Genomic DNA, 56,543 nt, shown 5'->3' with positions numbered 1-56,543 from the left:
CTCGACCTCGTCGAATGGCAATTGCGCGTGGCCTCGGGCGAGCCGCTGCCCGCCAAGCAGGCCGAGCTGCAGATCCACGGCCATGCGATCGAGGCGCGCATCTGCGCCGAGAACCCCGACAACAACTTCCTGCCCGCGACCGGCACCCTGCGCGTCTACCGCAAGCCGCAGGCGACGGCCTTCCAGCGCAGCCGCGTGCGCATCGACGACGGCGTGCGCGAGGGCGGCGAGATCTCGCCCTACTACGACTCGATGATCGCCAAGCTGATCGTGCACGGCGCCACGCGCGAGGAGGCGCTCGCGCGGCTCGACGCGGCGCTCGCGCAGACGCACATCGTGGGCGTGGCGACCAACGTGCAGTTCCTGCGCGGCGTGCTCGCGACCGCGTCGTTCTCCAAGGCCGACCTCGACACCGCGCTGATCGAGCGCGAACGTGCGGTGCTGTTCGACCGCGAGCCCCTGGGCCTGCCGCTCGCGGCCGCCGCCGCGATCACGCGCACGCTGGTGGTCGAAGGCGCGGCGAGCGGCGCGGCCGATCCCTTCGCGCGCCGCGACGGCTGGCGCGCGATGGGCGAATACACGCGCCGCTTCGACTTCGAGTTCCGCGGCGAGCCGCAGACCGCGCGGCTCACCTTCCGGCATGACGGCAGCCTCTGGCTCGAGGCCGGCGGCGTCGGCGGCCCGCTCACCGTCGCCCGTTTTCCTTCGGGCGCGTTCGAGCTGGCGTTCGCCGGCGACCGGCAGACCGTCGACGTCTACCTCGACGACGCCACGGCCCATGTGTTCGCATCCAAGGGCGCGACCAGGATCACCGCCGTCGACCGCCTGGCCCACGCCGGCGACACCCAGGCCGAAGGCGGCCGGCTCACCGCGCCGATGCCGGGCAAGGTCGTGTCCTTCGCGGTGAAGGCCGGCGACAAGGTCAGCCGCGGCCAGCCGCTCGCGGTGATGGAGGCGATGAAGATGGAGCACACCATCGCCGCGCCGGCCGACGGCACGGTCGAGGAACTGCTGTTCGCGCCGGGCGAGCAGGTGGGCGAGGGCGACGAGTTGCTGCGGATGGCGACGGCCTGAAAATAATCGACCCCATCTCGGGCGCCGGGCCGTATCAACCACGGTCTTCATCACGCCAAGGAACAGCCATGACGCCCCGCTCCGCCGCACGCCCGCGTGCACGCCTCTTCCTGCTGCTGCTCGCGCTGACCGCCGCGCTGTCGCTCGCCGGCTGCGGCCGCGAGCGCACCGACCGCAGCGCGGTGCCCGCCGAGCCGGCGCCCGCGGCCGCGCCTGCGCCCGCGTCCGTGCAGCGGTCGGCACCGGGGCTCGCAGGCGGCATGGCGATGAAGGAATCCGTCGCCTCGCAGGACGCGATGCGCCAGGATGCGCCGCTGCAGCAGCGCTTTCTCGCCGTGCGGCAGGAGCTGGCCGTCGAGGTGCCGCCCGAGCAGCTCGCCGATGCCTGGGGCCGCATGCGCGAACTCTGCGCCACGCTGAAGTGCGAGCTGCTCTCGGCCTCGCTGCTGCGCGAGACGCCGCAGCAGCCCGGCAGCGCGATGCTCGAAGTCCGCGTGGAGCCGGCCGACGTCGACAAGCTGCTCGGCGGCCTCGCGGGCATCGCCAGCGTGGTCTCGCACACCACGACCAGCGAGGACAAGACCGCCGAAGTGATCGACGTCGAGGCCCGCATCAGGAACCGCACCGAGTTCCGCGACAGCCTGCGCGCGACGCTGGGCGACACCGTCACCAAGCGCACCATGGCCGACCTGCTAGCGATCCAGCGCACGCTGTCGGACACGCAGGCCGAGCTCGATGCGATCGCCACGCAGCGCAAGCAGCTCGCGCAGCAGACGAGCAAGCAGCACATCCAGATCCATTTCACGCCGAAGCGCGCGCTGGTCTCGGGCCGCGGCGACGGCTACAGCCCGATGCGCCATGCGCTGCGCAATGCGGGCGCGGTGCTGGCCGAGAGCGTCGGCGCGCTGATCACCTTCGTGGCGGCGGTGCTGCCGTGGCTGGTGCTCGTGCTGCTGCCGCTGGCGTGGCTCGCGCGGCGGCTGTGGCGCCGCCGGCGCGCTGCTTGAGCAAGGCCCTCAGCCCACCACCACTTCGCTGATCTGCATCACCGGCGCGATGTCGGTGTAGTTCCGGACGTCGCCGAGGATCTCCTTCGCGTGCGGGCCGAAGGCGGCCTGGAAGGCCTCGGCCGAGTCGCAGAACACGTGGCACATGCCGACGTAGGTGGGCGGCTGGCCCGGCGCGCCGCCGGCGAGGCCGCGGTCGATGGTGTACGACCTGCACGCATCGCCCATGCGCGCCTTGAGCAGGGGCATGTGCTTGTCGCGGTAGTAGTCGTGGTCGAACCGCGCGCCTTCGGTGTAGGGGTACATCACGCTGACCTTGATCATGGCTTCGTCTCCGGGGGTTGTGGTGTCGCGCGAGCATAGGAGAAGGCCGGTGGCGCAACAAGCCGGCCCCTAAGATGGCGGCCATGAAAATCATCGTCTCCCTCACCGACAACCGTCCCGAACCCTGGATCGAAGGCCTGCGCGCCGAACTGCCCGGTGCGCAGATCGAAAGCTGGCAGCCCGGTGCGCTGCAGGCCGACCATGCGGTGGTCTGGGCGCCGCCGCAGCAGCTGCTCGACGAGCAGCCGCAATTGCGCGGGCTGTTCAACATCGGCGCCGGCGTCGATGCGCTGCTCAAGCTCAAGGTGCCCGCGCACACGCGCATCGTGCGGCTCGACGATGCGGGCATGTCGGTGCAGATGGCCGAGTACGTGTGCCACACGCTGATCCGCCACTTCCGCGAGTTCGATGCGTACGAGGCCGATGCGCGCGAAGGCCGCTGGAGCTACCGCAAGCCCAAGCTGCGGCGCGACTTTCCCGTCGGCATCATGGGCCTGGGCGTGCTCGGCGAGCGTGTGGCGCGGGCGGTCGCGCAGTTCGAGTTTCCGGTGCTAGGCTGGAGCCGCTCGCCGAAGCAGATCGATGGCGTGAAGGTGTTCAGCGGCGAATCCCAGTTCGACGCGTTCCTCGCGGAGACGCGCGTGCTGGTCAACCTGCTGCCGCTGACCGACGCGACGCGCGGCATCCTCAACCGCCGCAACCTCGGCAAGCTGCGGCCCGAGGGCTACCTGATCAGCATCGCGCGCGGCGCCCACCTGGTGGAAGAGGACCTGATCCCGATGCTCGATGCCGGCCAGCTCGCCGGCGCGACGCTCGACGTGTTCCAGGTCGAGCCGCTGCCTGCCGACCATCCCTTCTGGCGCCATCCGAAGATCACCGTGACGCCGCACGGCTCGGCGCGCACGCTGCGCGAGGAGTCGATCGCGCAGATCGCCGGAAAGATCCGTGCGATGGAAGAGGGCCGGCCGATCAGCGGCGTGGTCGACCCCGTGCGCGGGTACTGAGCCCCGCCGCCAAGGGCGGCAGCGATCCCGCCCCGGGGAGGGCAAACCCCAGGGCGTAAAACTCTTCATAGCCATGAAAATATTTTCATGACTGTGAAAATGGCATTCCGCGTGATCGAGATCGTGGAACTCTTCGCCCGCGAGAAGCAGCCGCTGGCGCTGTCCGAAATGGCGCGCCTGCTCGAGATGCCGGTCTCGAGCTGCCTGGGCCTGATCCGCACGCTCGAGGCCCAGGGCTACATGTACGAAACCGGGCGACGCCAGGGCTACTACCCGACCGGCCGGCTGCTGGCGATGGCGCAGGTGATCGCGGCCCACGACCCGGTGCTCGACCGCGTGCGCGCCACGCTCGAGGAACTGCGCGACGCCGCGCGCGAGACCGTGGTCTTCGGCAAGTTCCGCGAGCCCGGCACGGTGGTCTACCTCGACGTGCTGAGCGCGCCGCAGCGCATCCGCTACACGGCCGAGTCGGGCGAGACGCGGCCGGCCTATGCCAACTCCATCGGCCGGGCGCTGCTGTCCACGCTCGCGCCCGAGGCGCGCCGCAAGCTGCTCGACGGCATGGCGCTCGTGCCGCTGACCGACGCCACCCTGACCAGCGCCGAGGCGATCGAGGCGGAGCTCCAGCGCGGTGCCGCGCGCGGCTGGCACGGCAACCTCGGCGAAAGCATCCCCGACCTGATCGGCCTCGCATGGCCGCTCGCCATCGGCGGCGAGGCCTATGCGATCTCGGTCGCGGGCCCGCGCTACCGCGTGGAGCCGCGCATCGAGGAGATCGCCGCGATGCTGCGCTCGGCCTGCCTGGCGATCGAACCGAAAACGGAAACCCCCCGATGACCACTCCCACCACCGCCCCGCGCTATTTCATCCGCGAAGCCGAGATCGCCGGCTACCACCCCGCCAACCACACCGGCACGCTCAACAAGCGCCTGATCGGCCCCGAGACCGTGGGCGCGAAGCAGCTCGAAGTGCTGGTCGGCCACATTCAGAAGGGCAAGGGCGCGCTGCCGCATGCGCACCCGGGCATCGAGCAGGTCTGCTACCTGCTCGAAGGCCGCGCGGTGGCCGAGGTCGGCGGCCAGCGGCAGGAACTGCACCCGGGCGACTGCTGCTTCTTCCCGGCCAATGCGATGCACACCTTCACGGTGGTGAGCGACGAGCCGGTGCGCGTGCTGGTGATCTACAGCCCGCCCTACGAGGAATTGCCGGAACGCGTGATCCGGCCCTGAACACAACCAACCGGAGACAAGACATGCAGACGAACAACGCGACAACCACGGTCGCGGTGGCGAACCGCCGCCGCTTCATCGCCCTGGGCACCGCCGCCGGGCTCGCGGGCGCAGCGCCCTGGGCCTTCGCGCAGGACGGCTATCCGAAGCAGCCGATCAAGCTGATCGTGCCCTTCGCCGCCGGCAGCGGCACCGACGCGGTGGCGCGCATCACCGCGCAGATGCTCGGCGAGGCGCTCAAGGGCTCGGTCATCGTCGACAACAGGGCCGGCGCCAACGGCGTGATCGCGGCCGAGTTCGTCGCCAAGGCGCCGCCCGACGGCTACACGCTGTTCATGACCACCAACACCACGCACTCGGCCAACCCGAGCCTGATGAAGTCGCTGCCCTACGACCCGGTGAAGGACTTCGCGCCCGTGAGCCGCATCGGCAATCTGCCGTTCATGCTGGTGGTCAACAACGACCTGCCCGTGAAGAGCGTGGCCGAGCTGCTGGCCTGGGGCCGCGCCAACCCGGGCAAGCTCACCTACGCGAGTGGCAACAGCACCGGCATCGTGAGCGGTGCCACGCTCGCGCGCATGAGCGGCGTGCCGATGCTGCACGTGCCCTACAAGAGCACGCCGCCCGCGATCGCGGACCTGATCGGCGGGCAGGTGTCGATGATGGTGGTGGACCTCGCCGCGGGCCTCGCCACCGTCAAGGCCGGCAAGATGCGCGCGATCGCCGTCACCACGCAGGAGCGCACCAAGCTCTTCCCCGAGCTGCCGCCGCTGGCCGACACGCCCGAGCTCAAGGGCTTCGACATCACGTCGTGGAACGGCGTTTTCGCGCCGGCCGGCACGCCGAGGGACATCGTCCTGAAGCTCAACAAGGCGCTGTCGGAGATGGCGAACGGCGCCGTGTTCCGGGAGCGGGTCAGCAAGCTCGGCTTCGATGCCTTCGGCAGCACGCCCGAGGAGCTCGGCGCGTTCACCGTGGCGGAACTGGGCAAGTGGAAGAAGCTGATCGAGGCCGCGGGGATCAAGCCCGAATGAGCTCGCCCTCGTGTTTCTCCCTCCCCCGCCGGGGGAGGGCAGGGGTGGGGGCACGCAGCGCCTCCATCGGGCGCTCTGCCTGCCCCCATCCCAGCCTTCCCCCAGCGGGGGAAGGAGCGAAGACATGAGCACCGGCAACGGACCGCTCCAGGGCATCCGCATCCTCGACCTCACGGCCGTGGTGATGGGCCCCTATGCCACGCAGACCCTCGGCGACCTCGGCGCCGACGTGATCAAGGTCGAGCCGCCTTCGGGCGACAACCTGCGCGCCGTCGGGCCGATGCGCCATGCGGGCATGGGCGCGCTCGCGCTGCACCTCAACCGCAACAAGCGCTCGATCGTGCTCGACCTCAAGCAGCCCGAGGGGCGCGAGGCCTGCCTGCGGCTGGCGGCCGGCTGCGATGCGCTGATCTACAACACGCGGCCGCAGGCGATGGCGCGGCTCGGCCTGGGCTACGACGCGGTGGCCGCGGCCAATCCGAAGATCGTCTACCTCGGCGCCTTCGGCTACGGCGAGGACGGGCCCTATGCCGGCAAGCCCGCCTACGACGACCTGATCCAGGGCGCGGCGGGCGTGGCCTCGCTGTTCGCGCAGCAGAGCGGCGGCGATCCGCGCTATGCGCCCGTCACGCTGGCCGACCGCGCCGTGGGGCTGCAGGCGGCGATCGCGCTGCTCGCGGCCGTGCTGCATGCGCAGCGCACCGGCCGCGGCCAGGCGGTGGAGGTGCCGATGTTCGAGGCGCTCTCGCAGTTCGTCATGGGCGACCATCTCGGCGGCCACAGCTTCGAGCCGCCGCTCGGTCCCACCGGCTACGCACGCCTGCTCGCGTCGCACCGCAAGCCCTACGCCACGGCCGACGGCCACCTGAGCGTGCTGATCTACAACGACAAGCACTGGCAGGCCTTCTTCGACCTGATCGGCCGGCCCGAGCTGCGCGATTCGCCGATGTTTGGCACCCACACCGCGCGCGCGGCCCACATCGCCGAGGTCTATGCCTTCGTCGCCGAGGTGATGGCCACGCGCGGCAGCGACGAATGGTTCGCGCTGCTCGACGGCGCCGACATCCCGGTCGCGCGGCTGCACAGCACCGACAGCCTGCTCGACGACCCGCACCTGCGCGCGGTCGGCTTCTTCCCCGAATTCGAGCATCCGAGCGAGGGCCGCATCCGCACCGTCGCGCCCGTGGGCCGCTACGGCGCCACGCCGGCCGCGATCCGCCGCCATGCGCCGCGCATCGGCGAGCACAGCGTCGAGCTGCTGCGCGAGGCCGGCTACGACGATGCGGCGATCGCGGCGCTGCGCGCGCGCGGCGTCACGCTGCAACCCGATCCATCCAACGACGACGACAGCCCATGAACTTCTCCCTCGACGAAGACCAGCGCACGCTGGTCGCGGCCATCGAACGGCTGTGCGCGGACTTCCCCGCCGAGTACTGGCGCGACCTCGACGACCGCGCCGAGTTTCCGCATGCCTTCCACCGCGCCGTGGCCGAGAGCGGCTGGCTCGGCATCGCGATGCCCGAGGCGCAGGGCGGCGCGGGGCTCGGCATCACCGAGGCCGCGCTGATGATGCGCGCCATCAGCGCCTCGGGCGCGGGCATGTCGGGCGCGTCGTCGGTGCACATGAACATCTTCGGCCTCAATCCGGTGGTGGTGTTCGGCAGCGAGGCGCAGCGCCAGCGCTTCCTGCCGCCGCTGATCGCGGGGACCGAGAAGGCCTGCTTCGCCGTCACCGAACCCGACGCGGGGCTCGACACCACGCACCTCAAGACCCAGGCGGTGCGCCGGCCCGGTGGCGGCTACGTGCTGCACGGCCGGAAGATCTGGATCTCGACCGCGCAGGTGGCCGACCGCATGCTGATCCTCACGCGCACCACGCCGCTCGACCAGGTGAAGAAGCCCACGCAGGGGCTCACGCTGTTCTACACGCCGCTCGACCGCAGCAAGGTCGAGGTGCGCGAGATCCACAAGCTCGGCCGCGCGGCGGTGGACTCCAACATGCTCTTCATCGACGGTCTCGAAGTGCCCGAGGAAGACCGCATCGGCGAGGAGGGCCGCGGCTTCGAGTACATCCTGCACGGGCTCAACCCCGAGCGCATCCTGATCGCGGCCGAAGCCATCGGCATCGGACGCGCCGCGTTGCGCATCGCCGCGCAGTACGCGCAGGAGCGCGTGGTGTTCGGCCGGCCCATCGGCCAGAACCAGGGCGTGGCGCATCCGCTCGCGCGCGCCTGGGCCAACCTGGAGGCGGCCGACCTGATGATGCTCAAGGCCGCCACGCTCTACGACGCCGGCGAGCCCTGCGGCACCGAGGCCAACGCCGCCAAGTACCTCGCGGCCGAGGCCGCGCACGACGCCTGCCAGAACGCGGTGCTCACGCTCGGCGGCATGGGCTATGCGAAGGAGTACCACGTCGAGCGGTTGCTGCGCGAGAGCTACATCCCGCGCATCGCACCGGTGAGCCCGCAGATGATCCTGAACTTCATCGCCGAGAAGGCGCTCGGGCTGCCCAAGTCGTACTGAGGCGGCGGCCTGCGCCGGCTGGCGCGATTTGCAACGCCGCTGGCGTGCATTGCTACCTTCCGCGCACTCTGTACCAGGCACGTCGGGCGCAGGTGGCGGACAATGGGTGCCGGCTTTTTCCCCTTCTTCCTTCGCGACCCCAGAGACATTCCCATGAAACTCCCCACCCGCGTCAGGATCGTCGACGTCGGCCCGCGCGACGGCCTGCAGAACGAGAAGCAACCGGTCTCCGCCGAAGTCAAGATCGGCCTCGTGCACCGGCTGCAGGACGCCGGCCTCGCCGAGATCGAGGTCACGAGCTTCGTGAGCCCCAAGTGGGTGCCGCAGATGGCCGACGCCGCCGAGGTGATGCACGGCATCCGCCGCAAGCCCGGCGTGCGCTACTCGGTGCTCACGCCGAACATGAAGGGCTTCGAGGCGGCCGTGGCCGCACCGCGCGCCGAATGGCCCGACGAGATCGTGGTCTTCGGCGCCGCGAGCGAGGCCTTCAGCCAGAAGAACATCAACTGCTCGATCGCAGAGAGCATCGAGCGCTTCGCCCCCGTGGTGGCCGCGGCGCGCGAGAAGGGCATCGCGGTGCGCGGCGCGATGTCGTGCACCGTCGGCTGCCCCTACGAGGGCGAGATCGCGCCCGAACGCGTGGGCATGCTGGCCGGGCTGATGAAGGGCATCGGCGTGGAGCGCGTGGACGTGGCCGACACCATCGGCGTGGGCACGCCGCGCAAGGTGCAGGCCGCGATCGAGGCCACGCTGGCGCACTTCGGCGTCGACCATGTCTCGGGCCATTTCCACGACACCTACGGCCAGGCGCTGGTCAACACGCTCGCCTCGCTGGAGCTCGGCGTGTGGAACTTCCAGTCCTCCTCGGCAGGCCTCGGCGGCTGCCCCTATGCCAAGGGCGCGACCGGCAACGTCGCGACCGAGGACGTGGTCTACATGCTGCACGGCATGGGCATCGAGACCGGCATCGACCTCGACCGCCTGATCGACGCGGGCGTCTACATCAGCGAGGCGCTGGGGCGCGAGCCGAACTCGCGCGCGTCGAAGGCGATCCGGACCAAGCGAGCGGGCTGAGCAGGCCCGCGCCGGCGCTCAGCCGCCGGTGGGCACGGTGACGAGGCGCGCGAACTCGCGCCGCAGCGCACCGCGCGCCGAGCGCGCGAAGGTCTGCACCAGTCGGTGCTGCTCGACCTGCGTGGGATAGAGCAGCGCCACCGACATCGAAGTCTCGGGCAGGAAGGGGCGGACCTGCAGCTTCGCCTGGCGCAGTTCGTCCTGCGCGGCCAGCGGGTTGATCAGCCCGATGCCGACGCCCGCGGCCACCAGCGCGCAGACGGTGGCGCCGAGGTTCGCTTCGGCCGTGATGGTGCAGGTCGCGCCGGCCTCGGCCAGCAGCCGGTCGCAGCGCTGGCGCAGGCTGCTGCCCTGCACCGCGGCGACCAGCGCATGGCCATCGAGGTCGCGTGCATGCACCACGCGCAGGCGCGCCAGCGGATGGTCGGGCGGCAGCACCACCACGAAGTTCGCGCGGTGCAGCACCTCGACCTGCAGGTCCTTTGCATCGGCCTGCTCGTCGTAGAGCATCGCGAGCCCGGCATCGCAGAAGCCCGACTGGACCCAGCGGTGCACCGTCTGCGCATCGCCCGAGTGGACCGCCACCAGCACGCGCGGATGGGCGAGCTTGAAGCTCGCGACCACGCGCGCCATCGGCCCGCCTGCCAGCCGCGGCATCGCGGCCACGCTGAGGCGCTGCGTGCCGAAGGCGCGGATGTTGGCGGCCGCCGCTTCGAGGCTCGCGAGGCCCTCGAAGGTCTTGCGCACCTCGTTGTGGAAGCGCAGGCCCTCCAGCGTGGGCTTGAGGCGGCTGCCATTGCGCTCGAACAGCTTGAACTGGACGATGGCCTCGAGCTGGCCGATCAGCCTGCTGACCTGCGGCTGCGAGGTGTGCAGCGCCACCGCCGCGCCCGTCATGGTGCCGAGGCGGATCACGCTGTTGAAGGCCTCGATATGGCGCAGGGCCATGCGGTTCGTCATATCAGATCGGTATGCAAGAGTGGTGAAGCGGCATTGGCCGCCGCGGCGCAGGCATAGCATACTTTCGTTGCAAGCCCGAGCGACGAACGCTTCGCACAGGGCTTCTGCGGCCTCGCGCACGTCGGCGGCAGCCGGCGGCTCGTCATACCAATCTGAACGGGAGAATCGAATGAAGCTCGGTGTATGGATCATCTTCGGCGCCACCCTCCTGGGCGCCGCGCAGGCCCAGGCCGGGCGCCTCGACAAGATTCGCGAGACCGGCGCCCTCACGCTGGGCCATCCCGAGACCTCCGTGCCCTTCGCCTACCTCGACGGCAACCAGAAGCCGATCGGCTACACGGTGGAGATCTGCGAGCACGTGGCGCGTGCGGTGCAGAAGGCGCTCAAGCTCGACGCGCTGCAGGTGCGCTACAACCCGACCACCTCGGCCACCCGGCTGCCGCTGCTCGCCAACGGCACCATCGACCTGGAGTGCGGCAACACCACCAACAAGCCCGAGCGCCACAAGCTGGTCTCGTTCGCGCCGACCACCTTCGTCGCGCAGGTGGTGCTGGTCGCGCGCAAGGACGCGGGCGTGGACGTGAACAACCCGGCCTCGTTCCGCGGCAAGACCATCGCCGCCCAGGCCGGCGGCCAGACCTTCAAGCTGATCTCGCAGATCAACGCGCGCGACAACCTCGGCATCACGATCGCGCCCGCGAAGAACACCGCCGAGGCCTTCCTGATGGTGGAGTCCGGCCGCGCCGCCGGCTCCATCAACGACGACGGCCTGGCCTACGGTGCGGTCGCCTCGGCGCGCAACCCGGACGACTTCGTGGTCGGCACCAAGGGCCTCGAACTGGCGCCCTACGGCATCGTCGAGCCCAAGGACGATCCAGCGTTCAAGAAGGTGGTCGACGACGCGGTGCTGGCGCTGATCAAGGACGGCACCGTCGGCAAGCTCTACGACAAGTATTTCAACGCGCCGATTCCGCCCAAGCAGATCAACCTGCGCTTTCCGATGAGCGACGCGCTCAAGCGCGCGCTCGCCAAGCCCACCGATTCGGGCGACCCGCAGCACTACGAGTAAGCCCCGGACCAGGCAGGACGCGGCACGCGCATGAACTACGACTGGAGCTGGGCGGTGTTCCGCGAGCTGTCGCTCGACGGCCTGAACACCTACTGGGAGATGCTGATGATCGGCGTCGGCTGGACGCTGGCGCTGGCCCTGGTGGCATGGGTGCTGGCGCTGCTCTGCGGCAGCGTGCTGGGCGTGATGCGCACGGTCCGCGGGCGCGGCTGGCGCATCGCGGTGGCAATTTACGTCGAGGCCTTCCGCAGCGTGCCGCTGCTGGTGCAGATGTTCCTCTGGTACTTCGTGCTGCCCGAGCTGCTGCCGCGCGACTGGGGCACCGCGATGAAGCAGCTGCCGCAGCCCTGGGGCCAGTTCCTGCCGGCGCTCGCCTGCCTGAGCTTCTATGGCTCGGCGCGCGTGGCCGAACAGGTGCGCTCGGGCATCCAGTCGCTGCCGCGCGGGCAGTTCAGCGCCGCCACGGCCATGGGCCTGACCGAGTTCCAGCGCTACCGGCACATCATCGTGCCGCAGGCGATGCGCATCGTGATCCCGCCGCTGACCTCGGAGTTCACCGGCATCATCAAGTACTCGTCGGTCGCGCTGACCATCGGCCTGCTCGAGCTGACGGGGCAGGCGCGCTCGATGCAGGAATACACCTTCCACATCTTCGAGGCCTTCAGCGCGGCCACGGCGGGCTACCTGGCGATCAACGGCATCGTGGTGCTCGGCATGCGCCACATGGAGCGCCGGCTGGCCGTGCCGGGCCTGATCGGCGCCGGCGGACGGAGGGGCTGAAGCACCATGGGCTATTCCTTCGACTGGTCGGTCATCGGGCAGGCTGCACCCTACCTCTTTGCGGAGGGCATGCGCTTCTCGCTCACGCTGACCGCGCTTTCCGCCGTGATGGGGCTGGCGCTGGGCACGCTGCTGGCGGTCGCGCGGCTGTCGCCGCGGCGCCTCATCGCATGGCCGGCGGGCATCTACGTCAACACCCTGCGTTCGGTGCCGCTGCTGCTGGTGATCTTCTGGTTCTACTTCCTCGTGCCCTACGTGGGGGCCTGGCTCACCGGCGCCTCGCGGCCGGTGGCGGTGGGCGCCTTCAAGTCGGCGGTGATCACCTTCACGCTGTTCGAGGCCGCGTACTTCTGCGAGATCATGCGCGCCGGCATCCAGTCGATCGCGCGCGGCCAGTCGGCCGCGGCGCAGGCGCTCGGACTCACGCACTGGCAGAGCCTGCGCCACATCGTGCTGCCGCAGGCCGTGCGCAACATGATGCCGGCGCTGGTCACGCGGCTGATCATCCTGTTCCAGGACACCTCGCTGGTCTACGTGCTCTCGCTCACCGACTTCCTGGGCGCAGCCGCCAAGGTCGGGCAGCGCGACGGACGGCTGGTCGAGATGTACCTGTTCGTCGCGTTCGTCTACATGGTGATCTGCAGCGCCGCCTCGCAGGGCGTTCGCCTGCTCGAACAACGCAAGGCCGTCATCCGATGAACCCACACGAACCTTCCCTCCAGGCGCTCGACGCGGTCGACCTGCGCAGCGACACCGTCACCCGTCCCACCGACGCCATGTTCGAACGCGCGCGCAGCACCCCGCTGGGCGACGACGGGCTGGACGGCGATCCCACCGCACGCGAGCTCGAGGCCTTTGCCGCCGCCGAACTGGGCAAGGAGGCGGGCCTGTTCGTGCCCACCTGCACCATGGGCAACCTGCTCGCGGTGCTGGCGCAGGTGCCGCGCAACGGCCAGGTGGTGACCGAGGCCAATGCCCACATGATCACGGCCGAGCGTGGCAGCGCCACGTTCTCGGGCGCGTTCTACGTCGGCATTCCGGGCGCCGACGGCGCGATGGACCCGAACCTGCTGGAAGACACCCTGGCGGCCGGCGGCCACCGGCTGCGCACGGCGCTGGTCGCGATGGAGACCTCGCACAACAACGCGGGCGGCGCGGTGCTGCCGCTCGCGCACATGGCGCAGGTCTACGAGATGGCCAGGCGCCACGGCGCGGCGGTGCACCTCGACGGCGCGCGGCTGTACAACGCCGCGGTGGCGCTGGGCGCGGCGCCGGCGCGCGTGGCGCAGCATGTCGACAGCGTCTCGCTGTGCCTGTCGAAAGGACTGAGCGCGCCGGCCGGCGCGGTGCTGGTGGGCGACCGCGCGATGGTGCAGCGCGCACGCACGCTGCGCCGCATGCTCGGCGGCACGCAGCGGCAGATCGGCGTGCTCGCGGCCTTCGGCCTCGAAGCGCTGCAGACCATGGGCGCGCGGCTGGCCGAAGACCATGCGCGCGCGGCGCGGCTCGGCGAAGGACTCCGCGCCCTGGGCGCCACGCTGCAGGTGGTGCGGCCGATGACCAACATCGTGCTCGTGGACGTCTCGGCGACCGGCCGCAGCAGCGCCGACTGGGTGGCCGCGCTCGAGGCGGCCGGCCTGCGCGTGCGGCCCTGGGGGCCGCGCGCGCTGCGCTGCGTGACCCACCGCCACATCGACGACGCCGCGATCACGCGCGCGGTGCAGGCCTTCGTGCGCGTGCTGGCGGGCTGAGCGCGCGCCCTGCGCACCGGCGTTGGCAGGCCGGGCGGGTTCCGCCGACAATCGACGCCCCCTCCTTCATCCCTGCTGATCCCATGTGCGGTGCCGAACTCCACACCCTTCCCGAATCCGTCCAGCGCGTTGCGCGCGTGCTGCAGGACGCCGGCCATGCGCATGCGCCGCGCATGCTCGACGACGCCTGCCGCACCGCCCAGCAGGCCGCCGATGCGCTCGGCATCTCGGTCGGCCAGATCGCCAAGAGCATCATCTTCCGGCGCAAGAGCGACGACGCGGCGGTGCTGGTCGTCACTTCGGGCGACAAGCGCGTGGACGAGAAGAAGGTCGATGCGCTGGTCGGCAAGACCGGCCGGGCCGATGCCGAGTTCGTGAAGGCGCGCACCGGCTTCACCATCGGCGGCGTGTCGCCGGTGGCGCATGCCACGCCGCCCGTGGTGCTGATCGACCGCGAGCTGTTCCGCTTCGAGGAGATCTGGGCCGCGGCGGGCCATCCGCATGCGGTGTTCCAGCTGCGGCCGCACGACCTCGAGAAGCTCACCGGCGGCGCGCCCGTGGCGGACGTGGTGTGAACGCCGATGCGCTGCAGGCGCTGGCCGCGCGTGCCGCGGCCGTGCAGCACGCGGCCGGCGACGTGCCTTCGCCCTGCACCTCGGTCTGCCGCATGGACCGGCCGGGCGGCTTGTGCGAAGGGTGCCTGCGCACCATCGACGAGATCGCGGGCTGGAGCCGCATGGCGGACGCGGCGCGGCGCGGCGTGTGGCGCGCGATAGAGTGGCGGGCGCAGGCCGCGCTCGGGCATGCGCCCGAACATCCCGCAGCACAAGGAGACAGCAGCGCATGAAGCACATCGACTTCTACCTCGACTTCATCTCGCCGTACGCGCACCTCGCCTTCGAGCATCTGCCGAACGCGCTCGAAGGGCTGAGCTTCAGCATCGCCTACAAGCCGGTGCTGCTCGGCGCGATCCTCAAGCACCACGGCCAGCTCGGGCCGGCCGAGATCCCGGCCAAGCGCAGCTGGACCTACCGCCACGTGCTGTGGCTCGGCCATGCGCACGGCATCCCGATCGAGATGCCGGCCTCGCACCCGTACAACCCGCTCGCCCACCTGCGGCTCGCGCTCTCGACCTCGGAGGACGGCAGCATCAGCCGCTTCGTCGCCGAGACGCTGTTCCGCCAGGTGTGGCGCGGCGGCGAGGAAGCGGCCGACCCCGCGCGCCTGGCCGCACTGGCGGCGCACTTGGACAAGCCGCTGCGCGATGCGAACGGCGACGAGAACAAGGCGCTGCTGAAGCGCAACACCGAAGAGGCCATCCAGGCCGGCGTGTTCGGCACGCCGTCTTGCGTGGTCGACGGCCGCCTGTTCTGGGGCTTCGACGGGCTCGCGATGCTGCGCGCGTACCTCGAAGGCGACGCATGGTTCGACGGTCCGCAATGGGCCGCCGCCGACCAGCGGCCGTCCCTGCTGCGCAGCAGCAAAGCCTGAGCAGACCGCCATTTCTTACAAGCTGAAACGAGCGGCGCGGGTTTCACCTTAATTCGTAAGCGTCGATTCAGTTTCGCGAAAGCCTCGGGTCAGTCGCGCCTCCAAGAATGCCCCACGGTCCCGAATGCCGGGACCGACGCATTACACAGGAGACGACGCAAATGGCAGCAACGCTGGATTCGAGGGGGGTGCCGCATCCGGCCCCCAGGCCCATGTCCGCGGAGGAGAAGAAGGTCATCTTCGCCTCCTCCCTGGGCACGGTGTTCGAGTGGTACGACTTCTATCTCTACGGTTCGCTCGCGGCGATCATCGCGAAGCAGTTCTTCAGCGGCCTCGATGCCGGCGCGGCCTTCATCTTCGCGCTGCTGGCCTTCGCCGCGGGCTTCCTGGTGCGGCCGTTCGGCGCCATCGTGTTCGGCCGCCTCGGCGACATGATCGGGCGCAAGTACACCTTCCTGGTCACGATCCTGATCATGGGCCTGTCGACCTTCATCGTCGGCCTGCTGCCGAGCTACGCCACCATCGGCGTGGCCGCGCCGGTGATCCTGATCGCGCTGCGCATGCTGCAGGGCCTCGCGCTCGGCGGCGAGTACGGCGGTGCCGCCACCTACGTGGCCGAGCATTCGCCGCACGGCAAGCGCGGCGCCTACACCTCGTGGATCCAGACCACCGCCACGCTCGGCCTGTTCCTGAGCCTGCTGGTGATCCTGGGCGTGCGGACCTGGCTCGGCGAACAGGTGTTCGGCGAATGGGGCTGGCGCATTCCGTTCCTGGTGTCGATCGTGCTGCTCGGCATCTCGGTGTGGATCCGCCTCTCGCTGTCGGAGTCGCCGGCCTTCCAGAAGATGAAGGCCGAGGGCAAGACCTCGAAGGCGCCGCTGTCCGAGTCGTTCGGCCAGTGGAAGAACCTCAAGATCGTGATCCTGGCGCTGATCGGCCTCACCGCCGGCCAGGCCGTGGTCTGGTACACGGGCCAGTTCTACGCGCTGTTCTTCCTCACGCAGCAGCTCAAGGTCGACGGCACCACCGCCAACCTGATGATCGCGGCCTCGCTGCTGCTGGGCACGCCCTTCTTCGTGGTGTTCGGCATTCTCTCGGACAAGGTCGGCCGCAAGCCGATCATCATGGCGGGCTGCCTGCTGGCCGTGCTGACCTACTTCCCGGTCTTCAAGATGCTGACCGAAGCCGCCAACCCCGACCTGGCGCGCGCCCAGGCGACGGCGGGCGTCACGGTGACGGCCGATCCCGCGACCTGCTCCTTCCAGGGCAACCCGGTGGCGCGCGAGATCGACTTCCGCAGCTCCTGCGACATCGCCAAGCGCTATCTGGTGCAGAACTCGGTGAGCTACGAGAACGTGGCCGGCGCGCCGGGCTCGAAGGCCATCGTGAAGATCGGCGACAAGACCGTCGAAGCGCCCGTGGGCAACGTCGTGAACCTGAAGTTCGACGAGAGCTCCGCCAAGGAGATCGCGGCCTTCAAGAAGGGCGTGGCCGAGGACCTGAAGGTCGCGGGCTATCCCGCCAAGGCCGATCCCGCCAAGATCAACAAGCCGCTGACCATCGGGCTGCTGTTCTGGCTGGTGCTGCTGGTGACCATGGTCTACGGCCCGATCGCCGCCATGCTGGTCGAACTGTTCCCCACGCGCATCCGCTACACCTCGATGAGCCTGCCGTACCACATCGGCAACGGCTGGTTCGGCGGCCTGCTGCCGACCACGGCGTTCGCGATCGTGGCCTCGACCGGCAACATGTACAACGGCCTCTGGTACCCGATCATCATCGCGGGCATCACCCTGGTCGTCGGCACGCTGTTCATCCGCGAGACCAAGGACGTCGACATCTACGCGAATGACTGACTGACCCGCACCGACAGGAGGGCCGCGGCCCTCCGTTCAACAAAGGGGCTTCGTGCCGTCCGGCACGAGGCCTTTTTCTTGAACCCTCAACATCATCCGGAGACAGCACCCATGTGGAAACTCGCGATCGGCTTCGTCATCTTCGCCGCCATTGCCCTGTACGTGATCTCGCAGGCCGGCGACAAGGTCGACATGTCCGGCGAAAAGCACGGCACCGAGGCCACGCACGTGCCCGAGCCGGCGCCGGCGCCGAAGTGAACCCGGGGGCGGGCTCTACCTCTTGAATCGCCCGTCGCTGACGATCGAGAGGTCGACGAAGTCGATCCCCGTGTGGTCCTGCGGCGAGTAGCTCACGTCGAGCCCGCTGCCCAGGTCGTACTGCAGGCTGTTCAAGGTGGCGAGCAGCTTGGCGCGCGTGGGCTTCGGCCCGGTGCGGCGCAGGGCCTCCACGAGCACCTTCGTGGCGACGAAGCCCTCGAGCAGCGCCGGCGAGAGCTCGTTCTGCCCCTTGGCCTTGGCGAGGCCCAGCGCTTCCTTGATCAGCGGATGCGCGACCGAGCGCTCGTAGGGCAGCACCTGGGTGATGATCACGCCCGCGCTCGCGGAGCCGAGCTCCTTGATGAAGCCCGAGGCGGCGTTGTTCGACAGCGTGATGATCTGCGCCGCCGAACCCGCGGCGCGCAGCGCCTTCACGCCTTCGGTCACCGCCGTGCCCGAGCCGATCCAGAGCACCGCCTGGGCATTGGCCTTGGTCAGCTGCGGCACGATGGCCGAATAGTCGGGCTTGGAACGGTCGGCCAGAGCGAGCACGGCCGGCGTGAGGCCCGCCTTCTCGAAGCCCTTGCTCGCGCCCTCCATCGCGTCCTTGCCGAAGGAGTCGTCGGCCTGCACCACCGCGATGCGCTGGATGCCCGTGGTGTGCAGGTGCTGCACCGCCTTCTCGGCCTCGCGCTGGTAGGTCGAGCGCACGTTGAAGACGTGCTTCTGGACCGGCCGGTGCAGCGACATCGCGCCGGTCGACGGCCCGATCAGCGGCACGCCGTGCTTGTCGAGCAGCGGGATCACGGCCAGCGTGTTGGGCGTGCCGCGGTTGAGCAGCATCGCGAGCACCTTGCGGTCTTCGATCAGGATGCGCGTGTTCTCGAGCGAGCGCTTCGGATCGAGGCCGTCGTCGAGGCGGATCACCTCGATCTGCTCGCCATGGATGCCGCCCTGGGCGTTGACCTGGTCGATCAGCAGCTGCGAGCCGAGGATCGTCTCCTTCACGCTCGCGGCCACCGGGCCCGAAAGATCGGCCGACTGGCCGATCAGGATCTGCGCGGATACGGCGGAAGCGCTCCACATGGCAAGGACGAGCGCGGCAACACGGAAGCTGGACATCTTCATCGGACGAGCCTTTGCGAGAAGCGGATGCTTCTGTCAGAAGATGTGTAATGTGTTGCCACGAGTGACATTCCATCGCTCGTGGAAACCCTGTCAAACGATGGTTTCCAGCGCCCTCCGCGCCGGCGCCGGTCAGCGCTTGAAGCGGCCGTCGCTGATGATCGACAGGTCGGCGAAATCGATGCCCGAATGGTCCTGCGGCGAGTAGCTCACTTCGAGCCCGCCGAGGTCGAAGGCGCGTAGCCCGTCGAGCGCCGCCAGCAGCCTGGCGCGCGTCGGCTTGGGCCCGGCGCGGCGCAGCGCCTCGACCAGCACCTTGGCCGCCGCGAAGCCTTCGAGCGCGGCGGGCGACAGCTCCGCCTGCCCCTTGGCCTTTGCCAGCGCGAGCGCCTCCTTCACCATCGGGTAGCTGATCGAGCGCTCGTTCGGGAACACCTGGGTCACGATCACGCCCTTGCTCGCATCGCCCAGCTGCTTGATGAAGCCCGAGGACGCGTTGTTCGAGAGCGTCACCACCTGCGCCGCCGATCCGGCCGCGCGCAGCGCCTTGACGCCTTCGACCACCGCCGTGCCGGAGCCGATCCACAGCACCGCCTGGGCGTTGGCTTCCTTGATGGCGGGGATCAGGGCCTTGTAGTCGGGCTTGTCGCGGTCGGCGGGCAGCGTGACGGCGGGCTTGGCCTGGCCCTTGGCGAAGCCGGCCGTCGCGCCTTCCAGCGCATCGAGGCCGAAGGAATCGGTGACATGGACCACCGCGATGCGCGAGATGCCGGTGGTGAGCAGGTGCTGCACGGCCTTCTCGGCCTCGCGCTGGTAGGTGGACCGGACGTTGAACACATGCCGGAGCACCGGCTTGTGCAGCACCATCGCACCGGTGGAGGGGCCGATCAGCGCCACGTCGTTCTTGTCGAGCCAGGGCACGATCGCCTGCGAATGCGGCGTGCCGCGGCTCATGAAGAGCGCCAGCACCTTCTTTTCCTCGATCAGCACGCGGGCGTTCTCGCCGGCGCGCTTCACGTCGAAGGCGTCGTCCATGCGGACCACCTCGATCTTCTCGCCGTGGATGCCGCCCTGGGCATTGGCCGCGTCGATCACCAGCTGGGCGCCGCCGATCGTCTCGTTCACGCTCGCGGCCACCGAGCCGGTCATGCCGGCGGTCTGGCCGATCAGGATCTGGGCCGGCGCCGCACTCGCGGCCAGGGTCAGCAGCGCGGCGCAGAGGAGATGCAGCTTCTTCATGGAGACACTTTCGGGTAGCTTCGCTACGAACGTAAACAAAGGTGCTATTTGTTTCATAAAGTGTCGCCTGCTCAATCCGTACAAACCCCTGCGCGCCCGTGGAGCTTGTGACGCATTGCGCAAAAACGTCATCCCGCACTCCCTAGAATGTTTGCCCCACCCCCCAAGGCACTCATGACACAGGGCTCCATCCGGATTCGCGGCGCGCGCCAGCACAACCTCCAGAACCTCGACCTCGACATCCGCACCGGCGAGATGACCGTGGTCACCGGGCCCAGCGGCTCGGGCAAGTCGAGCCTCGTTTTCGACACCCTCTATGCCGAAGGCCAGCGGCGCTACGTGGAGACCTTCTCGGCCTACGCGCGCCAGTTCCTGGACCGCATGGACAAGCCGGCCGTCGACAAGGTGGAGGGCGTGCCGCCCGCCATCGCGATCGACCAGACCAACCCGGTGCGCTCCTCGCGCTCCACGGTCGGCACGATGACCGAACTCAACGACCACCTGAAGCTGCTCTACGCGCGCGCGGCCGACCTGTTCGACCGCGAGACCGCGTTGCCGGTGCGGCACGACACGCCCGACAGCATCTACGCGCAGATCGCCGAGCGCGCGGCGGCGGCGGGCGATCCGCGGCTCGTCGTCACCTTCCCGGTGGAGCTGCCGGCCAGCACCACGGCCGAAGAGGTCACGCAGTGGCTTTCGGCCAGCGGCTTCACGCGCGTGCAGAGCGAGCGCGAGGTGGCCACACTCACCGGCCCGCGCAAGGTGCTCGACGTGGTGGCCGACCGCTTCCGCGCCTCCAGCGCCGAGCGTGCGCGCGTGGTCGAGGCGATCGAGGTCGCGCTCAAGCGCGGCAGCGGGCGGGTCACGGTGCATGCCACCGGCTCCGAAGAGAACGCCCCGACGGATGTCTGGAAGTTCTCGACCGGGCTGCACTGCCCCGAGAGCGACATCCGCTACACCGACCCGATCCCGTCGATGTTCTCGTTCAACTCGGCCGTGGGCGCCTGCGACACCTGCCGCGGCTTCGGCCGCGTGATCGGCGTGGACCTGGGCCTCGTGATCCCCAACGACAAGCTCACCTTGCGCGCCGGCGCGATCAAGACCATCCAGACCCCCGCGTGGAAAGAGGCGCAGGACGACCTCATGCGCCACGCCGAGGCGGCCGGCATTCCGCGCGACACGCCCTGGAACAAGCTCACCGAGGAGCAGAAGCACTGGGTGATCGAGGGCACGCCCAACTACAAGGAGGGCAACTGGAACAAGCAGTGGTATGGCGTGCGCCGCTTCTTCGGCTACCTGGAGAGCAAGGCGTACAAGATGCACATCCGCGTGCTGCTGTCGAAGTACCGCAGCTACACGCCGTGCCCCACCTGCATGGGCGCGCGCCTCAAGCTCGAGAGCCTGCTCTGGCGCATCGGCAGCAAGGAAGACGCCGACGCGGTGCTGCCGCCCGAGAAGCGCTTCATGCCGAACGGCGTGAAGTGGACGCGCGCGCAGCTCGAGACGCTGCCGGGCCTGTGCCTGCACGATCTGATGCTGCTGCCGATCGAGCGGCTGCGGCAGTTCTTCGACCGCGTCGAGCACCGCGGCAACGGCACGCCCGCGAGCGAAGGCGAGGCGCAGGCGCTGAAGCTGCTGTTCGAGGAGATCACCACCCGCCTGCGCTATCTGCACGACGTGGGCATCGGCTACCTCACGCTCGACCGCCAGAGCCGCACGCTCTCGGGCGGCGAGGTGCAGCGCATCAACCTCACGACCGCGCTCGGCACCTCGCTGGTCAACACGCTGTTCGTGCTCGACGAGCCCAGCATCGGCCTGCATCCGCGCGACATGAACCGCATCACCGAGGCCATGCTGCGCCTGCGCGATGCCGGCAACACGCTGGTGGTGGTCGAGCACGACCCGGCCGTGATGCTCGCGGCCGACCGCGTGATCGACATGGGCCCCGGGCCCGGCGTGCGCGGCGGGCAGATCGTGTTCGACGGCAGCACCGACGCACTTCGCGATGCCGACACGCTCACGGGCCAGTACCTCGGCGGGCGCAAGAAGATCGGCATGGGCTTCAAGCGGCTGGTGAGCGAGAACACGCACCGGCTCATCCTCGAGGGCGTGCGCGAGCACAACCTGAAGAACATCACGGTCGACTTCCCGCTCGCGCGCCTCGTGTGCGTGACCGGCGTCAGCGGTTCGGGCAAGTCGACACTGGTGCAGGACGTGCTCGCCCCCGCGCTGATGCGCCACTTCGGCAAGGCCACCGAGGCGCCGGGCGCGCACGACCGCCTGCTCGGCGCCGATCACCTCGGCGACGTGGTCTTCGTCGACCAGTCGCCGATCGGCAAGACCGCGCGCTCCAATCCGGCGAGCTATGTCGGCGCCTGGGACGCGATCCGCGAGATCTTCGCCACCGCGGCGCTCTCGCGCCAGCGCGGCTACACCGCGAGCAAGTTCAGCTTCAACTCGGGCGACGGGCGCTGCCCGACCTGCGGCGGCTCGGGCTTCGAGCACGTGGAGATGCAGTTCCTCTCCGACGTCTACCTGCGCTGCCCCGACTGCGACGGCCAGCGCTACCGGCCCGAGATCCTCGAGGTGAAGGTCGAGCGCAAGGGCCGCAGCTACAACGTGGCCGACGTGCTCGAGCTCACGGTGGCCGAGGCCGCCACGGTGTTCGAGGCCGACCGCGAGGTGCTGCGCGTGCTGCAGCCGATCTCCGACGTGGGGCTCGACTACGTCAAGCTCGGCCAGCCGGTGCCCACGCTCTCGGGCGGCGAGGCGCAGCGCCTCAAGCTCGCGGGCTTCCTGGCCGAGGCGGCGAAGAACGCGACCGCGAGCCGGCAGTCGGTGGCGCGCAAGGGCACGCTGTTCCTGTTCGACGAGCCGACCACCGGCCTGCACTTCGACGACATCGCGCGCCTGATGCGCGCGCTGCGCAAGCTGCTCGACGCGGGCCATTCGCTGATCGTGATCGAGCACAACCTCGACGTGATCCGCGCCAGCGACTGGTGCATCGACCTCGGCCCCGAAGGCGGCGAGGGGGGCGGCCTGGTGGTGGCCGAGGGCACGCCCGAGCAATTGCGCGAGAACCGCGCCTCGCTGACCGGCGCGGCGCTCGCCGACTACGAACTCGCCATCGGCCCCGGCGCCTACAAGGTGGCCGAGCGCGCGGCGCGGCGCTACGTCGCCAACGCCAAGGCGGCGCCCGGCGGCAAGGCGATCGAGATCGTCAATGCGCGCGAGCACAACCTCAAGAACCTCAGCGTCGAGATCCCGCGCGGCAAGTTCAGCGTGGTGACCGGCGTCAGCGGCTCGGGCAAGTCGACGCTGGCCTTCGACATCCTGTTCAACGAAGGGCAGCGCCGCTACCTCGAATCGCTCAACGCCTATGCGCGCAGCATCGTGCAGCCCGCGGGCCGGCCCGAGGTCGATGCGGTCTACGGCATTCCGCCGACCGTGGCGATCGAGCAGCGGCTCTCGCGCGGCGGCCGCAAGAGCACGGTGGGCACCACCACCGAGGTGTGGCACTTCCTGCGCCTGCTGTACGTGAAGCTCGGCATCCAGCACTGCACGCGCGACGGCGCGGCGGTGCAACCGCAGACGCCCGACAGCATCGCCGCGCAGCTGATGCGCAACTTCAAGGGCCAGCACATCGGCCTGCTCGCGCCGCTGGTGAGCAACCGCAAGGGCGTCTACACCGAACTGGCCGACTGGGCGCGCCCGCGCGGCTTCACCCACCTGCGCGTGGACGGCGACTTCCTGCCGACCACGGGCTTTCCGCGCATCGACCGCTTCAAGGAGCACAGCATCGAGCTGCCGGTGGCCAGCCTCGACGTGCTGCCCTCGAAGGAGAACGAACTGCGCGAGGCGCTCGCCAAGGCGCTGGAGCACGGCAAGGGCGTGGTGCACGTGCTGAGCGAGCTCGACGGGCTCGAGGATGCGATCCGCAACGGTGCCTCGGCCTCGGGCATCGGCCGCGTGCATGTGTTTTCCACGCTGCGCGCCTGCCCGGTCTGCAGCACCAGCTATGCGGAACTCGATCCGCGCCTCTTCAGCTACAACAGCAAGCACGGCTGGTGCCCCGACTGCGTGGGCACCGGCGTCAAGCTCAGCAAGGACCAGCGCAAGGTCTTCGACGACTCCGTGCTCGCCGACGACAGCAAGGGCCGCGAGCAGACCTTCGCCGAGCCCGAGGTCGAGGACCTCGCCGACGTGGCCTGCCCGACCTGCGAGGGCACGCGGCTCAACGCCACGGCGCGCGCCGTGAGCTTCGGCGTGACGCGCGCCGACGGCGTGAGCGGCATCGGCATCACCGAGCTTGCGCGCATGAGCGTGACCGAGGTGCGGCAGTGGTTCGACGGCCTCTCGCTGTCGGGCCGCGAGGCCGAGATCGCGCGCGACCTCGTGCCCGAGATCCGCAGCCGGCTCGAGTTCCTGGAAGAAGTGGGCCTGGGCTACCTCACGCTCGACCGCGGCGCGCCCACGCTCTCGGGCGGCGAGGCGCAGCGCATCCGGCTCGCGGCGCAGCTCGGCAGCAACCTGCAGGGCGTGTGCTACGTGCTCGACGAGCCGACCATCGGCCTGCATGCGCGCGACAACCAGATCCTGCTCGACGCGCTGCACAAGCTCGGCGACAAGGGCAACACGCTGGTGGTGGTGGAGCACGACGAGGACACCATCCGCCGCGCCGACCACATCATCGACATCGGCCCGAGCGCCGGCAAGCGCGGCGGCCGCCTCGTGGCGCAGGGCTCGGTGTCCGAGGTGGAGGCCGCGGCCGATTCGCAGACCGGCCGCTACCTGCGCGATGCGATCCGCCATCCGCTGCATGCGCGGCGCCTGATTCCCTCGCCCGACCCGAAGGCCGAGGACAGCGGCGAATGGCTCACGGTGCATGGCGCCGACCTGCACAACCTGCAGGACGTGACCGCCACGCTGCCGCTCGGCCGCCTCGTGGTGGTCACCGGCGTGAGCGGCTCGGGCAAGTCGACGCTCGCGCGCGACGTGCTGCTCGCCAACGTGCAGGCCATCGTCGCGCAGCGCACCACCAAGGCGGGCCGCGAGGCCGATGCCGCGGGCAAGCGGCCGGCGTGGTCGGGCTGCAAGCGCGTCGAGGGCTACGAGACCATCGACCGCGTGCTCGAGGTCGACCAGACGCCGATCGGCAAGACGCCGCGCAGCTGCCCGGCCACCTACATCGGCTTCTGGGACACCATCCGCAAGCTCTTCGCCGACACGCTCGAAGCCAAGGCGCGCGGCTACGGACCGGCGCGCTTCAGCTTCAACACCGGCGAGGGCCGTTGCCCCGGCTGCGACGGCGCGGGCGTGCGCACCATCGAGATGAGCTTCCTGCCCGACGTGAAGGTGCCCTGCGAGGTCTGCCACGGCGCGCGCTTCAACCCCGAGACGCTGGCCGTGAGCTGGCGTGGCAAGAGCATCGGCGAGGTGCTGCAGATGGAGGTGGACGAGGCGGTGGAGTTCTTCGCCGCGATGCCCAACATCGCGCATCCGCTGCAACTGCTGAAGGACGTGGGCCTGGGCTACCTGACGCTGGGACAGCCCTCGCCCACGCTCTCGGGCGGCGAGGCGCAGCGCATCAAGCTGGTGACCGAGCTCAGCAAGGTGCGCGACGACGTGACCCGCCGCGGCCAGAAGGCGCCGCACACGCTCTACGTGCTCGACGAGCCGACCGTGGGCCTGCACATGGCGGACGTCGAACGGCTGATCCACGTGCTGCACCGGCTGGTGAACGGCGGCCACAGCGTGGTGGTCATCGAGCACGACCTCGACCTGATCGCCGAGGCCGACTGGATCCTCGACCTCGGCCCCGAGGGCGGCAACGCGGGCGGCCGGGTGGTCGCGGCGGCGCCGCCCGAGGACGTGGTGCGGCTGGGTACCCACACCGGCGTAGCGCTGAAGCCCGTGCTGGCGCGTTGATGAAAGCAGGCGCAGAATGGGCTCAGACCCTGGCGCAGGCGCATCCTGGATCAGCCATGGTGGAATGAACGTGTGACGGGATGAAGCGCCGCGGCGGGGCTACGCAAGGAGCCATGCCATGACCCGCTTCATCGATGTGCACAGCCTGGTTCGCCTGGTGGATGAAACCGGCGTTCCGGAATTCCTCGCCGCCCTGGCCGACGCGCTGCGCGACGATTTCCTGCGCTGGCGCGAGTTCGACAAGAAAGCGCGCGTGGCGAGCCATTCGCACCTCGGCGTGATCGAGCTGATGCCCGTGGCGGACGACGGCGCCTATGCCTTCAAGTACGTCAACGGCCATCCGCACAACACGCAGGTCGGGCTGCCGACGGTGATGGCCTTCGGCGTGCTCGCCGAGGTGGACACCGGCTATCCGGTGCTGCTGTCGGAACTCACGCTCACGACCGCGCTGCGCACGGCCGCGACCTCGGCCATGGCCGCCAAGGCGCTCGCGCGGCCCGACTCGCGCAGCATGGCGCTGATCGGCAACGGCTCGCAGAGCGAGTTCCAGGCGCTGGCCTTCCATGCGCTGCTCGGCATCGAGGAGGTGCGCGTGTTCGACGTCGATCCGCGCGCCACCGAGAAGCTGATGCGGCACCTCGCGGCCTGCACGCCGATGGCCGTCTTGCCCGTGCATTCCGTCGCCGAGGCGGTGCGCGGCGCCGACATCGTGACCACCATCACCGCGTTCCAGGGGCAGGCGACCGTCCTCACGCCCGAGATGATCGAGCCCGGCATGCACATCAACGCGGTCGGCGGCGATTCGCCCGGCAAGACCGAGCTGCATCCCGACGTGCTGCGGCGCGCGCGGGTGTTCGTCGAATACGAGCCGCAGACCCGCATCGAGGGCGAGATCCAGCAGCTGCCGCCCGACTTCCCGGTGCAGGAGCTGTGGCGCGTGCTGCTCGGCGAGGTGCCCGGCCGCGAGAGCGCCGAGCAGGTCACGATGTTCGATTCGGTCGGCTTCGCGCTCGAGGACTACACCGCGCTGCGCTACATCCGCCAGCTGGCGCTGGAGCGCGGCGTGGGGCGGCAGATCGCGCTGGTGCCGCAGCTCGACGACCCGAAGGACCTGTTCGGTCTCACCGCCTCGGGCCGGCGCCGGGCCGTGCTGCGGCGTGCGGCATGATGGCCGCATGCTCACCATCTACAACGACCGGCACGCGCTGCACCAGGGCCAAGTCGAGATGTTCCGGGGCGAGCTGGTGCCCTGCTTCGAGGTGCCGGCGCGCGTCGACCATGTCAAGGCCGAGATCGAACGCCGCGGCCTCGGCCCACTGGCCGCGCCCGATGCCTTCGACGAGGCGCTGCTCGCGAAGGTGCATGCGCCGCGCTATCTCGATTTCATCGCGAATGCCTGGGACGAATGGGTCGCGCTCGATCCGGCGAATGCCGCGCGCGATGCGCTGCCCTCCTACTGGCCGACGCGCGGCATGCGCACCGACGTGCTGCCGAAGAGCTTCCCGGCGCGCCTGGGCCTGTTCGCCTTCGACGCGGGCACGCCGCTGACGGCCGGCAGCTGGGCCGCGTCGCGCCACGGCGCCGCCTGCGCATGGACCGCCGCGCAGCGCGTCGCGGGCGGCGCACGCGCGGCCTTCGCGCTCACGCGGCCGCCCGGGCACCATGCGGGCGCCGACTTCTTCGGCGGCTACTGCTTTCTCAACAACGCCGCGGTCGCGGCGCAGGCGCTGCGCGATGCGGGCGTGGCGCGCGTGGCCGTGCTCGACGTGGACTACCACCATGGCAACGGGACGCAGGCCATCTTCTACGAACGCGCCGACGTGCATTTCGCGAGCCTGCATGCCGACCCGCTGACCGACTACCCGTACTACCTCGGCCATGCCGACGAGCGCGGCAGCGGCGCGGGCGAGGGCTACAACCACAACCTGCCGCTGCCGCGCGGCACCGATTTCGCAACCTGGCGCGCGGCACTGAAGAGCGCGCTCGACCGCATCGCCGCCGTGAGGGCCGGCGCACTCGTGGTGTCGCTCGGCGTCGACACCTTCGAGGGCGATCCGATCTCGGGCTTCAGGCTCCGCAGCGACGACTACCTGCGCATGGGCGAAGACCTCGCGCGCGCCGGGCTGCCGACCGTCTTCGTGTTCGAGGGCGGCTATGCGGTGGCGGAGGTGGGCGTCAACGCGGTGAACGTGCTGCAGGGGTTCGAGCAAGCCGCGAACTGAACGGCCTGGCGCATCCGCGACAGCAGTCGGGTGAGCACCGATTGCCGCCGCCGGGGGGGCGAGGCCCAATGCGCGCTTTCGTCTTCGTTTTCAGGAAAAACCGCCATGTTCCGCCGATCCCTCCTCTGTGCCGCCGCGCTTGCCGCATGCGGCGTGTTCGCCCCGCTGTCGGCCTCCGCGCAGGCCTTTCCGTCCAAGCCGATCAAGCTGGTCATCGCGTTCCCGGCCGGCGGCCCGACCGACATCACCATGCGCCAGCTCGCCGACAACGCGAGCAAGATCCTCGGCCAGCCGGTCATCATCGACAACAAGCCCGGCGCCGGCGGCACGCTGCCCGCGCAGGCGCTGCAGACCGCGCAGCCCGACGGCTACACCGTGGCGCAGATTCCGCTCGGCGTGTTCCGCCTCGGCTACACCACCAAGCTGACCTGGGATCCGCTCAAGGACATCAGCTACGTGCTCAACGTCACCGGCTATGCCTTCGGCATCGTGGTGCCGACCGACAGCCCGTTCAAGACCTGGGCCGACTTCGTCGCCTACGCCAAGGCCAATCCGGGCAAGCTCACCTACGGCTCCACCGGCAATCTCACGAGCCCGCACCTCACGACCGAGATCATTGCGCAGCAGGCCGGCATCCAGCTGCAGCACGTGCCCTACAAGGGCAGCGCCGACCTGATGCTCGCCGTGCTCAGCGGCCAGCTCATGGCCGCCGCCGACAGCACCGGCTTCGCGCCGCAGGTCGAGGCGGGCAAGCTGCGCGTGCTCAACACCTGGGGCGAGAAGCGCCTCGCCAAGTTCCCCAATGCACCCACGCTGAAGGAACTGGGCTACGACATCGTGCAGAACTCGCCGTTCGGCATCGGCGCGCCCAAGGGCACGCCACCCGAGGTGGTGAAGAAGCTCCACGACGCCTTCAAGCAGGCGATGGAGGAGCCGAGCTACGTGGCCGCGCTCGAGCGCTACGACATGCTGCCCAACTACATGAGCTCGGCCACGTACACCAAGTTCGCGCAGGACACCGTGGTGCGCGAGAAGGCCGTGATCGACAAGCTGGGGCTCGCGAAGTAGAAGCAGGGAGACGCGCAGGAGGGCCTTGAGCCTTCTTGCCCGGGTCTCGACGGGTGCATGCGCGACAGCGTGCAAGGGCCCGCCCCGATTGCCGACGCGGCGGCATGCGAGCCCAATGGCCTTCCAAACATATCAGGGGGAAGCCATGTCTCGTCGAATGTCTCTTTGCTGTGCCGCAATGCTCATGCTTTGCGGAATTGCCTCACCTTTGTCAGCGTTGGCGCAGAACTTTCCTGCCAAGCCGATCAAGCTGATCATCGCCTTCTCGGCCGGCGGGCCGACCGACGTCACCATGCGCCAGCTCGCCGACAACGCGAGCAAGATCCTCGGCCAGCCCGTCCTCATCGAGAACAAGCCCGGCGCCAGCGGCACCCTGCCGGCGCAGAGCCTGCAGATCGCCCAACCGGACGGCTACACGCTGGCGCAGATCCCGCTCGGCGTATTCCGCATCGGCTACACCACCAAGATCCACTGGGATCCGCTCGAGGACGTCACGTACGTCATCAACGTCACCGGCTATGCCTTCGGCATCGTGGTGCCGACCGACAGCCCGCTCAAGACCTGGGCCGACTTCGTCGCCTACGCCAAGGCCAATCCGGGCCGGCTCACCTACGGCTCGACCGGCAATCTCACGACGCCGAACCTCACGACCGAGATCCTCGCGCAGCAGGCCGGCATCGAGCTGCAGCACGTGCCCTACAAGGGCAATGCCGAAGCGATGTTCGCGATCCTCAGCGGCCAGGTCATGGCCGTCGCCGACAGCACGGGCTTCGCACCGCACGTGGAATCCGGCAAGCTGCGCGTGCTCAACACCTGGGGCGAGAAGCGCCTCGCCAAGTTCCCCGACGCTCCCACGCTGAAGGAACTGGGCTACGACATCGTGCAGACCTCGCCCTTCGGCATCGGCGCCCCCAAGGGCACGCCGCCCGAGGTGGTGAAGAAGCTGCACGATGCGTTCAAGCAGGCGATGGAAGATCCGAGCTACGTGGCCGCGCTCGCCCGCTACGACATGCTGCCCGACTACAAGAGCTCGGCCGAGTACACCCAGTTCGCGCGGGAAACGGTGAAGCGCGAGAAGGCGGTGATCGAGAAGCTGGGGCTCGCCAAGGGCAAGTGAGCGGCGCGGCCCGCGGCGGGCCTCCGGGTTGGCCGGCTCAGCGGGCCGCCAGCACCGCCCGCACCGCTTCGGCGAACCCCGCCCCGCGCTCGCCCTGCGTCACGTAGCGCGGCAGGTGCTCCAGCTGCGGCACGAAGCGCGCCACGTTCGCCACGCCGATGCTGTGCGCGAAGCTGCGGAACATCAGCTGGTCGTTGGTGGAGTCGCCCACGTAGGCCCAGCGGTCGATTTCCTCGTCGAGCGTGCGGCCCCAGAGTTCGCGCGTGATCCAGCGCGCGCCTTCGAGCTTGTCGTTGTCGCCGTACCAGCCGTTGATGTGGATGCTGCTCACGGTGGCATGCATGCCTTCGCTGCGCATCAGGGCCACCACCCGGGCGATGGTGTCTTCGTCAAGTTCGGTGAACTCGCTGTGGTCGATCGCGATGTCGGTCTCGCGCCCGGCCGAGTCGGTGGCGCGGCGCGCGCCGGGGATCTCGCGCTCGATGCGCGCGAGCACCGCCTGCATGCGCGCGAAGTTGGCGGCGCGCGTGGCGGCATCCTGCTGGTAGCGCTTCTGCAGCCTGCCGCCGGGCAGCGGCAGCAGCGCGACCGCGCCGTTCTCGGCCACGATCGAATCCACCGGCCAGGCCGAGACGAAGGGCTCGCTCCAGCCCACGGGCCGGCCGGTGATCGCCACCACGTGCAGCCCGGCGGCCTTGAGTGCCGCGAGCGCCTGCAGCGCATCGGGCGTGATCGCGCCCTCGGTGGTGAGCGTGTCGTCGATGTCGGTGAACACGCCGACCAGGTTGGCGCGCGCGGCGGCGCTCCATTGGCGAAGCGGCAGCAGGTGATGGGGCGAGGGCGGCAGGGGCGGTGGCGGTTGCATGGCGAGGGGATCGTGCGGGAGCCGTGATCCTACCGGCGCTTTCGTGTAGCATCCCGCCCCCGCCGCACCACGGGCGCCGGCGCCACGCGCCCTTCCGCCATGCCTCACCACATCGCCGTCGACCAGCTCCGCAAGACCTACCGCATCTCCGAGCGCGATCCCGGCGTGATCGGTGCGCTGCGCGGCCTCGTGCAGCGCCGGCACCGCACGGTGGAGGCGCTCTCGGGCGTCTCGTTCGCGCTCGAGCGCGGCGAGCTGCTGGGCTTCATCGGGCCGAACGGCGCGGGCAAGTCGACCACCATCAAGATCCTCGCGGGCATCCTGCGGCCGGACGGCGGGCGCGTCGTCGTCGACGGACGCGACCCCTTCGCCGACCGCGAGCGCCACGTGGCGCGCATCGGCGTGGTCTTCGGCCAGCGCACCCAGCTGTGGTGGGACCTGCCCGTGGGCGACGGCTTCGACCTGCTGCGCGACATCTACCGCGTCGACCCCGCGCGCTACCGCCGCACGCGCGACGAGCTGGTGGCGCTGCTGCAGCTCGAGCGCGTGCTCGACCAGCCGGTGCGCCAGCTGTCGCTGGGCCAGCGCATGCGCGCCGAGATCGCGGCCGCACTGCTGCACGAGCCCGACATCCTGTTCCTCGACGAGCCCACCATCGGCCTCGACGCGCCCTCGAAGCTTGCGGTGCGCGACTTCGTGCGCCGCGCCAACCTCGAGCGCGGCACCACGGTGCTGCTGACCACGCACGACATGCACGACATCGAGGCGCTGGCCCGCCGCGTGATCGTCATCGGCCACGGCCGGGTGCTGGCCGACAGCCCGGTCGAGGCGCTGCGCGCGCAGGTCATGGCCGAGCGGCGGCTGGTGGTCGACTTCGCGCAGCAGGCCGAGCTGCCGCTGCAGGTCGATGGCGCACGGGTGCATTCGCGCGACGGCCAGACCCTGGTGCTCGACTTCGATCCGGCCCACACCTCGGCACCCGCGCTGATCGCCCGCATCGCGGCCGAGCATGCGGTGGAGGACATCCGGCTCGAGGGCCTCGCGATCGAGGCGGTCATCGCGCGCTTCTACGCGATGCATGGCGCGGCCGAGGCATGAGGCGCATGGGCCTGGGCGAGCGGCTGCGCCCCTACACCGCCGCCTTCGCATCGCGTTTCCTGCAGATGCTGCAGTACCGCACCGCCGCGCTCGCGGGCTTCGCCACGCAGTGCTGGTGGGGCGGCATCAAGGTGATGGTGCTCGCGGCCTTCTATGGCGCGGGCACCGCGGCGACGGGCGGCGCGCCGATGTCGCTGGCCGAGGCCGTCACCTACACCTGGCTCGCGCAGGGGCTGCTCGCGCTGCTGCCGTGGCTCGGCGATCCCGAGGTCGCGCAGGCGGTGCGCACGGGTGCGGTGGCCTACGACCGGCTGCGTCCGGTCGACGCCTATGCGCTCTGGTTCGCGCGCAGCGCGGGCTGGATCGCGGCGCGCGTGCTGCCGCGCGTGGCGCTCATGGCCGGCTTCGCGGCCGTCGCGCTGCCGCTCGCCGGCCTCGGCGACTGGGCCTGGCGGCCGCCTGCGAACGCGGCCGCCGCGCTCGCCTTCGCCGCCTCCTGCGTGCTTGCGCTGCTGCTCTCGGCCGCGATGGTGATGCTGCTCAACATCGCGGCTGCGGCGGCGCTCAACGAGCGCGGCATCAATGCGCTGGCCGCGCCGATCGTCATCGTGTTCTCGGGCAACCTGCTGCCGCTCGCGCTGCTGCCCGATGCATGGCAGACGGCGCTGCTGCTGCAGCCCTTCGCGGGCGTGGTCGACATTCCCGCGCGGCTGTACTTCGGGCTGCTGGGCGGTGCGCAGGCATGGGCGGCGCTGGGGCTGCAGTGCGTCTGGATCGCGCTGCTGGTCGCGCTCGGCCATGTGTTCATGGGCCGCACGATGCGCCGGCTCGAAGTGCAGGGCGGCTGAGATGGGCTCGCTCGCGCTCTTCCTGCGCCTCGTGAAGGCCGCGCTCGGCGGCCAGATGCGCTATCCGGCCTCGGCGCTGATGCTCACGCTGGGCCAGTTCATCGGCACCGGCATCGAGGTGATCGCGGTGTGGGCGCTGTTCCACCGCTTCGGCGAAGTGGGCGGCTGGACGCTCGGCGAAGTGGCGATCTTCTACGGCCTCGTGAACTGCATGTTCGCGATCGCCGACGCGCTCGGCCGCGGCTTCGACGTGCTGGGCACCGAGTTCCTGCGCACCGGCACCTTCGACCGGCTGCTGCTGCGCCCGCGTCCGCTCGCGCTGCAGCTCATGGGGCACGACTTCCGCATCAGTCGCCTCGGGCGCCTGCTGCAGGGCCTGCTGGTGCTGGGCTTCGGCACCGTGCAGAGCGGCCTGGCGTGGGGACCGGAGCCTGTCGCCGTCGCGCTGTTCGCGCTCGCGGGCGGCGTGGCGCTGTTCCTCGGCATCCTCGTGCTGCAGGGCACGTTGTCGTTCTGGACCGTCGAGAGCCTCGAGATCGCGAACGTGCTGACCTACGGCGGCGTGCAGGCGGCGCAGTACCCGCTCGCGCTCTACGCGCGCTGGTTCCGCCGCGTGCTGACCTTCATCGTGCCGCTGGCCTGCGTGGCCTACTACCCCGTGCTCGCGATCCTCGGCAAGCCCGATCCGCTCGGTGCGCCGGCATGGGCGGGATGGGTGTCGCCCCTCGCCGGCTTCGTCTTCCTTGCGCTCGCGTTCCGTGCCTGGGCGCTGGGCCTGCGGCACTACGCCTCAACCGGCAATTGAATTCGGACATCCGGACGCGAAGCACGCGAAGGTTCCGCGAAAGGCGCGAAAGAAAACCTTTTTTTGATTTCTCTTTTTCGCGTCCTTCGCGAAACCTCCGCGTCCTCTGCGTCCGGCCGTCCGCTCCCGCTTCCTATCCCGCGCTCTGCAACGCCAACCCCGCATGCTCGCGCAGCGGATGGAAGTGGATCTTCGGGAAACGCTCCTGCGCCAACCGCACGTCGTACGGCGAGGTGCAGAGGAAGGCCAGCGTATCCGCCGCGTCCTTCGCCATGCGCTGCGGATACGCATTGACGAACTCGCGCAGCTCGGCCGGCGTGTCGGCTGTGATCCAGCGCGCGCCGGTGTACTGGCAGCCTTCGAGCCGCACGTCGGCGTCGTACTCGGCCTTGAGGCGGTGCTGCACCACTTCGAACTGCAGCTGGCCCACGGCGCCCAGCAGCATCGGTCCGCCGATCTCGGGCCGGAACACCTGGATCGCGCCTTCCTCGCCGAGCTGGGCCAGGCCCTGCTGCAGCTGCTTGGTGCGCAGCGGGTTCTTGAGGATCACGGTCATGAACAGCTCGGGCGCGAAGAAGGGCAGGCCGGTGAACTGCAGGCTCGCGCCGTCGGTGATGGTGTCGCCGAGCTGCACCCCGCCATGGGTGGTGAAGCCCACGATGTCGCCCGCATAGGCCTCTTCCACCGCCTCGCGGCGCTGGCTCATGAAGGTGACGACGCTGGTCGGGCGCAGCTCCTTGGCGGTGCGCTGCACCTTGAGCTTCATGCCCGGCGTGTACTTGCCCGAGGCCATGCGCACGAAGGCGATGCGGTCGCGGTGGTTGGCGTCCATGTTGGCCTGCACCTTGAAGACCACGCCCGCGAAGTCCTTGTCCTCGGGCTGGATCTCCTTCACCACCGGCTGGCGGTTGACCAGCGTGGTGCTGGTGCGCGGCCGCGGCGAGGGCGCGAGGTCGACGAGCGCGTCCAGCACTTCCATCACGCCGAAGTTGTTCACGCCCGAGCCGAAGAACACCGGCGTCTGCTTGCCGGCGAGGAAGGCCTCGTGGTCCCATTCGGGCGAGGCGCCGGTGGCGAGCTCCATGCTCTCGATCGCATGCTCGAAGTCGGCGCCGAAGCGGCGCGCGAGCGTGTCGCGGTCGGCGAGCGGAATGGTCTCGAAGTCCTGCGGCAGACGCTCGCTGCCCGACTCGAACACCGTCATCGCCTGCGTGCGCAGGTTCATGATGCCGCGGAAGCTCTTGCCCTGGCCCACGGGCCAGGTCATCGGCACGCAGGGCATGCCGAGCTCGCGCTCCACCTCGTCGAGGATGTCGAGCGGCTCGCGCACCTCGCGGTCCATCTTGTTGACGAAGGTGATGATCGGCGTGTCGCGCTGCCGGCAGACCTCGATCAGCCGCCGCGTCTGCGCTTCCACGCCGTTGGCCGCGTCGATCACCATCAGCGCCGAGTCGACGGCGGTGAGCACGCGGTAGGTGTCTTCCGAGAAGTCCTTGTGGCCCGGCGTGTCGAGCAGGTTGATCACGTGGTCGCGGTACAGCATCTGCATGACCGACGAGGCCACCGAGATGCCGCGCTGCTTCTCGATCTCCATCCAGTCGGAAGTGGCATGGCGCGAGGCCTTGCGCGCCTTCACCGAGCCGGCGATCTGGATCGCGCCCGAGAACAGCAGCAGCTTCTCGGTCAGCGTGGTCTTGCCGGCGTCGGGGTGGGAAATGATCGCGAAGGTGCGACGGCGGCGGGTTTCGGCGAGAAAGGACAAGATGGGCAATCGGCGGGGACAATGCGCGATTTTAAAAGAGCGCCCCCCGCAGCGCCGCAGCCCGGGTCAATGCGTGAGGATCTTCGACAGGAACTGCTGCGCCCGCTCCGGGCGCCCGCCCGGGTTGCCGAAGAACTCCTCCTTCGCGCAGTCCTCCACGATGCGGCCGCGGTCCATGAAGATGACGCGGTGCGCGACCTGGCGCGCGAAGCCCATCTCGTGCGTCACGCACATCATCGTCATGCCTTCGCGGGCCAGCTCGACCATGACGTCGAGCACCTCGTTGACCATCTCGGGGTCGAGCGCCGAGGTGGGCTCGTCGAACAGCATCGCGACCGGGTTCATCGCGAGCGCGCGGGCGATCGCCACGCGCTGCTGCTGGCCGCCCGAAAGCTGGCTCGGGTACTTGTGCGCATGGCTGCGCATGCCGACACGCTGCAGCAGCGCCATCGAGGTGGCGCGCGCCTCGTCGGCGCCGCGGCCGAGCACCTTGCGCTGCGCGATCGAGAGGTTCTCCTCGATCGAGAGATGCGGAAACAGCTCGAAATGCTGGAACACCATGCCGACGCGGGCGCGCAGCCGGTTGAGGTCGGTCTTGGGATCGCCGACCGAGACGCCGTCGACGGTGATGCGCCCGCGCTGGAACGGCTCCAGCGCATTGACGCACTTGATGAGCGTGGACTTACCCGAGCCCGAGGGGCCGCAGACCACGACCACCTCGCCCTTGCGGACCTCGGTGCTGCAGTCGGTCAGCACCTGGAAGGCGCCGTAGTGCTTGTCGACGTGGCTGATCTCGATCATGGGCGGGCCTCCTGGGCGGTGTCGCGCGTCAGCAGCTGGTGCAGGACGTTGGCCACCACCCAGGTGGCGCGGCGCAGTTCGTCGAGCGGCACGCGCTCGTCGGCGCGGTGGCCGTTGGCCTCGAGCAGCGACTCGGGCCCGGCGCCGTACATCACGGTCGGGATGCCGGCCTCGCTGTAGAGCCGCGCATCGGTGTAGAGCGGCACGCCGATCGGCGTCACGGGCTTGCCCATGACCTCGCTCGCCTCCCGGCAGACCAGCGCGGCGAATGCGTCGGCGCCGGGGGCGGGCGCGAAGGGGCGGGCGAGCAGGATGCGGCGCGTCTCGACCGAGATGCCCGGCAGGGCGCGGCAGGCGGATGCGATGACCTCGCGCAGCTCGGCCTCGACCGCCTCGGGCGATTCCTCGGGCACGATGCGGCGGTCGATGCGCAGGCTCAGCTTGTCGGCGACCACGTTGGTGTTGATGCCGCCTTCGATCAGCCCGACCACCATCGTGGGATGGGTGATGCCGGGCGTGCGCGAGGGCCGGTCCGCAAGGCCGTCGCGGTAGCGGTAGAGCGCGGGCAGCAGCGTGGCCGCGGCCTCGATCGCGTCGTGGCCGGTGTCGGGCCGGGCGGCGTGCGCGGAGGTGCCGCGCACGGTCACTTCCAAGTGCAGGCAGCCGTTGTGCGCCACCACCACGTGGTGCGAGAACGCGGCCGAGAGCACGAAGTCGGGCCGGCTCAGGCCCTGCGAAAGAATCCAGCCCGGACCGGCCATGCCGCCCGTCTCCTCGTCATAGGTCAGGTGCAGCTCGACCGCACCCGCGAGCGGCGTGCCCGAGGCGGCCAGGTGCCGCAGGGCGCGCAGCGCGAAGGCGTAGGTCGTGAAGTCGGACTTCGACACCGCGGCGCCGCGGCCGTAGAGCCAGCCGTCGCGCACTTCGCCGCCGTAGGGATCGACGCTCCAGCCGGCGCCGGGCGGCACCACGTCGCCATGCGCATTGAGCGCCACCACGGGGCCGCCGTCGCCGAAGCGCACGCGCACGATCAGGTTGGTGACGCTGCGCATGCCGTGCGCGGCGGCGAATTCGGCCGGCACCGCATGGCGCTCGACCTCGAAGCCCATTGCTTCGAGCAGGCGCGCCGAGAGTTCGGCATGCGGCGCGCAGTCGCCGGGCGGGTTGTCGGAGGGGCAGCGCACCAGTTCGGCGAGGGTGCGCACCTGCTCGTCGAAGTGGGTGTCGATGAAGTCGCGCAGCGTGCCGCGCGCGAGGGCTGTGTCGGTCATGGCGGTGATGAAGGTCAGAGGAATCGGTCGATGCGGAAGGGCGTGATGTCGATGCCCGTGCGGCCGTGCACCACGAGATCGGCGACGGTCCGCGCGGCGATGGGCGCGAGCGTGTAGCCGTTGGAGGTGACGGCGTTGAAGAAGCCGGGGCGGCCCGGCACTTCGCCGAGGATGGGCGCGCCGTCGATGTTCACGTTCATGCCGGCCCAGCAGCGCACCACGTGCAGGCCGCCGACGGCGGGCAGCACATGGCGCGCGACCCAGAGGTTGCCCTCGATGCTCTCGCGCACGGCGCGGTTCAGGCGCATGTCCTCGGAAAAGGCGGCGGTCCAGCCGCCGCCGATGATGAGCCCGCCGCTCGCGGCCTGCTTGAGGCTCAGGTGCCGGTCGGCATGCGCGACGAGGTGGTTCACCAGCGGTGGCGCCGGCTCGGTCACGATCATCTGCAGCGGCGCGCCCTTCACGGGGATGGCCACGCCGAGCATGCGGCCGATGGTGCTCGACCAGGCGCCGCTCGCATTGACGATGCAGCCCGCACCGATGGTGCCGCGCGAGGTGCGCACGAGGTAGCCGGCGCCGTCGCCCGGCAGCGCCTCGATCGCCTGCACGTCGCAGCCGCGCAGCATGCGCGCGCCCTGGGCCTGCGCGCGGCGCGCGACGGCGTAGGTGGCGCGCAGCGGGTTGATCTTGCCCTCCATCGGGCAGAGCTCGGCGCCCAGCAGCTTGTCCGAGAGCGCGGGCGAGAGCCGCCGCAGCTCGGTGCCGTCGATCACCTGCGCCTCGATGCCGTGGCTGCGTTCGAGCGCGGCCTTGCTCTCGAGAAAGCGCATGCCGGCTTCGCTGTCGGCGACCATCAGGCCGCCGGTGATCTTGATTTCCAGGTCCTCGCCGCAGTCGGCCTCGATCTCCTGCCACAGGCGCACCGACATCGGCCCGAGCGGCAGCGTGGCCGCGGCCGGCCCGCCGCCTTCCTGTGCCTTGGCGCCGAAGTCGAACGAGAGCAGTTGCACATGCAGGCTGCCGGCGTTGGCACCGGAGGCCTGCAGGTTGACGTCGTCGCGGTCGACCACCGTCACGTCCTGGCCGGCCTTCGAAAGGTAGTAGCCGAGGCAGGCGCCGAGCACGCCGGCGCCGATCACCAGCACGTCGGTCTGCAGCGTCTCGAACGGCGCCTGCCCCACGGGCCGCGCGAGGTTGGGCGTGATGGCCGGCTTGTGGCCGCCCCATTCGGGCTTCTCGAAGCCGAGCGCGCCCGCGGGCACCGGCTTGGCCGGCGGGCGCGGCGCGAAGTACTGCTCGGCCGCGGGTGGCCGGCCCGTGAGCTCGGCCACCAGCCGGCCCGCGGTCGCGGCGCAGTAGCGCGCCTGGCAGCGGCCCATGCCGAGCCGCGTGTTGCGCTTGAGCGCGGCCAGCGTGTCGGCACCGGCGCGGATCTGTTCGCGCACCGAGCCGAAGCTGATCTCCTCGCAGCGGCACAGCAGCGTGTCGTCGGACACCGCGGCCAGCGTGACGGGCGGCGGCGCGTAGAGCGACCACAGCGCCTGCTGAAAGCATTCGGCGCGGTGAAGTTGCCGGCGTGTCTCGGCGGGCTCGGCCGCCTGCAGCCCGAGTTGGCGTGCCGCGGCGGTGCCGGCCAGCGTGCCGCGCGCCAGCGCCACGCGCGAGCCGCCCAGGTCGGCGCCGTCGCCCACCACGTAGACGCCGGGCACGCTGGTGGCGCCGTCTTCCTGCGTCACGGTGGCGAGATAGCCCAGATGGCGCGGCGCCACCCGGTGCGCGCAACCGAGCATGCGCGCGAGTTCGGTCGAAGGGATGAAGCCGTAGCCCAGGCACAGCGTGTCGGCTTCGAGGCGGCGCTGGCTTCCGGGCACCGCCTGGCCCTGCGCGTCGATGCGCGCCACCTGCACCGCGCGCAGGCCGCCGGCGGCATCGGCTTCGCCCTCGGCGGCGATGACGGCGTGTTCCCACAGCAGGGGGACGCCGTGCGCGCGCAATTGCCGCAGGTAGCGCCAGCCGTCGCGCAGCAGGTCGGGGGCGGTGCGCGCGGCGGCGAGCAGTTCGCGCCAGTGGCGGGGCGAAGGGCGCGCGGCCGATTCGAGCACGGCCACCACCTCGGCGCCGCCCGCGAGCAGTTCTGCGGCGAGCTGAAGGTTCAGTGGCCCGTTGCCCGCGACCACGATCTGCCGGCCGGGCGCGACCCGGTAGGCACGTGCCAGCGTCTGGCCGGCGCCGGTGGTCATCACGCCGGGCAGCGTCCAGCCCGGGAAAGGCACGGGGCGTTCGTAGGCGCCGGGTGCGATCACCAGTTGCCGGCAGCCGATGACGGCGGCGCGGCCTTCGACGATCGCCGCCACCTCGCGCGGCGAGAAGGCGGCCCAGACCTGCGCGCCCTGCGCGATCTCGACGCCCGCGTCGCGCACCGCGCGTTCGAGCGCGAGCCCGTCGGCGAACTGGCGGTCGGCCGGCGTGGCGGCCCGTTGCGAGGGCGCGAGCGGCTTGTAGAACTGGCCGCCGGACTGCAGCCGTTCGTCCAGCACCAGCACCCCCGCGCCGGCGCGCCGCGCGGCCAGCGCCGCCGAGAGCCCGGCCGGGCCCGCACCCACCACCAGCAGGTCGACGTCGCGGCGCAGGGGCTCGGCCGCGGGCTCGGGCGCGAGCGGATGCAGTGGATCGCCGGCGGCGCCGGCCGGCATCGCGGAGCGCACCTGCTGGCCGTCGGCGACTTTCGTCAGGCAGGCGCGCTGGCTCGCGCGGCCGTCCACGGTCACGAGGCAGTCGAAGCAGGCACCCATGCCGCAATAAAGACCCCGGCGTTCGCCGCCACGCGTGTGGCGCAGCGCTTTGACGCCGCTCGCGGCGAGCGCCGCGGCAATGGTTTCCCCCTCCAGGCCCTCGATGGGTTGGCCGTCGTACCAGAAGCGCACGGGGCGCCCGGCCGGGGCGATGGCGGGGTGGTTCAGTCTGGCGCGCATGAAAAGGGGCAAAAACGAAAACCGGATTGACGGCGTTCATTGTATACGTATACTGCACGTATACATATACCGCTTCGTCCCGTTTTTCGAGGATTTGCCCCATGACAGCCTTTCGAGGCACCTACACGGTGCTCATCACCCCCATGACCGCCGACGGCCGGCAGGTCGATGTGCCGGCCCTGAAGAAGCTGGTCGACTGGCAGATCGAGCAGGGCATCCACGGTCTGATCCCGCTGGGGAGCACCGGTGAATTCCTGTCGCTGACGCCCGAGGAGCGGCAGTTGGTGATCGAAACCTGCGTGAGCACTGCAGCAAAACGCGTGCCGGTGCTGATCGGCACGGGCGCGGAGTGGACGGACGAATGCGTGCGACTGAGCCGCGAAGCCGAGACCATGGGCGCCGACGGCGTGATGATCATCCCGCCCTTCTACAGCACGCCCACCGACGACGAACTGTTCGCGCACTACCGCAAGGTGGGCGAGGCGATCGGCATTCCGATCATGGTCTACAACAACCCCGCCACCGCCAACGTCGACCTGAAGCCCGAACTCGTGGCGCGGCTCTCGCGCATCGACAACTGCCGCTACATCAAGGAGTCCACGCTCGAGGTCACGCGCGTGCGCGACATCATCGAACTGTGCGGCGACCGCATGACGGTGTTCGCCGGCATCCTGGGCTACGAGTCGTTCTGGCTCGGCGCGCAGGGCTGGGTGGCCGTGTGCTCGAACCTGATTCCGAAGATGTCGGCGCGGCTGTTCGAACTGGTGGCCGACGAGCGCGACATGCCCGCGGCGCTCGCGCTCTACAAGGAAATGCTGCCGATCGTGCGTTGGGTCGGCGGTCACCGCTACGTGGCGGCCTCGAAGCAGGGGCTCACGATGATGGGGCTGCCCGTGGGCCAGCCGCGCGCCCCGCGCCTGCCGCTGCCGGACGCCGATGCGGCCGAGCTGCGGCGCGAGCTCGCGCGGCTCGAACTGCTCGACTCGATCCGCGCCTGAGCCGCGGCGCCTTCGCTCCCTTTCTTTCGTTTTCCCACTTTGCTGTCCCGTTCACACCCGAAGGACCTCACCATGAAACTGCTTCCCGCTCTCGCATCGGCCACGGCACTCTTCGTCTTCGGCGCGGGCATCGCCCATGCGCAGGCCTGCAAGTCGCCGGTGCCCGATTCGGCCCTCGTCAAGAAGGGCGCGCTGATCATGTCGGTCAACCCGACGCTGCCGCCGATGCAGTTCGTCGACCAGTCCGGCACGCTCAAGGGCATGCGCGTCCAGCTCGGCGAGGAGATCGCCAAGCGCCTGTGCCTGACGCCCGAGTACGTGCGCATCGAGTTCTCGGCCATGATCCCGGGCCTGCAGGCCGGGCGTTGGGACGTGATCAACACCGGCATCTTCTACACCGACGAGCGCGCGAAGCTGATGCAGATGCTGATCTACGAAGACCAGGCGATCAGCATCAGCACCGCCAAGGGCAACCCGCTGAAGATCGCCAAGGTGGACGACCTCTCAGGCAAGAGCATCGGCGTCGAGCTCGGCGGCTTCGAGGAGCGCAAGGCGCGCGAACTCGACAAGCAGCTGACCGACAAGGGCATGAAGGGCATGAACATCCGCACCTTCGAGAACTTCGCGATGGCCTTCCAGGCGCTGCGCGCGGGGCAGGTCGAGGTGGCGCTGTCGATCGATTCGACCGGTGCCGAATACCAGAAGCGCGGCGACTTCGAGCGCGTGCTGCACGGCCTGTTTCCGACGCCGGTGGCGCTGGCCACGCGCAACAAGGACCTCGCCGCCGCCATGGCCAAGGTCATGAACGACATGAAGGCCGACGGCAGCTTCCAGAAGCTGTTCGACCAGTACGGCGTCAAGGCCGTCGAGGGCGCCGTGGCCGTCAAGGGCCCCGCGGGCTGAGCACCGGCCCGGGCCGTCACGCAACGAAGGAACGCTCATGGGACAAGGCTGGAGCTGGTCGGGATTCGTCGACTACCTGTTCAATCCGTACCTGCTCAGCGGCGCGGTGACCACGCTGTGGCTCACGCTCGCGGCCATCGCGGGCGGGCTCGTGGTCGGCTTCGCGCTGGCGCTCGCGCGCCTGTCGAGCCGCCGATGGCTGGCGGCGCCGGCGCACTTCTACATCTGGGTGTTCCGCGGCACGCCGCTCCTGGTGCAGCTGATCATCATCTACACGGGCCTGCCGCAACTCGGGCTCAAGCTGTCGGTGATCGAGTCGGCGCTGCTGGGCCTGGTCCTCAACGAGGCCGCCTACCTCGCGGAGATCGTGCGCGGCGGCATCCAGTCGGTCCCGGCGGGGCAGACGAACGCCGCGCGCGCGGTCGGCTTCAGCAGCGCGCAGACCATGCGCTACATCGTCATGCCGCAGGCGATGCGGCTGATCGTGCCCACGCTCGGCAACAGCATCAACGGACTGCTCAAGACCACGTCGATCACCTCCGTGATCTCGATGGAAGAGCTGCTGCGGCGCACGCAGGTGCTGATCCAGGAGAAGTTCATGGTGCTGGAGCTGTTCATCGTCGCGGCCATCTACTATCTGCTGATGACCACGGCGTGGGACTTCATCCAGCGCCGCATCGAGCGCCACTACGGCCGCGCCCACGGCGACGCTGCCGCGGCCCCCGTGACTGCCGAACCCGCGCTCGAACAGCGCTGAGGACCGCCGAGATGAGCACCACCTACGACCTGATCCTGCGCAACGCCGACATCGCCACCGTGGGCGACCGCTACATCGCCGACATCGGCGTGCGCGGCGGACGCATCCATGCCATTGCCCAGGGGCTCGATGCGAGCGCCGCGCGCGAGATCGACGCCGCCGGACGGCTGGTGACGCCCGGCGGCGTCGACGGCCACTGCCACTTCGACCAGCCCACGAGCGACGGCTCGCGCTTCGCCGACGACTTTCTCTCCGGCACGCGCTCCGCGGCCTGCGGCGGCACCACCACCGTGCTGCCCTTCGCGGCACAGCAGAAGGGACACAGCATCCAGGAGGCGGTCGACGACTACCACCGCCGCGCCGAGGGCAAGGCGGTGATCGACTACGCCTTCCACCTGATCGTCTCCGACGCCACGCGCGACGTGACCCGGCGCGAGCTGCCGCTGCTGATCGAGAAGGGCTACACCTCCTTCAAGGTCTACATGACCTACGACGACCTCAAGCTCGAGGACCGGCAGATCCTCGAAGTGCTCGCCACCGCGCGGCGCCATGGCGCGATGACCATGATCCATGCCGAGAACAGCGACTGCATCGCCTGGCTCACCGAGCAGCTGCTCGATGCCGGCCTGACCGCGCCGCGCTACCACGCGAGCTCGCGGCCGATGGCGGTCGAGCGCGAGGCCACGCACCGCGCCATCGCGCTGGCGGAGCTGGTCGACACGCCCATCCTGATCGTCCACGTCTCGGGCCGCGAGGCGGTCGAGCAGATCCACTGGGCGCGCGGACGCGGCCTGCCGATCCATGCCGAGACCTGTCCGCAGTACCTGTTCCTGAGCGCCGAGGACCTCGGCATTGACCCCGACGACCCGATGCACGGCGCGCGCTGCATCTGCAGCCCGCCGCCGCGCGACAAGGCGAACCAGCAGTTCATCTGGAACGGGCTGTCGAGCGGGCTGTTCACCATCCTCTCGTCCGACCATGCGCCCTTCAACATGAACGGCAGCGACGGCAAGCGCGTGGCCGGCGACGATGCCTCGTTCGACCGCATCCCCAACGGCATCCCGGGCGTCGAGACGCGTCTGCCGCTCCTGATGAGCGAGGGCGTGCTCAAGGGCCGCATCGACATCCACCGCTTCGTCGAGCTCACGGCCACCAACCCCGCGCGGCTCTACGGTCTTTACCCGCGCAAGGGCACCATCGCCGTGGGCAGCGACGCCGACTTCGTGGTCTGGGACGTGTTCGCCGAGGGCCGCGAAAAGCTGCTCTCCAACGAGATGCTGCACCACGACGCCGACTACACCCCCTACGAAGGCATGAAGCTGCGCGCCTGGCCAGGCCTCACGGTGTCGCGCGGCCGCGTGGTGTGGCAGGACGGCGTGTTCCAGGCCGAGCCGGGCTCGGGCGAGTTCCTGCCCTGCCTGCGGCCGCGCGCGCCCAACGCCGGCAATCCGCTCGACAAATGGCTGTGAACCGGCCGCCGGTGTACTTCGCAAGGCCCTGATAAGCTCGCTCGCCCTCGTGGCTCACGCTTTTCTTCGCATGCCCAGCCTTCCCAGTCCCACGCAGCCCGCCACCATCACGATCGCACCGCTGGAGGTGCGCTCCGCCAGCCTGGCCGAGCAGGCCTACGAACGGCTGCGCACCCTGATCCTCGACCGCCAGATCTCCGCCGGCAGCCCGCTGCAGGAGGCACGGCTCGCCGAGGACCTGGGCATCTCGCGCACCCCGATGCGCGAAGCATTGGTGCGCCTGGCCGGCGAAGGGCTGCTGGTGCGGCGCGATGCGCGCTCCTACGCGGTGCGCGCCCTCGGCACCAAGGAGTATTTCGACTGCATGCGCGCGCGCGAGGTGATCGAGTGCGAGGCCATCGCCCTGGCCGTCGCGAAGATCACCGACGCCGAGATCGAGGCGCTCGAAGCCGATGCACGCGCCCTCGGCGCCGGCGAGCACAGCGAGACCGAGCACTGGCATTTCGACGACCGCTTCCACCTGCTGATCGCCACCGCCAGCGGCAACGTGGTGTTCCCGCGGCTGGTGGAGGAACTGCGCGTCAACGCGCGCCTGTTCCGCCTGCACAGCCCCCTGCACCGCCAGCGCGAGAACCACGACGAGCACGGCGAGATCATCGGCGCCCTGCGTGCGCGCGACGCCGAACGCGCCCGCGCCGCGATGCGCGAGCATCTGCGAAGTCTGCAGGAAGACGTGCGGCGCGCGCTGATCGATTGATTTGCGGCGTGTGGGCAGTCGCCGTCAGTGCGGGCCCACCTTGATGCCAGTCGTGCTGAACGCGCTGCCCAGCCGTGCCGCATCCGCCGCGTCAGTTCATGGACCGCCCCAGGCGAAATAACGCGCGCCTTCGTAGGCGTACTCGGGAAGATTCTGGCGGATGCTGTCGCGCTCGCTCGCGTTCATTGTGTAGAAGTGAGTTTGATTGCGTGCATGGTAGAAGCGGAACATCGGCTGGGCACCGTTGACTTCCCCTGTGCTGGCAAACCATGTGACGTGGTCGTAGTGATACCACGGCAGCGTGGCGACGATGTTCGCGCGCTCCCGCTCATCAATGGTGTAGAAGTGCGTGCCGTTGCGCGTGTTGTAGAACCTGTGAACCGGCGTCGTACCGGGCGCCTGAGCACCGAACGCGAAGAAGGCGGGGCCTTCGTAGTTGTACTCCGGCAGCTTGGAAATCACCAAGTCCCGCTCCGGTACGTTGGCGGTATAGAAATGCGCGCCGGTCCGGGTGTTGTAGAAGCGGTAGACGGTCGTGCGTACCGTGGTCGACGGGGCATCGAGCCACTGCTGCAGCGCGGCGTGGAATGGTAGATCGAAACGCCCGTAGAAGTCGTACCCGAAAGGCTGGCTGCAGGATGCAGCACCTCCCTGCAACTGCCCGACAAGATAGTCCTTGCCATTGAGCTTGCGGAAAAGACCTGAGCCGCTGCTCCCGCCTTCGGTCACTCCCCGGTACCACCTCACTGCCAGGTGGGTGGCGGCAGTGCTCGAGGAGAATCGGCAGCTGTCGAGATCGCAGGTCGCGGTTCCGATATAGGTCCCCTCGCTGTACTTCTGCAGGTCGCCCTTGGGATGGTGGACCCCGTAGACGGAATTCGAAAGGCCGTTGAACAGGTCGGGTCCAAAGGGACTCGATCCGGCAAACAGCGCGCCGGCTGGAGGCTGCGAGTTCAGCCGCATGAAGGAAGTGTCGGTGCTGGCCTGGTTGTACAGGAGCGTGGCGCCGGAGGTCCGGGCCGCCAGGGCCGGACTGACCTGCGTGCTGTTGCAGCTCGCGGATTTGAAGAACCACAAGGTGTAGAGCGTCGAGGCGACCGTCTGGCTGGAGATGCAGTGGTTCGCGCTCAGGAAGTACGGCGTGCCGGTCGACATGCGGTCGTTGAGCAACGTGCCGGTGCAGACATAGTTGCTTCCATCCTTGACGAAATCCATCAACGCGACGGACTTGCTGAGCGCATCGTATTGAGAGTCGCAACTCACGTCCAAAGTGCAACTGCCAGCTTCGCCGATCTTGTCGAACGATGCGCGATCCGTGATGTCGATATTCACGTGCGACAACATGGGAAGCGCGATCTTGACCGATTCCGTCGCAGCATTCGGCGGGATCTCGACTTCGACCGTGAGGGCTTCGCCGCCCATGTTGGGCGACCAGTAGATCCGCGCGCTGTCGCTCGAATCGCCTGCGTCGATGTTGCGCTGAATGACCGTGGCAATCTCGTGGGCGGACACTTCGTACATCTTGTCGCCTGCATCGCCATAGAAACGGACCTGCGAGCCCAGTGGGAGATGCTCGACACGCAAGCCCAGACGAACGCCCTTGGCCTTCGGCGAGACGATGCGCCACGCGGCCGAATTCCCGCCGCGTTCGGACGGCGTCCAGTTCGTCATGGTTGCCACGGCTTCGGTCGTGGCGCTTTGGGGAATCTCGCGCGCAACACCGATCTTGGCCGGCACTCCGAAGACCGAGGGCGCCGCCTTCAGCGGGAAGGTGCTTTCCGCAGGCAAGGCAGGCAGAACGACTTGCTGAGGAGCCGGACCGCGATGAAGCACGCGGTCCTTGAATGGACTGACGTCGACGGCCGCTTTGTCCGACGTCTGGACCCGGGACTCGATCAGGACCGGGGCCGTGCTCGCGGCCGGGGCGGGGGCGGGGGCCTCGGTCCTGGGGCCGGTTTCGGCACTGCCTGACTTGGTCGGAACTTGAAGGGCGGCAGTGCCGCTGCTACCGGATCCACCGCACCCGGCCAGCAAGACCGACAACAATACCGTGCCCCACCCCAATGGAAGATTCGCGCGCATTCCTCACTACCTCGATATCTATCGTTACGACTCGACACGGGATTGTGAGTGGACGGCCGCAGGACCGGAGAAAAATGTTGCGGTCTTTGTGCTCTAAGTAGCAAATCCGCGCTGAAACCGACGGACCGGGTGGGGTTCATACAACAGCCGTTCGGCCCCCGAAGCGCGCACGACATGACGGGGGCAGGCGCTTCGCGCCACAGCGCTGAACAGATCGCCTGCGTGGCCTACTTGCGCTTCAGCATCTGCGTCACTTCATCCACGTTGGCCTGGATGCGCTGACGTACCACCTCGAAGGCGTCGGCCTGCGACTTCGCAGCCAGGCTCGCGAGCTCCTTGATGTCGTCCACGGCGCGCTGGAACGACTGGCGGCCGAGCTCGTCGAGCTTGGCGAGGTTCTCCTTGGCATCCTTGCCCGGCATGCCCTTGGCCGCCGACTGCCATTCGCCGATCGCCTGCTTGATCATCTCGGTCTGGCGCTGCACCAGGGTCTGCAGCCCCTGGAAGGACTTCTCGTTCGCCTCCATGAGCGCCTGGAGGTCCTTGCGGCTGTTCTCCAGCACCTTGCCCGCGCCGCCGGCGACGTCGAGGTCCTGCAGCCGGTCGGCCATGGCCTTGAGCGGGTTGAACATCTCCGACGCGTCGGGCGCCGCCTTCCTGGTGCCGCTGCTTCCGCTGCTGCTGGCGGCGGTGCTCTTCCTGGCGGCGGTTTTCTTGGCAGTGGCCATGGTGCGGTGTCTCCTGGGTCGTGTGGGCGATGGGATCCACCGCGACGATACGCCGAGCGACCATTGCAGGGCTTGCGGCAGCTGCAAAAAAGTCTGCGGGATTTCCCTGGGTGCCGGTCCACGCCGCCGCTCCGGACGCCGAAAAAAAGCCGCGCGCTGCGCAATGCGGCGTGCGGCCCCGGACACGGAAAACCGTGGGTCAGTCGATCAGGCTGATCTCGATGGCGCCGGCCGTGGCCGGGTTGCGCGCCCCGACCATGGCGAAAAGCTTGCTGCTCTGGCTCGCGAAGTGGAGTGTTGAACCGCCGAACGATGCGACGCGCATGTTGAGCGGCCCGCCGAGGCCGACGGCGCCCAGGCTCGCGGCGAGCGTACCCGTGCTGCCGTCGGGCAGCAGCTGCGTGCGCGCGTAGCTCGAGGCATCGACGGCGCTGCCGCCCCAGCTGCCGTTGCTCGCGCCGCCGCGCGCGGACGTCGTGGGCCAGATGGCGCGTTCCGGCAGGCCGATGCGGAAGATCGAGGTGGTCGGCGCTGCCGCCACGGCGCCGGCCGAGAGATAGATGTTCTCGCCGCCCATGCGCGCCACCGCGAAATTCCCGCTGTCGGCCGGGTTTGCCACGTTCGCGATGTGCCAGGTGTCGACGGTCGGTCCGGCCGAGACTGCATAGGTCCGCAGCGAAGCCGCCGGGCAGTTGTCGATGCGGTAGATGCCGGCGTCGTTGCAGGCATAGAGCGTGGCGCCGCCGCTGGCGATCTGGATCTGCGTGATCGACGAATCGGCGGTACCGGCCGCGAGGTTGATGCCCAAGCGGTTGTAGGTGCCCGCGAGATCGGCCTGCGTCTTCACCAGTGCGCGCGACGCGACGAACGGACGCACGCTGTAGCTCACCGGCGTGGCGTACGCGACCGCGAACGGAAACGAACCGATCACCGTGTCCGTGGCGAGGCGGAAGCGAGCCGTGTTGGCGGGGCTGGTGATGCGGGCGCTGTCGAAGATGAAGCTGCCGGCCTCGCTTGTGTCCTCGGCGAACGTGCCGGCGGCGATCGCGCCGGCTTCGTCGGTCATTTCATAGCGCTTGCTGTCCATGTTGAGCGCCAGCGTCTGTCGCGAGCCGTTGGTCGCATAGACCTTGTAGCGGCCGTTGCGCGCGTCCGGGGCGGTGCCGGTGTCGATCAGGTTGAGCTGGATGTAACCCTGGGTGCCCGGGTTGCGCGCGCCCACCAGGACCGAGAGCGCTCCGCCCTGCATGGCGAAGTACTTGCTCGTGCCGCCGCTGTTGACGCTGCGGATTCCTTCCGGCTGCAGCGCCAGGATGCCGCCCACGGGCATCGTCAGCGTTCCGTAGGTGCCGTCGGTACCGGTGCTCGTGCGGACCGAGCTGGTGGCATCGATCAGGTTGGCGCCCCAGCTGCCGGTGGTCGCGCCGCCGACGCCGCGCGTGGCGGGCCAGTTCGACGATTCGGGCAGGCCGATGCGCATGAACTGCTGCATCGTCGGCGAGGTGCTGGCGCCGCCCGCGAGGTACACGTTCTGGCCCCCGATGCGCGCCATGCGGAAGCTGGCGACGTCGCCGGCGTTGGCCACGTTCGTCGCGATCCAGCTGCCGTCGGCACCGGCGGCGACCGCATAGGTGCGCTTCGATGCGACGGGGCACAGGTCGATCCTGTAGATCACGGCGTCGGTGCAGATTTCGAGCACCGTGCCCGCGCCGGAGAGGCGCAGCGAGAGAATCGACGAGTCCTGCGCGCCGCCCGGGCTGCGCGTCACGCTGAAGCGGTTGTAGGTGCCGTCCAGCTCGGCCGCGGTGCCGACGAAGTCGCGCGCGGCGACGAAGGGCTGTGCGGCATAGGTCGCGGGACTCGTGTAGGCCGTGGCGAAGGGGAAGGCGCCGACGATGGCGTCCGTCGTCACGCGGAAGCGCGCGGTGTTGGCGGCCGTGGTGATGCGGCCGCTGGCGAAGACGTAGGTGCCCGGTTCGGTGAAGTCCTCGCTGAAGGTGCCGGATTCCGTGCCGCCGAGGTTGTCCGTCATCGTGTAGCTGCCGGTGTCGAAGTCCACCGACAGTTGCTGCTGCGTCCCGTTGGCGGCGTAGACGCGGTAGCTGCCGCTGCGAGCGTCCGCGACGTCCAGGGTCTTGGCCGCCGCGACTTCCGGCTTCGCACTGCCGCCCGACAGCGAAAGTCCGCCGCCGGAGCCGCTTGCTCCTCCTCCTCCGCCCCCGCAGGCCGCGAGCAGGGCGGCCATGCCCCAGCCCGCGAAAAGTGTCGTAACCCTCATGTTCGTGCCCTCTTTTTTCAGATGGGACTCGGCAGCGAGCCGGCTGGCTCTTGAACCGAACCGTCGAAAATCGTAACAAAAGGTCAATAAAACTTAGGGCTGACACGCTTCAGCCAAAGCCGGGCCTTTGGCGCGGCTTTGGCCGCCGTCTACAATGCCCGCTTCCGAGGAGCGTTGCAGCGCCATCAGGCGTGAGGCTCGGACCACATCGCAACCACGCTCACCCGCTGTTCTCGCGGTGAGTCCTTTTCCCCCGAACGCAGTGGCATCTTTCAAACCAGCTTTGTTGGAGTTCTCATGAGCGCTGTTCTCAAGCCCACCCCCGTCTCCTCGGCCGACCAGGCGATCGCCGACCTCTCGCTTGCCGCCTGGGGCCGCAAGGAAATCAAGATCGCCGAGACCGAAATGCCCGGCCTCATGGCGATCCGCGAGGAATTCGCGAAGTCGCAGCCGCTCAAGGGCGCGCGCATCACCGGCTCGCTGCACATGACAATCCAGACCGCGGTGCTGATCGAGACGCTGCAGGCGCTCGGCGCGCAGGTGCGCTGGGCCTCGTGCAACATCTTCTCGACGCAGGACCATGCCGCCGCCGCCATCGCCGCCGCAGGCACGCCGGTGTTCGCGATCAAGGGCGAGTCGCTGAAGGACTACTGGGACTACACCCATGCGATCTTCGACTTCGGTCCCAAGGGCTCGAAGGGCGAAGGCCCGAACATGATCCTCGACGACGGCGGCGATGCCACGCTGCTGATGCACCTGGGCCAGCGCGCCGAGAAGGACCAGGGCGTGCTCGCCAACCCGAGCAGCGAAGAGGAGCGCATCCTCTACGCCGCCATCAAGGCCAAGCTCGCGGTCGACCCGACCTGGTACACGCGCAAGTCGGCCGAGATCATCGGCGTGACCGAGGAAACCACCACCGGCGTGCACCGCCTCAACGAGATGTCGGCCAAGGGCACGCTGCTGTTCCGCGCCATCAACGTGAACGACTCGGTCACCAAGAGCAAGTTCGACAACCTCTACGGCTGCCGCGAATCGCTGGTGGACGGCATCAAGCGCGCCACCGACGTGATGATCGCCGGCAAGGTCGCGTGCGTGGCCGGCTACGGTGACGTGGGCAAGGGCTCGGCCCAGGCGCTGCGCGCGCTGTCGGCGCAGGTGTGGGTGACCGAGATCGACCCGATCAACGCGCTGCAGGCCGCGATGGAAGGCTACAAGGTCGTCACGATGGAATACGCGGCCGACAAGGCCGACATCTTCGTGACCACCACCGGCAACCGCGACGTGATCCGCCACGAGCACATGGCCGCCATGAAGGACCAGGCGATCGTCTGCAACATCGGCCACTTCGACAACGAGATCGACGTCGCCTCGATCGAGAAGTACGAGTGGGAAGAGATCAAGCCGCAGGTCGACCACATCACCTTCCCCGACGGCAAGAAGATCATCCTGCTGGCCAAGGGCCGCCTCGTGAACCTGGGCTGCGGCACGGGCCACCCGAGCTTCGTGATGTCGTCGTCGTTCGCCAACCAGACCATCGCGCAGATCGAACTCTTCACCAAGCCCGACGCCTACCAGGCCGGCAAGGTCTACGTGCTGCCGAAGCACCTCGACGAGAAGGTCGCGCGCCTGCACCTGAAGAAGGTCGGCGCGATGCTGACCGAGCTGACGGATGCGCAGGCCGCCTACATCGGCGTGAGCAAGAACGGCCCGTACAAGCCCGACACCTACCGCTACTGAATGCGCGCCGACCAGTTGCTGGTGGAGCGCGGCCTGGCCGCGTCGCGCTCGCAGGCGGTGCGGCTGATCGCCGGCGGCATGCGCTGGCGCGATGCGGGCATGGGCGGCGAATGGCGCTCGGTGGCGAAGAACCGCGACGAGGTGCCCGAGTCCGCCGAGCTCGAACTCGCCGACGCGGCCGAGGCGCGCTACGTCTCGCGCGGCGGGCTCAAGCTCGAAGGTGCGCTCGCCGCCAGCGGCGTGGATCCGGCGGGCCGGCTGTGCCTCGACGTGGGCCAGTCGACCGGTGGCTTCACCGACTGCCTGCTGCAGCGCGGCGCCGCGAAGGTGGTGGGCGTGGACGTGGGCCACGGCCAGCTGCATGCGCGGCTGCGCGAGGACGAACGCGTGGTCGCCATCGAAGGCGTCAATGCGCGTGCGCTGTCGGCGGACGACCTCGGCGACGAGGGCGGGTCGCGCTTCGACCTCGTCGTCGGCGACCTGTCGTTCATCTCGCTCACCCTGGTGCTGCCGGCGCTCGTGCCTTTCCTAGCTCAGGACGGCCGCCTGCTGATGCTCGTCAAGCCGCAGTTCGAACTGCAGCCGGGGCAGGTCGGCAAGGGCGGCATCGTGCGCGACGCCGCGATGTATGCGGTGGTCGAGAAGCGCCTGCACGACGCCTGCGAGGCGCTCGGGCTGCGCGTGCTGCAGTGGTTCGACAGCCCAATCGCCGGCGGCGACGGCAACCGCGAGTTTTTCATTCATGCCGTCCACGCGGACGGCGCTTGAGGGGACGCCAGTGCGCCTTCCGCTGAGTTTCGAGTTCTTTCCGACCAAGACGCCCGAGGGCGCGGTCAAGCTGCGCGCGGTGCGGCAGCAGCTGTATGCGCGCAAGCCCGAGTTCTGCTCCGTCACCTATGGTGCCGGCGGCTCCACGCACCAGGGCACTTTCGGCGCGGTGCAGGAGATTCTTTCGGAGGGCGTCGATGCCGCCAGCCATTTCTCGTGCATCGGCGCTACGCGCGCCACTGTGCGCGAGCAGTTGGCCGAGCTGAAGGCCATGGGCGTCAAGCGCCTCGTGGCGCTGCGCGGCGACCTGCCGAGCGGCTACGGCATCGGCGGCGAGTTCGTCTACGCGAGCGACCTCGTGGCCTTCATCCGCGAAGAGACCGGCCGCGACTTCCACATCGAGGTGGCCTGCTACCCCGAGGTGCATCCGCAGGCCCGCTCGCCCGAAGCCGATCTGCAGGCCTTCGCGGCCAAGGTGAAGGCGGGCGCCGATTCGGCGATCACGCAGTACTTCTTCAGCCCCGAGGCCTACTTCCGCTTCGTCGACGACGTGCGCCGGCTCGGCCTCGACACGCCGATCGTGCCCGGCATCATGCCGATCACGAGCTCGACCCAGCTGATGCGCTTCTCCGATGCCTGCGGCGCCGAGATCCCGCGCTGGATCCGCCTGCGGCTGCAAGGCTTCGGCGACGACACCGCATCGATCAAGGCCTTCGGCCTCGACGTGGTGACCGACCTCTGCACGCGGCTGCGCGAGGGCGGCGCACCGGCGCTGCACTTCTACACGATGAACCAGTCGGCGGCGACGCTGGCGGTGCTGGAGCGTCTCGACTGATGGGGTGGCGGCGCCTGCGAGCACGACACCCGCTGCGCGTCGCGCTGATCGCGGCGGCCTGCGCGCTGGCCGGCTGCACGATGCCGCCCGCCACCGAGGGCGGCGCAGCCGGCGACAACAACGACGCGAAGCTGCTGCCGCTGCCGCGCAAGCTGTCGGTCCCGCCGGGTGCGGCAGCGCGTTCGAACGTGCCCTCGGTGCGCTACGACCTCGCGGTGTCGGACACCGACACGCCCGATGACGGCGTACCGGGCGACGGCGCGCCGCGCGAGATCTTCGAGCGCGGCGGGGCCTCGTGGTACGGCATCCAGTTCCACCGCCGCAAGACCGCCAGCGGCGAGCTCTTCGACATGGGCGCCATGACGGCCGCGCACAAGACGCTGCCGTTCAACACCCGCGTCTGCGTGCGCAGCCTCGTCAACGGCAGCGAGGTGCTGGTGCGCATCACCGACCGCGGGCCCTATGCGCAGGGCCGCATCATCGACCTGAGCCGCGCGGCGGCCGAGCGCATCGGCCTGATCGGCCTCGGCATCAAGCAGGTGGCGTTGACCGTCATCGACCACGAGGGCATGCGCTGCGGCGGCGAAGCGGCGGAGCCGGGGGAGGGCCTGCTGGCACAGGCGCCGGGGGCCTCGGCCAAGCCCGCGCCCGCGAATCGCAAGGCGGGCAACAGCGGGCCGAAGCGCCGCCGCCGGTAGGCGCCCTGCCTAGCCGCCGCTGTCGAGCGAGAAGGCCGCGTTCCGGTCCTGGCCCAGCCGTTCCGCCAGTTGCGGCAGGGCTTCGGCGAGCAGCGGCTTCAGCGTGTAGGGCGGGTTGATCAGGAACATGCCGCTGGCCGGCAGTCCGGGGCGCCGGGTTTCGCCCGTGGGCGTGGTGCTCAGCTTGCTCGACTTGACCGTGAGCGTGGCGTGCAGCCACGGCTTGCCGGCCTTGGTGGCCAGGGTCTTGAGCCGGCGCGGCAGGTCGTGCGCCTCGGGGCGCGGAATGATCGGATACCAGATCGCGTAGGTGCCCGTGGCGAAGCGCTTGAGCGCCTCGGCCGTGAAGTCGAGCACGCGGCCGTAGTCGGTCTTCAGCTCGTAGCTCGGGTCCATCAGCACCAGCGCGCGGCGTGAGGGCGGCGGCAGGAACTTGGTGGCGCTGCCGAAGCCGTCTTCGCGCAGCACTGCGATCTGCCGGCCCGCTTCGAGCTGCGCGATGTTCGCGTCGAGCGTGCGGGCGTCGGTCGGATGCAGCTCGAACAGCTTGAGCCGGTCGTGGTCGCGCAGCAGATGCTGCACGATGAACGGCGAGCCCGGATAGATGCGCGGCGCGCCGCCCTTGGGATTGAAGTCGTGGATCACGCTCAGGTAGCGCGCGATCGCGTCGGCTATCGGCGCCTCGGCTTCCGCTGCTCCTTTTTTGGGCGCGGGTTTCGCGGCCGGCGCGGGCTCCGTCTTCCCGGACAGCAGGCGCAGGATGCCTTCGGCCGCCTCGCCGCTGGTGCCGGCGTAGTCGCCGTCGAGCCGGTACAGGCCGGCGCCGGCGTGGGTGTCGACCACGGTCAGCGCCGTGTCTTTCTCGAGCATGTGGTCGAGCGTGGCAATCAGCACCGTGTGCTTGAGCACGTCGGCGTGGTTGCCGGCATGGAAGGCGTGGCGGTAGCTGAACATGGGTCGATGGTAACGGCTTGGGCGTCCGGCGTGCCGAAATTTGCCCCTCGGCGCCGATTCTTCGTATAATCGCGGGCTTCGCAGCGTTTTTGTGGCCCCGCGGCGGAGCGAATTCCACCACCTAAGAGATTCCCACCAGAGGAAAACCGACCGTGGAAAAGGGCCCGCCAAACCCTCTTAGAAAAGAGAAATCTCATGACCACGTTCAGCGCAAAGCCCGCTGACGTGAAGCACGAGTGGTTTGTGATTGACGCGACCGACAAGGTCCTCGGACGGGTAGCCAGCGAAGTTGCCCTCCGTCTGCGCGGCAAGCACAAGGCCATTTATACGCCTCACGTCGATACCGGCGACTTCATTGTCGTCATCAACGCAGCACAACTGCGCGTCACCGGCGCCAAGTCGCTCGACAAGGTGTACTACCGTCACTCGGGCTACCCGGGCGGCATCACCGCGACGAACTTCCGCGACATGCAGTCCAAGCACCCCGGCCGCGCGCTGGAGAAGGCCGTCAAGGGCATGCTGCCCAAGGGCCCGCTCGGCTACGCGATGATCAAGAAACTCAAGGTGTACGGCGGCGCAGAGCACCCGCATACCGCCCAGCAGCCCAAGGCGCTGGAAATCTAAGGAGCCTTGAGAATGATTGGTGAATGGAACAATGGCACCGGCCGTCGCAAATCCAGCGTCGCCCGCGTGTTTCTGAAGAAGGGCTCCGGCAAGATCACGGTCAACGGCAAGGACATCCAGGAGTTCTTCGGCCGTGAGACCTCGATCATGATCGCGAAGCAGCCGCTGGTGCTGACCAACAACGTCGAAACCTTCGACGTGATGGTCAACGTGCACGGCGGCGGCGAGTCGGGCCAGGCCGGCGCCACGCGCCACGGCATCACCCGCGCGCTGATCGACTACGACGCGAGCCTCAAGCCGGTGCTGAGCCAGGCCGGCTACGTCACGCGCGATGCACGTGAAGTCGAGCGTAAGAAGGTCGGCCTGCACTCCGCACGCCGCCGCAAGCAGTTCAGCAAGC

50 protein-coding genes and 1 riboswitch (2 of these 51 cut by a window edge) are annotated in these 56,543 nt (G+C 69.4%); of the genes, 37 read left to right on the top strand and 13 right to left on the bottom strand.

Going from position 1 to position 56,543, the window contains the following annotated elements:
- Positions 1–1,074, top strand: partial view of an acetyl/propionyl/methylcrotonyl-CoA carboxylase subunit alpha gene (locus tag M2165_RS06925; protein WP_280813940.1) — the 3' portion only. Its footprint begins 927 nt before the window's first position; only the last 1,074 of its 2,001 coding nucleotides appear in the window; its start codon lies off the left edge, out of view; it ends in the stop codon at positions 1,072–1,074.
- A 68-nt stretch (positions 1,075–1,142) separates the two neighbouring features.
- Positions 1,143–2,081, top strand: a complete 939-nt coding sequence (locus tag M2165_RS06920; RefSeq protein WP_280813939.1) for a DUF4349 domain-containing protein — start codon at positions 1,143–1,145, stop codon at positions 2,079–2,081.
- A gap of 9 nt (positions 2,082–2,090) precedes the next feature.
- Here M2165_RS06920 and M2165_RS06915 read toward each other — a convergent pair whose 3' ends face one another.
- On the bottom strand, positions 2,091–2,405 hold the full coding sequence (locus M2165_RS06915; protein ID WP_280813938.1) for an EthD family reductase: 315 nt from the start codon (positions 2,403–2,405) through the stop codon (positions 2,091–2,093).
- An 83-nt stretch (positions 2,406–2,488) separates the two neighbouring features.
- Here M2165_RS06915 and M2165_RS06910 point away from each other — a divergent pair, with 83 nt between their 5' ends.
- The 7 genes from M2165_RS06910 to M2165_RS06880 all read left to right on the top strand — a co-directional run bounded on the left by M2165_RS06910 (position 2,489) and on the right by M2165_RS06880 (position 9,269).
- A complete protein-coding gene (locus M2165_RS06910) occupies positions 2,489–3,409 on the top strand; it encodes a glyoxylate/hydroxypyruvate reductase A (protein WP_280813937.1) in 921 nt (306 codons plus the stop codon).
- 87 nt (positions 3,410–3,496) lie between these two features.
- The gene (locus tag M2165_RS06905; protein ID WP_280813936.1) at positions 3,497–4,246 is read left to right on the top strand and encodes an IclR family transcriptional regulator; all 750 of its coding nucleotides are present in this window, start codon (positions 3,497–3,499) and stop codon (positions 4,244–4,246) included.
- The gene (locus tag M2165_RS06900) at positions 4,243–4,638 is read left to right on the top strand and encodes a cupin domain-containing protein (RefSeq protein ID WP_280813935.1); all 396 of its coding nucleotides are present in this window, start codon (positions 4,243–4,245) and stop codon (positions 4,636–4,638) included. Before M2165_RS06905 ends, M2165_RS06900 begins: the two co-directional genes overlap by 4 nt.
- A gap of 23 nt (positions 4,639–4,661) precedes the next feature.
- Positions 4,662–5,672 carry a tripartite tricarboxylate transporter substrate binding protein gene (locus M2165_RS06895; protein ID WP_280813934.1) on the top strand — a complete coding sequence of 337 codons (1,011 nt, stop codon included), beginning with the start codon at positions 4,662–4,664 and terminating at the stop codon, positions 5,670–5,672.
- Between the two features lie 124 nt (positions 5,673–5,796).
- Complete coding sequence (locus tag M2165_RS06890) at positions 5,797–7,029, top strand: CoA transferase (RefSeq protein ID WP_280813932.1); 1,233 nt, start codon at positions 5,797–5,799, stop codon at positions 7,027–7,029.
- Positions 7,026–8,195 (top strand): acyl-CoA dehydrogenase family protein, encoded by a 1,170-nt coding sequence (locus tag M2165_RS06885; RefSeq protein WP_280813931.1) that lies wholly within the window; start codon positions 7,026–7,028, stop codon positions 8,193–8,195. Before M2165_RS06890 ends, M2165_RS06885 begins: the two co-directional genes overlap by 4 nt.
- A gap of 153 nt (positions 8,196–8,348) precedes the next feature.
- A complete protein-coding gene (locus tag M2165_RS06880; RefSeq protein WP_280813930.1) occupies positions 8,349–9,269 on the top strand; it encodes a hydroxymethylglutaryl-CoA lyase in 921 nt (306 codons plus the stop codon).
- Positions 9,270–9,287: 18 nt separating this feature from the next.
- Here the strand turns inward: M2165_RS06880 and M2165_RS06875 are convergent, their stop codons facing one another.
- Entirely contained in the window at positions 9,288–10,217 is a 930-nt protein-coding gene (locus tag M2165_RS06875) for a LysR family transcriptional regulator (RefSeq protein WP_280813929.1), read from the bottom strand.
- A 181-nt stretch (positions 10,218–10,398) separates the two neighbouring features.
- Between M2165_RS06875 and M2165_RS06870 the strand changes: the two genes are divergently transcribed.
- The 9 genes from M2165_RS06870 to M2165_RS06830 all read left to right on the top strand — a co-directional run bounded on the left by M2165_RS06870 (position 10,399) and on the right by M2165_RS06830 (position 17,434).
- The gene (locus tag M2165_RS06870) at positions 10,399–11,298 is read left to right on the top strand and encodes an amino acid ABC transporter substrate-binding protein (protein ID WP_280813928.1); all 900 of its coding nucleotides are present in this window, start codon (positions 10,399–10,401) and stop codon (positions 11,296–11,298) included.
- Positions 11,299–11,328: 30 nt separating this feature from the next.
- Positions 11,329–12,078, top strand: a complete 750-nt coding sequence (locus tag M2165_RS06865; RefSeq protein WP_280813926.1) for an amino acid ABC transporter permease — start codon at positions 11,329–11,331, stop codon at positions 12,076–12,078.
- A 6-nt stretch (positions 12,079–12,084) separates the two neighbouring features.
- Complete coding sequence (locus tag M2165_RS06860) at positions 12,085–12,777, top strand: ABC transporter permease subunit (protein ID WP_280813925.1); 693 nt, start codon at positions 12,085–12,087, stop codon at positions 12,775–12,777.
- Positions 12,774–13,829, top strand: a complete 1,056-nt coding sequence (locus M2165_RS06855; protein ID WP_280813924.1) for a GntG family PLP-dependent aldolase — start codon at positions 12,774–12,776, stop codon at positions 13,827–13,829. The genes M2165_RS06860 and M2165_RS06855 overlap by 4 nt, the downstream gene beginning before the upstream one ends.
- A gap of 83 nt (positions 13,830–13,912) precedes the next feature.
- Positions 13,913–14,404, top strand: coding sequence for a YbaK/EbsC family protein (locus M2165_RS06850; RefSeq protein WP_280813923.1), 492 nt, complete (start codon positions 13,913–13,915; stop codon positions 14,402–14,404).
- Complete coding sequence (locus M2165_RS06845) at positions 14,401–14,676, top strand: DUF1289 domain-containing protein (protein ID WP_280813922.1); 276 nt, start codon at positions 14,401–14,403, stop codon at positions 14,674–14,676. Before M2165_RS06850 ends, M2165_RS06845 begins: the two co-directional genes overlap by 4 nt.
- Positions 14,673–15,320, top strand: a complete 648-nt coding sequence (locus M2165_RS06840) for a 2-hydroxychromene-2-carboxylate isomerase (protein ID WP_280813921.1) — start codon at positions 14,673–14,675, stop codon at positions 15,318–15,320. Before M2165_RS06845 ends, M2165_RS06840 begins: the two co-directional genes overlap by 4 nt.
- A 161-nt stretch (positions 15,321–15,481) precedes the next feature.
- Positions 15,482–17,176 (top strand): MFS transporter, encoded by a 1,695-nt coding sequence (locus M2165_RS06835; protein ID WP_280813920.1) that lies wholly within the window; start codon positions 15,482–15,484, stop codon positions 17,174–17,176.
- A gap of 111 nt (positions 17,177–17,287) precedes the next feature.
- Positions 17,288–17,434, top strand: a complete 147-nt coding sequence (locus tag M2165_RS06830) for a hypothetical protein (RefSeq protein ID WP_280813919.1) — start codon at positions 17,288–17,290, stop codon at positions 17,432–17,434.
- 15 nt (positions 17,435–17,449) lie between these two features.
- Here M2165_RS06830 and M2165_RS06825 read toward each other — a convergent pair whose 3' ends face one another.
- On the bottom strand, positions 17,450–18,556 hold the full coding sequence (locus M2165_RS06825) for an ABC transporter substrate-binding protein (protein WP_280817486.1): 1,107 nt from the start codon (positions 18,554–18,556) through the stop codon (positions 17,450–17,452).
- A 135-nt stretch (positions 18,557–18,691) separates the two neighbouring features.
- A complete protein-coding gene (locus tag M2165_RS06820; RefSeq protein ID WP_280813918.1) occupies positions 18,692–19,798 on the bottom strand; it encodes an ABC transporter substrate-binding protein in 1,107 nt (368 codons plus the stop codon).
- Between the two features lie 174 nt (positions 19,799–19,972).
- Between M2165_RS06820 and uvrA the strand changes: the two genes are divergently transcribed.
- The 5 genes from uvrA to M2165_RS06795 all read left to right on the top strand — a co-directional run bounded on the left by uvrA (position 19,973) and on the right by M2165_RS06795 (position 30,133).
- Positions 19,973–25,726, top strand: a complete 5,754-nt coding sequence (uvrA, locus tag M2165_RS06815; protein WP_280813917.1) for an excinuclease ABC subunit UvrA — start codon at positions 19,973–19,975, stop codon at positions 25,724–25,726.
- 118 nt (positions 25,727–25,844) lie between these two features.
- Positions 25,845–26,894 (top strand): ornithine cyclodeaminase, encoded by a 1,050-nt coding sequence (locus tag M2165_RS06810; protein WP_280813916.1) that lies wholly within the window; start codon positions 25,845–25,847, stop codon positions 26,892–26,894.
- Between the two features lie 7 nt (positions 26,895–26,901).
- The gene (locus M2165_RS06805; RefSeq protein ID WP_280813915.1) at positions 26,902–27,948 is read left to right on the top strand and encodes a histone deacetylase family protein; all 1,047 of its coding nucleotides are present in this window, start codon (positions 26,902–26,904) and stop codon (positions 27,946–27,948) included.
- Positions 27,949–28,053: 105 nt separating this feature from the next.
- Entirely contained in the window at positions 28,054–29,016 is a 963-nt protein-coding gene (locus M2165_RS06800) for a tripartite tricarboxylate transporter substrate binding protein (RefSeq protein ID WP_280813914.1), read from the top strand.
- A gap of 145 nt (positions 29,017–29,161) precedes the next feature.
- Positions 29,162–30,133, top strand: coding sequence for a tripartite tricarboxylate transporter substrate binding protein (locus M2165_RS06795; protein WP_280813913.1), 972 nt, complete (start codon positions 29,162–29,164; stop codon positions 30,131–30,133).
- A gap of 37 nt (positions 30,134–30,170) precedes the next feature.
- Here M2165_RS06795 and M2165_RS06790 read toward each other — a convergent pair whose 3' ends face one another.
- Complete coding sequence (locus M2165_RS06790; RefSeq protein ID WP_280813912.1) at positions 30,171–30,998, bottom strand: HAD-IIB family hydrolase; 828 nt, start codon at positions 30,996–30,998, stop codon at positions 30,171–30,173.
- Between the two features lie 99 nt (positions 30,999–31,097).
- Here M2165_RS06790 and M2165_RS06785 point away from each other — a divergent pair, with 99 nt between their 5' ends.
- From M2165_RS06785 to M2165_RS06775, 3 genes are read left to right on the top strand one after another with little or no spacing between them, the layout of a single operon-like run.
- Positions 31,098–32,096, top strand: coding sequence for an ABC transporter ATP-binding protein (locus M2165_RS06785; RefSeq protein WP_280813911.1), 999 nt, complete (start codon positions 31,098–31,100; stop codon positions 32,094–32,096).
- Positions 32,097–32,101: 5 nt separating this feature from the next.
- Entirely contained in the window at positions 32,102–32,944 is an 843-nt protein-coding gene (locus M2165_RS06780) for an ABC-2 family transporter protein (protein WP_280817485.1), read from the top strand.
- Position 32,945: 1 nt separating this feature from the next.
- On the top strand, positions 32,946–33,749 hold the full coding sequence (locus M2165_RS06775) for an ABC-2 family transporter protein (RefSeq protein WP_280813910.1): 804 nt from the start codon (positions 32,946–32,948) through the stop codon (positions 33,747–33,749).
- A gap of 133 nt (positions 33,750–33,882) precedes the next feature.
- On the opposite strand, the gene M2165_RS06770 is transcribed toward M2165_RS06775, so the two are convergent.
- The 4 genes from M2165_RS06770 to M2165_RS06755 all read right to left on the bottom strand — a co-directional run bounded on the left by M2165_RS06770 (position 33,883) and on the right by M2165_RS06755 (position 40,555).
- The gene (locus M2165_RS06770; protein ID WP_280813909.1) at positions 33,883–35,511 is read right to left on the bottom strand and encodes a peptide chain release factor 3; all 1,629 of its coding nucleotides are present in this window, start codon (positions 35,509–35,511) and stop codon (positions 33,883–33,885) included.
- 66 nt (positions 35,512–35,577) lie between these two features.
- Positions 35,578–36,312 carry an amino acid ABC transporter ATP-binding protein gene (locus tag M2165_RS06765; protein WP_280813908.1) on the bottom strand — a complete coding sequence of 245 codons (735 nt, stop codon included), beginning with the start codon at positions 36,310–36,312 and terminating at the stop codon, positions 35,578–35,580.
- Positions 36,309–37,583: a M20/M25/M40 family metallo-hydrolase gene (locus M2165_RS06760; RefSeq protein WP_280813907.1), complete on the bottom strand. Its 1,275-nt coding sequence runs from the start codon at positions 37,581–37,583 to the stop codon at positions 36,309–36,311. The genes M2165_RS06765 and M2165_RS06760 overlap by 4 nt, the downstream gene beginning before the upstream one ends.
- A 14-nt stretch (positions 37,584–37,597) precedes the next feature.
- Positions 37,598–40,555, bottom strand: coding sequence for an FAD-dependent oxidoreductase (locus M2165_RS06755; RefSeq protein WP_280813906.1), 2,958 nt, complete (start codon positions 40,553–40,555; stop codon positions 37,598–37,600).
- Positions 40,556–40,656: 101 nt separating this feature from the next.
- On the opposite strand from M2165_RS06755, the gene M2165_RS06750 reads away from it, so the two are divergent.
- The 5 genes from M2165_RS06750 (at position 40,657) to M2165_RS06730 (ending at position 45,439) form a co-directional block, all read left to right on the top strand.
- Positions 40,657–41,553 (top strand): dihydrodipicolinate synthase family protein, encoded by an 897-nt coding sequence (locus M2165_RS06750; protein ID WP_280813905.1) that lies wholly within the window; start codon positions 40,657–40,659, stop codon positions 41,551–41,553.
- 72 nt (positions 41,554–41,625) lie between these two features.
- Entirely contained in the window at positions 41,626–42,456 is an 831-nt protein-coding gene (locus M2165_RS06745; protein ID WP_280813904.1) for an ABC transporter substrate-binding protein, read from the top strand.
- 37 nt (positions 42,457–42,493) lie between these two features.
- Entirely contained in the window at positions 42,494–43,213 is a 720-nt protein-coding gene (locus M2165_RS06740) for an amino acid ABC transporter permease (RefSeq protein ID WP_280813903.1), read from the top strand.
- Positions 43,214–43,224: 11 nt separating this feature from the next.
- The gene (gene hydA / locus M2165_RS06735) at positions 43,225–44,682 is read left to right on the top strand and encodes a dihydropyrimidinase (RefSeq protein WP_280813902.1); all 1,458 of its coding nucleotides are present in this window, start codon (positions 43,225–43,227) and stop codon (positions 44,680–44,682) included.
- A gap of 70 nt (positions 44,683–44,752) precedes the next feature.
- Entirely contained in the window at positions 44,753–45,439 is a 687-nt protein-coding gene (locus M2165_RS06730; RefSeq protein WP_280813901.1) for a GntR family transcriptional regulator, read from the top strand.
- A gap of 96 nt (positions 45,440–45,535) precedes the next feature.
- On the opposite strand, the gene M2165_RS06725 is transcribed toward M2165_RS06730, so the two are convergent.
- From M2165_RS06725 to M2165_RS06715, 3 genes are all read right to left on the bottom strand, one after another.
- Positions 45,536–47,521 (bottom strand): trypsin-like serine protease, encoded by a 1,986-nt coding sequence (locus M2165_RS06725; protein ID WP_280813900.1) that lies wholly within the window; start codon positions 47,519–47,521, stop codon positions 45,536–45,538.
- A 227-nt stretch (positions 47,522–47,748) separates the two neighbouring features.
- Positions 47,749–48,249, bottom strand: a complete 501-nt coding sequence (phaP, locus tag M2165_RS06720) for a TIGR01841 family phasin (RefSeq protein ID WP_280813899.1) — start codon at positions 48,247–48,249, stop codon at positions 47,749–47,751.
- A 199-nt stretch (positions 48,250–48,448) separates the two neighbouring features.
- Positions 48,449–50,527, bottom strand: coding sequence for a hypothetical protein (locus tag M2165_RS06715; protein WP_280813898.1), 2,079 nt, complete (start codon positions 50,525–50,527; stop codon positions 48,449–48,451).
- Positions 50,528–50,688: 161 nt separating this feature from the next.
- A riboswitch (S-adenosyl-L-homocysteine riboswitch) is annotated at positions 50,689–50,756 on the top strand.
- Positions 50,757–50,824: 68 nt separating this feature from the next.
- Here M2165_RS06715 and ahcY point away from each other — a divergent pair.
- The 4 genes from ahcY (at position 50,825) to M2165_RS06695 (ending at position 54,565) form a co-directional block, all read left to right on the top strand.
- Positions 50,825–52,264, top strand: a complete 1,440-nt coding sequence (gene ahcY / locus M2165_RS06710; protein ID WP_280813897.1) for an adenosylhomocysteinase — start codon at positions 50,825–50,827, stop codon at positions 52,262–52,264.
- The gene (locus M2165_RS06705) at positions 52,265–53,032 is read left to right on the top strand and encodes a TlyA family RNA methyltransferase (RefSeq protein ID WP_280813896.1); all 768 of its coding nucleotides are present in this window, start codon (positions 52,265–52,267) and stop codon (positions 53,030–53,032) included.
- Positions 53,033–53,042: 10 nt separating this feature from the next.
- Positions 53,043–53,867 (top strand): methylenetetrahydrofolate reductase [NAD(P)H], encoded by an 825-nt coding sequence (gene metF, locus M2165_RS06700; RefSeq protein ID WP_280813895.1) that lies wholly within the window; start codon positions 53,043–53,045, stop codon positions 53,865–53,867.
- Positions 53,868–53,947: 80 nt separating this feature from the next.
- Positions 53,948–54,565 (top strand): septal ring lytic transglycosylase RlpA family protein, encoded by a 618-nt coding sequence (locus M2165_RS06695; RefSeq protein WP_280817484.1) that lies wholly within the window; start codon positions 53,948–53,950, stop codon positions 54,563–54,565.
- A 9-nt stretch (positions 54,566–54,574) separates the two neighbouring features.
- Here the strand turns inward: M2165_RS06695 and rlmJ are convergent, their stop codons facing one another.
- The gene (gene rlmJ / locus M2165_RS06690; protein WP_280813894.1) at positions 54,575–55,519 is read right to left on the bottom strand and encodes a 23S rRNA (adenine(2030)-N(6))-methyltransferase RlmJ; all 945 of its coding nucleotides are present in this window, start codon (positions 55,517–55,519) and stop codon (positions 54,575–54,577) included.
- Between the two features lie 195 nt (positions 55,520–55,714).
- On the opposite strand from rlmJ, the gene rplM reads away from it, so the two are divergent.
- Both rplM and rpsI read left to right on the top strand, forming a co-directional pair.
- Positions 55,715–56,143, top strand: a complete 429-nt coding sequence (rplM, locus tag M2165_RS06685) for a 50S ribosomal protein L13 (protein WP_280813893.1) — start codon at positions 55,715–55,717, stop codon at positions 56,141–56,143.
- 12 nt (positions 56,144–56,155) lie between these two features.
- On the top strand, positions 56,156–56,543 hold the 5' portion of the coding sequence (gene rpsI, locus M2165_RS06680) for a 30S ribosomal protein S9 (protein ID WP_280813892.1). The gene runs 5 nt beyond the window's last position; 388 of the gene's 393 nt are visible here — the first part of the coding sequence; it begins with the start codon at positions 56,156–56,158; its stop codon lies off the right edge, out of view.

It is taken from the genome of Variovorax sp. TBS-050B (genome assembly GCF_029893635.1).
Classification (GTDB): Bacteria; Pseudomonadota; Gammaproteobacteria; order Burkholderiales; family Burkholderiaceae_C; genus Variovorax.
Note: the sequence above shows the minus strand (reverse complement) of the source record. Positions and strands in the feature narration are given on the sequence as shown.

Excerpts from the sequence above, each read along its gene's own strand:
- M2165_RS06855 (WP_280813924.1), top strand. The coding sequence starts at position 12,774 with ATGAACCCACACGAACCTTCCCTCCAGGCGCTCGACGCGGTCGACCTG.
- M2165_RS06755 (WP_280813906.1), bottom strand. The coding sequence starts at position 40,555 with ATGCGCGCCAGACTGAACCACCCCGCCATCGCCCCGGCCGGGCGCCCC.
- M2165_RS06790 (WP_280813912.1), bottom strand. The coding sequence starts at position 30,998 with ATGCAACCGCCACCGCCCCTGCCGCCCTCGCCCCATCACCTGCTGCCG.
- M2165_RS06865 (WP_280813926.1), top strand. The coding sequence starts at position 11,329 with ATGAACTACGACTGGAGCTGGGCGGTGTTCCGCGAGCTGTCGCTCGAC.
- M2165_RS06795 (WP_280813913.1), top strand. The coding sequence starts at position 29,162 with ATGTCTCGTCGAATGTCTCTTTGCTGTGCCGCAATGCTCATGCTTTGC.
- M2165_RS06910 (WP_280813937.1), top strand. The coding sequence starts at position 2,489 with ATGAAAATCATCGTCTCCCTCACCGACAACCGTCCCGAACCCTGGATC.
- M2165_RS06750 (WP_280813905.1), top strand. The coding sequence starts at position 40,657 with ATGACAGCCTTTCGAGGCACCTACACGGTGCTCATCACCCCCATGACC.
- M2165_RS06885 (WP_280813931.1), top strand. The coding sequence starts at position 7,026 with ATGAACTTCTCCCTCGACGAAGACCAGCGCACGCTGGTCGCGGCCATC.
- M2165_RS06780 (WP_280817485.1), top strand. The coding sequence starts at position 32,102 with ATGGGCCTGGGCGAGCGGCTGCGCCCCTACACCGCCGCCTTCGCATCG.
- M2165_RS06765 (WP_280813908.1), bottom strand. The coding sequence starts at position 36,312 with ATGATCGAGATCAGCCACGTCGACAAGCACTACGGCGCCTTCCAGGTG.
- M2165_RS06840 (WP_280813921.1), top strand. The coding sequence starts at position 14,673 with ATGAAGCACATCGACTTCTACCTCGACTTCATCTCGCCGTACGCGCAC.
- M2165_RS06905 (WP_280813936.1), top strand. The coding sequence starts at position 3,497 with ATGACTGTGAAAATGGCATTCCGCGTGATCGAGATCGTGGAACTCTTC.
- uvrA (WP_280813917.1), top strand. The coding sequence starts at position 19,973 with ATGACACAGGGCTCCATCCGGATTCGCGGCGCGCGCCAGCACAACCTC.
- M2165_RS06850 (WP_280813923.1), top strand. The coding sequence starts at position 13,913 with ATGTGCGGTGCCGAACTCCACACCCTTCCCGAATCCGTCCAGCGCGTT.
- M2165_RS06775 (WP_280813910.1), top strand. The coding sequence starts at position 32,946 with ATGGGCTCGCTCGCGCTCTTCCTGCGCCTCGTGAAGGCCGCGCTCGGC.
- phaP (WP_280813899.1), bottom strand. The coding sequence starts at position 48,249 with ATGGCCACTGCCAAGAAAACCGCCGCCAGGAAGAGCACCGCCGCCAGC.
- M2165_RS06915 (WP_280813938.1), bottom strand. The coding sequence starts at position 2,405 with ATGATCAAGGTCAGCGTGATGTACCCCTACACCGAAGGCGCGCGGTTC.
- M2165_RS06820 (WP_280813918.1), bottom strand. The coding sequence starts at position 19,798 with ATGAAGAAGCTGCATCTCCTCTGCGCCGCGCTGCTGACCCTGGCCGCG.
- M2165_RS06725 (WP_280813900.1), bottom strand. The coding sequence starts at position 47,521 with ATGCGCGCGAATCTTCCATTGGGGTGGGGCACGGTATTGTTGTCGGTC.
- M2165_RS06830 (WP_280813919.1), top strand. The coding sequence starts at position 17,288 with ATGTGGAAACTCGCGATCGGCTTCGTCATCTTCGCCGCCATTGCCCTG.
- rplM (WP_280813893.1), top strand. The coding sequence starts at position 55,715 with ATGACCACGTTCAGCGCAAAGCCCGCTGACGTGAAGCACGAGTGGTTT.
- M2165_RS06715 (WP_280813898.1), bottom strand. The coding sequence starts at position 50,527 with ATGAGGGTTACGACACTTTTCGCGGGCTGGGGCATGGCCGCCCTGCTC.
- M2165_RS06920 (WP_280813939.1), top strand. The coding sequence starts at position 1,143 with ATGACGCCCCGCTCCGCCGCACGCCCGCGTGCACGCCTCTTCCTGCTG.
- M2165_RS06760 (WP_280813907.1), bottom strand. The coding sequence starts at position 37,583 with ATGACCGACACAGCCCTCGCGCGCGGCACGCTGCGCGACTTCATCGAC.
- M2165_RS06875 (WP_280813929.1), bottom strand. The coding sequence starts at position 10,217 with ATGGCCCTGCGCCATATCGAGGCCTTCAACAGCGTGATCCGCCTCGGC.
- M2165_RS06900 (WP_280813935.1), top strand. The coding sequence starts at position 4,243 with ATGACCACTCCCACCACCGCCCCGCGCTATTTCATCCGCGAAGCCGAG.
- ahcY (WP_280813897.1), top strand. The coding sequence starts at position 50,825 with ATGAGCGCTGTTCTCAAGCCCACCCCCGTCTCCTCGGCCGACCAGGCG.
- M2165_RS06810 (WP_280813916.1), top strand. The coding sequence starts at position 25,845 with ATGACCCGCTTCATCGATGTGCACAGCCTGGTTCGCCTGGTGGATGAA.
- M2165_RS06895 (WP_280813934.1), top strand. The coding sequence starts at position 4,662 with ATGCAGACGAACAACGCGACAACCACGGTCGCGGTGGCGAACCGCCGC.
- M2165_RS06870 (WP_280813928.1), top strand. The coding sequence starts at position 10,399 with ATGAAGCTCGGTGTATGGATCATCTTCGGCGCCACCCTCCTGGGCGCC.
- M2165_RS06745 (WP_280813904.1), top strand. The coding sequence starts at position 41,626 with ATGAAACTGCTTCCCGCTCTCGCATCGGCCACGGCACTCTTCGTCTTC.
- M2165_RS06705 (WP_280813896.1), top strand. The coding sequence starts at position 52,265 with ATGCGCGCCGACCAGTTGCTGGTGGAGCGCGGCCTGGCCGCGTCGCGC.
- M2165_RS06890 (WP_280813932.1), top strand. The coding sequence starts at position 5,797 with ATGAGCACCGGCAACGGACCGCTCCAGGGCATCCGCATCCTCGACCTC.
- M2165_RS06860 (WP_280813925.1), top strand. The coding sequence starts at position 12,085 with ATGGGCTATTCCTTCGACTGGTCGGTCATCGGGCAGGCTGCACCCTAC.
- M2165_RS06740 (WP_280813903.1), top strand. The coding sequence starts at position 42,494 with ATGGGACAAGGCTGGAGCTGGTCGGGATTCGTCGACTACCTGTTCAAT.
- rlmJ (WP_280813894.1), bottom strand. The coding sequence starts at position 55,519 with ATGTTCAGCTACCGCCACGCCTTCCATGCCGGCAACCACGCCGACGTG.
- hydA (WP_280813902.1), top strand. The coding sequence starts at position 43,225 with ATGAGCACCACCTACGACCTGATCCTGCGCAACGCCGACATCGCCACC.
- M2165_RS06730 (WP_280813901.1), top strand. The coding sequence starts at position 44,753 with ATGCCCAGCCTTCCCAGTCCCACGCAGCCCGCCACCATCACGATCGCA.
- M2165_RS06800 (WP_280813914.1), top strand. The coding sequence starts at position 28,054 with ATGTTCCGCCGATCCCTCCTCTGTGCCGCCGCGCTTGCCGCATGCGGC.
- M2165_RS06805 (WP_280813915.1), top strand. The coding sequence starts at position 26,902 with ATGCTCACCATCTACAACGACCGGCACGCGCTGCACCAGGGCCAAGTC.
- M2165_RS06880 (WP_280813930.1), top strand. The coding sequence starts at position 8,349 with ATGAAACTCCCCACCCGCGTCAGGATCGTCGACGTCGGCCCGCGCGAC.
- M2165_RS06695 (WP_280817484.1), top strand. The coding sequence starts at position 53,948 with ATGCCGCCCGCCACCGAGGGCGGCGCAGCCGGCGACAACAACGACGCG.
- M2165_RS06825 (WP_280817486.1), bottom strand. The coding sequence starts at position 18,556 with ATGTCCAGCTTCCGTGTTGCCGCGCTCGTCCTTGCCATGTGGAGCGCT.
- M2165_RS06835 (WP_280813920.1), top strand. The coding sequence starts at position 15,482 with ATGGCAGCAACGCTGGATTCGAGGGGGGTGCCGCATCCGGCCCCCAGG.
- M2165_RS06785 (WP_280813911.1), top strand. The coding sequence starts at position 31,098 with ATGCCTCACCACATCGCCGTCGACCAGCTCCGCAAGACCTACCGCATC.